Source organism: Pseudomonas sp. PDM31, assembly GCF_019218965.1.
GTDB lineage: Bacteria > Pseudomonadota > Gammaproteobacteria > Pseudomonadales > Pseudomonadaceae > Aquipseudomonas.
Map to the genome: position 1 here is coordinate 115,344 of NZ_JAHUWS010000010.1, position 56,423 is coordinate 171,766.

Sequence of the window (56,423 nt, forward strand, 5' to 3'; positions counted from 1 at the left end):
CGGTTGAGTTTGGCAAAAAAATGCAAGTGGTTGGTTTCGATATCAGCCAGCGTCGAATTGATGCGCTGAAAGCTGGACATGACGCTACTCTCGAGGTGTCCGATGATGAGTTGAAGTCGGCGTCGGGCTTGAGTTTTAGCTCAGCTCTGGATGAATTGTCTGCCAGCAATGTATTTATTGTTACCGTGCCTACCCCGATCGATGAGCACAAAAGGCCGGACTTGACGCCTTTGGTTAAGGCGAGTGAGTCCATTGGTCGAGTTCTGAAAAAGGGCGATATCGTAATTTATGAGTCAACCGTCTATCCTGGCGCTACCGAGGAAGACTGTGTGCCGGTGCTGGAAAAAGTATCTGGCCTCAAATTCAATGTTGATTTTTTTGCAGGTTATAGTCCGGAGCGTATAAATCCTGGCGATAAAGAACACCGCGTTACTACCATTAAAAAAGTTACAGCCGGTTCAACTCCGGAAGTCGCCGATCTCGTCGATGCACTCTATAACACAATTATTATTGCCGGGACTCACAAGGCCAAGAGCATCAAAGTTGCCGAAGCGGCGAAGGTCATTGAAAATACTCAGCGCGATTTGAATATTGCGTTGATCAATGAGTTGGCATTGATCTTCAATAAAATGGGTATCGATACCGAGGCAGTGTTAGAAGCCGCCGGGACCAAGTGGAACTTCTTGCCGTTTCGCCCGGGCCTGGTAGGTGGGCATTGCATTGGTGTAGACCCTTACTACCTGACGCATAAAGCCCAGTCGATTGGTTACCATCCTGAAATCATTCTGGCCGGTCGCCGCTTGAACGATAGTATGGGCGCCTACGTCGTGTCTCAACTGGTCAAGGCCATGCTCAAGCGCAAAATTCATGTCGACGGTGCTCGAGTACTGATTATGGGTTTGACGTTCAAGGAAAACTGCCCTGATCTGCGAAACACCAAAATCATCGACATCGTTAATGAGCTTGCAGAATTCAATATTGTTGTTGATGTGTACGACCCGTGGGTAGATGTGGCTGAAGCACAGCATGAGTACTCAATCACTCCTGTCAGTCAGCCAGAGGTCAACTCCTACGACGGTATTATTCTGGCTGTGGCACATAACGAATTTTCCGCAATGGGCGCTGAGAGCATTCGCAGTTTGGGTAAAGCCGAACACGTTCTTTATGACCTTAAGTATCTCCTGGATGCTTCTCAGTCAGACCTGCGTCTTTGAGTCTCAGGGTCTGCGAAGACCCTGATTCGTTATCGCTGAATTCAAAATTGCCAAGTCGAGAATTACATGATCCGTTTCGAACAAGTCAAAGCTGAAATCCAACAGTCTCCAAAAGTTTGGTTGATCACGGGTGTTGCCGGATTTATCGGTTCCAATCTATTGGAGACGCTGCTGCAACTGGATCAACGGGTTGTGGGGCTCGATAACTTTGCGACTGGCCATCAACGTAATCTCGACGAAGTGCAATCGGTAGTGAGTCCGGAGCAATGGGCGCGATTCGCATTGGTTACCGGGGATATCAGAAATATTGAAGACTGCAGGAAAGCGATGAGTTTTGCTGGGTCCACCGATACTCCAGTGGATTACGTTCTGCATCAGGCAGCACTTGGCTCCGTTCCTCGCTCCATCAATGATCCTATTACCACCAATAGCACCAATATTGATGGCTTTCTGAATATGCTCGTTGCGGCGAAAGACGCGCAGGTGAAGAGTTTTACCTACGCAGCTTCCAGTTCTACCTATGGTGACCACCCGGCTCTTCCAAAAGTTGAGGGGGTTATCGGAAAGCCTCTTTCTCCTTATGCAGTCACGAAGTATGTAAACGAACTGTACGCCGAGGTTTTTTCCAGTACTTACGGGTTCAAAACCATCGGCCTTCGTTATTTCAACGTGTTCGGCAAGCGTCAAGATCCGAATGGCGCCTACGCAGCCGTTATTCCGAAGTGGACTGCAGCCATGATCAGTAACGAGGAAGTTTTCGTTAATGGTGATGGTGAAACGAGTCGCGATTTCTGCTTTGTAGAGAATGCGGTCCAGGCCAATATTCTGGCTGCCTGTGCGAGCCCTGAAGCCAAAAACAATGTTTATAACGTCGCCGTTGGAGACCGCACAACATTGAATGAGGTCTTTGCTTGCATCAAGGGCGCTTTGGCCAATGTTGATGTCACAACTACGTCAGAATTGGTATATCGGGATTTTCGTGCCGGTGATGTAAGGCATTCGCAAGCCAATATAGACAAGGCCAGGAATCTGCTGGGTTATCAACCCCTGTTCAATGTTGGCGAGGGCATGTTGAAAGCAGCTGGCTGGTACGTCTCTTTCTTCGCAAGAAGCTGACTCTGGTGATTAAAGAGATCAGTGCAATCACCGTTTTGGCAAACAAACTTTGCATGTTTGTTATGCTGTTCAGCCTGGCCCGGATTCTGGGGGTCGAGTTGTACGGTGTATTCTCTTACCATTACGCTATCGTCACAGGCATCGCGACTGTGGCGGGCGAGTGCTTGAGTGTGGCGCTGAGTCGCTATGCGGTATTGAATGCCGAAAATGTAAATTACAGGACTTCCTTGAGCCTCATGGCATGGGGTGGCATTGTTGTGGGTGCCCTCTGTATTGTCGTGTTTTCGGCTTTCCCGGCGCCGGCTTCGTCCTATGAGGCAAGTACGGGCTACTTGATGGTTGGAGCGTTTTTGCTCGGTTTTGCTTGTGTTTGCAATTTGACCATCACCGGCCTGATGTTCTCCTTGAACACCACGGGTAGATGGGTGGCCGCTTTGGCCGCTCACGGGCTGCTTGGATTGCTGCTGGTGGTAGCAATCGCGAAGGCTGATGGGCGTATAGAGGGTGTGATACTGACACTTGCACTTTGCACTTTGATCGCTCCTGCGTTCGGCTTCTTGATGATAAAGGCCAGCAAGCTCTCACAAGACAAAACGCAAGGGCGTGAGTATTTCTCTTTTGCAAAGATGATAGCGCTGCTATCCCGGTCCGGGGCACCTGCAATCGCTGGAAGCATGCTTCTGGGGGCGCCTGTCCACATCGTTTGTCTGATGATTTTTGCTAACTCGAGTTTGAATGTGTCAGAAGTAGGCTATTTCAACCTTTTTTTCCTGTTTTATATTCTGGTTACGGTTCTTCCAAGTTCGCTTACTTCTTATGCTATCGTCAAACTCGCAGGGCGCGGCAACAGTGCCAGTAAACTGTATTTGACACTCGGTGTCGCAATCGCGGTTTGCTTGCCTTTGTTCTTGGTTGTGACGCAGAGTTACTGGCTGTGTTTCCTTGGTAGTGGTTTTTGCAGCAAGGATAATCTTCTGACTTACGCGGTGGTGGCGGGGGGGCTTGGTCTTGTGACTACCATCGTCACTCAAATCCTGCATAGCAAAAACTTGACGAGAGTTGTTTTTCTGGGTAGTTGCATATACGCAGTTGTCTACCTTTCGTCGACAATTTTTGCGGGTGTGAAAGGCGATATGTTGGCAATTGATCTTTTCAGATCATTCGTGCTGGCCTTGGCTGCGCAGATTGTTGTGCTTGCAGCCTTGGGTGGGCGTAAGTTGGTGCGATGAAAAACATGTTTGATATGAGCCATGCTTACGAAAAGCGCATGTCTACAAGTGATATTGGGGCCAGTGTTGAACCTGGTTGGCGGTTCTATTGCTTTGATTTTTTTGGTTAAGGCTCATGGTTATATTACTGGTTTCGGCAAGTTTACTGATTTTGGTCGCTCAATGTGTATTGTGCCTGATATTAAAAAAATATCTTGTGGCGTTGTACGCTGTCTGCTATTCGGTACCCTTTCTTGGACTCATAAGCTCCCTATGGGGGAACACCATTACGCTTTGGCCTATCGGGAACTATAATTTTTATCTGGATGACCTTTTGGTCCTCAGGCTGTCACTCGTCTGGCTCCTGGGGGTCTCGGGCGGGCTGGTTGCCTATCTGTTGTCGCTTCTGGTTCCTTCCAGAAGTCTTTACTCGAACAGCGTTGCCTTTTTTTCCCCAGTGGACTTCAAGTTGGCCGCGCTGGTGTTTCTTTCGCTCTCGGTCTTTTTTATTCTGTTCAGATTCGTAAATGCGAATGCGTTACTCGAGATGTTTGCGGGCATTGAATCGGTGGTGGTTTTTTCCATCATTGCGGTCACTGCATCGGTGTTTGCCTACCCCTCCAGGACCATGCTTGCCTTGTCGGCGCTTCTGGTAATCGCTTATTGCGTTGCTAACGCAATGACTGGAGATCGGGATTTCGTTGTGTTGGTTGTGGCCTATGTGCTGGGTTTGATGTTTCGTTACAATCATCTTATAAAATTTAAGGTGTTGTTATTTGTCACGACTTTCATGGCGCTTGTTCTGGCCAGTGGTGTGGTTGTTTCGATGAGTCGAATGGAAGTTGATTTGACTTCAGATAATATTACGCAGTATTTCTTGTTCAACTCATGGAACGCGATAATATTACCTCTTGTCCAACAGTTGACCAATTTCTGGGATGGCGAACACCTTCGGTATGGCCAAACCTACGTGGACATGTTCCTTTCGCTCGCGCCTTCTCCCATCTATTCGGCTTTCGGTGTGGCAAAGCCCATCATGGTAGATAATCCTGCCCTCTGGTACTACATTACCGGTTTGGGCGGGATCCATGTCGCCGGCGTTGCGTTCGAAAACTTTGGGTTGTTTGGCGTGTTCCTCAATGGATTCATCAGCGTCAGTTTCCTGCGGATGATTGATTCGCGTTGCCGCGATGACGACTTCTTGCGAATTTTTCTGTATATGCTTTGTGCTGCATCGGTTATGCACTGGGTTTGGTATGGCGAAATATACTTGCTGAACTCATTGGTTTTTTATGTGATGTCCTTAGGATTATTCTTCGCGATGAAACTCGTTCGGGTTTTGAAGTGAGTATAAAAATTTTCACTGGAGTGAGAGCGTAGGTATGTGCGGAATTGCGGGAGTTGTCGGGTGGAAGCTGGATCAGCAGAGCGCCATTGCCGTTGGCACAATGGTAGATGCGCTGATACATCGCGGGCCCGATGACGGAGCAGTTTGGTCAGATGCCGATAGTGGGATTTCGCTAGGCCATCGGCGGCTTTCCATTCTGGAGTTGTCGGTACATGGAAGTCAGCCAATGGTGTCCGATAACGAGCGTTTCGTTATTGTTTTCAATGGTGAAATCTACAACTTCAACGAGCTGCGCCAGAAACTGATTGATTCCGGGTCGACACGTACCTGGCGAGGTCACTCTGACACGGAAGTACTGTTGGCAGCGATCGAGACGTGGGGTGTCCGCGCAACGCTTGAAAATTTGGTCGGCATGTTTGCATTCGCTGTCTGGGACAAACTTTCCAAGACGATTACGCTAGCCCGTGACCGTATGGGGGAAAAACCCCTTTATTACGGCATCGTCGGTAACCGTTTTGTTTTTTCCTCCGAGTTGAAGGCAATAAAGGCGGCATTCAGTGATGACCTGCGCATTGATCGTCACGCGCTGGCGAAGTTCGTCAGGTTCGGCTATGTTCCAGCCCCGGAGTCAATCTACGAAGGCATCAAGAAACTGCCGCCAGCCCACTATCTGACTGTTGAATCATTTTCTTCCGAGCAGACGCCGGTTGCATACTGGTCGTTATCACAATCCAGTACATTGAGGGACGAGCTGTCTCAGGCTACTGATAAAGAAGTGGTAGATGCAGTGGGCGAACGGCTTTCGGCAGCGGTAAAGTCGCAGATGATTGCAGATGTTCCACTCGGTGCGTTCCTGTCCGGGGGAGTGGATTCGAGCCTGATTGTTTCTTTGATGCAATCGCAAAGCAGTTCGAGTATCAACACTTACACTATCGGATTTAATGAACCTGAATTTGATGAAGCGCCGTATGCGAAGGCCATCGCCAAGCACCTGGGGACTAATCACACTGAATTTTACCTGGGTGCAGATGACGCAGTTTCGATAATTCCGCATTTGCCGGAAATATACGACGAGCCTTTCGCTGACTCCTCGCAGATCCCTACGATCCTGGTTTCCAGGATGACCAAGCAACACGTATCGGTTGCGTTGTCCGGAGACGGCGGTGACGAACTTTTTGCAGGTTATCCTCGTTACCAGATCACTGCCGGCTTATGGGCGCGTATAGAAAAGCTTCCATTGCCTGCACGCCGAATCATGGCTTATTCACTTCGCACGCTATCCTCCAAAGGTTGGGACAACGTCTGCTCTGTTCTTCCGGGTTCGGTACGAGCGAAGGTGAATGGTCGACGTATCTACAGAATGTCCGAACTGCTGGCATCTGAAAATCTGGCGCAGATGTACACCGGTTTGATGTCACAGTGGCAGCCTACTGATAATGTTGTGCTGGGTGTTGGCGCTCAGGATCAGGGAATGATTTGTTGGGAGTCGGCGCAGGACTATATTGAGGAAATGCGTCGGTGGGACGTTTCTCAATATTTGCCTGACGACTTGCTGGTCAAAGTAGACCGTGGCGCAATGAGCGCGAGCCTCGAAACGCGAGCGCCATTGCTCGATCATCGTGTTGCGGAGCTGGCTTTTTCTCTGTCTTCAGACCAGTTGATCAAAAATGGCGCTGGGAAATGGCCACTTCGCGAGCTGCTGAAGCGCTACGTACCCACTTCATTCTTCGACAGGCCAAAGGCGGGGTTCTCCATTCCCCTGGCGCAATGGCTGCGTGGGCCGCTTAGAGAGTGGGCGGAGGAGTTGTTGGCGGAAGAGCGTATCAAGAGAGAGGGTTATTTTGATTGTCAGAAAATTCGTTCGGCATGGCTCCAGCATCAAAACGGAACCTACGATCGCAGTCTTCATTTGTGGAATATTCTAATGTTCCAGTCCTGGCTTGATAAAAATAGTCGCTAATTTATATTGAGCAAAGGTGTTTTATGAAGATAGTTTTCAATGCGCTCTCTGCCCGTCTTGGCGGGGGGCAGACATATCTGATCAATCTATTTCAGTTTGTACCTGTTAATGCAGACCTTGAAATTCTAGTTTTCGCTCCAGCCTCACTGAAACTGCCGGATCATCCAGCGATCCGTCGGGTCGAGCCGGCCTGGCCCACAGAGAACCCGGTTGTCAGGGCACTCTGGGAAAAGTGGGTGCTGCCCGGTATCTTGAAAGCGGAAAAGGCCGATGTTCTGTTTTGCCCTGGTGGGGTAGTGGGCACTCGTGCACCCGCTGGCTGCAAGGTCGCGACGATGTTTCGGAACATGATCCCGTTCGATCTGCGCGTACGGAAAAGTATCCCGTTAGGGTTGCAGCGCGTGAGGAACTGGTTGTTGAATCGCATTATGCTCAAGAGCATGTCGCAAGCTGATTTAACGATTTTTATCTCTAATTATGCGCGGAGTGTAATCGAGTCACTGACGCAGGTAAAAAACGCGGTGACAATCCCTCATGGGATTGGTTCGGTATTTCGCACGCACAGTGGTACTACTGTTCGCCCTGATTTTCTGCCGGCGAGTGAATATATTCTATATGTGTCAAGGTTTGACGTTTACAAGCATCACTATGAAGTAGTTAGTGCCTACGCGGAACTATCTCCTGAACTTCGTGAAAGGTTTCCGCTGATTCTCGTGGGTGAAACAAACCTGCCAGAAGCGGAGCGCGTAAAGTCTTTGATTGCAGCGCTCGGCCTGGAAAAGCAGGTGGTTCTGCTGGGCGCAATTCCCTATCAGAGCCTTCCTCCTCTGTATCATCACGCCTATCTGAATCTGTTTGCTTCATCCTGTGAGAACTGCCCAAATATTCTTCTTGAGGCACTTGCATCGGGCAGGCCAATGATCTGTTCGGATGTAATGCCGATGCCGGAGTTTGGAGCGGACGCGGCACTTTATTTTTCTCCTTTTGATTCCAAGGATATACGTAAGGTTCTCAGCGAAGCGTTAACAAGCCCGGATACTTTGGAACGGCTGTCCGCCGCGGCAGTTACGCAAAGCGACAAGTTTGATTGGGAAAACACCTCAAGAAAAACCTGGCTCGAGTTGCTGGCATTGGCCGCGCGCGCAAAAGGAAGTATTTGATAGATGAAAGTTCTTGTGGTGTCGCAATATTTTTGGCCCGAATCTTTTATTATCAATGATCTGGTCAAAAACCTGTCTGCTCAGGGACACGTCGTAAAAGTTCTCACCGGAAAACCGAATTATCCGGATGGAGCGGTATTCGACGGTTACAGCGCTTCGGGGTACCAGGAACAAACCTATGACTCTTCGGTGAGCGTTTGTCGCGCGCCGCTTAGACCGCGTGGTTCATCGGGTGCAAAAAACCTGGTGCTGAATTATTTGTCCTTCATCGTCAATGGGCTGAGATTCTACCCGCGCGCAGTCAAAGGGCAGCATTTCGACGCGATCTTTGTATTTGCGCCATCCCCGATTACCTCGGTCATACCTGCCATTTACTTGAAGTGGAAACTCAAGAGCCATCTGGCTGTTTGGGTTCAGGATCTGTGGCCGGAGAGCCTCAGTGCAACGGGTTTCATAAAAAACAAGGCAGCGTTGCGTGTGGTGGGCTGGATGGTCAGGGGCATCTACGCGTTCGTCGATACACTGCTCGTTCAGTCGAGGGCCTTTCGCGAGCCGGTTTCCCGCTATGCTGATCCTGGTAAGGTTGTTTATTACCCAAACTCCTATCAGGACGTCCCTCCAAGTACCGAGCAAGCCCGGATTCCTGCGCCATTGCTTGCAGAGCTGGATAATCACTTCTGCCTAGTTTTCGCCGGAAACCTGGGGACTGCGCAGTCGGTTGAAACCCTTGTCGAGGTGGCTGACAAGCTTCGCCATTTATCGGGGCTGAAAATTGTCCTGGTCGGCAGTGGCAGTATGTTGGGCTGGATCGAAAGTCAGAAGCAATCACGAACATTGGACAACCTCATCCTTGCCGGACGTTTCCCGGCGAGCGAAATGCCTCATTTTTTCAGACGGGCTGCGGGATTGTTAGTGACGTTGAAGCAGGATGAGGCGTTCTCCTATACCATCCCCAGTAAAGTCCAAGCTTACCTGGCAGCAGGGAGGCCCATCATTGCTGCTCTGGATGGCGAGGGGGCTCGCGTCATTCGGGAGGCTGGGGCTGGTCTGACGAGTCCGGCGCAGGACGCCGAGGGTATGGCGAACGGCATTGAGCAACTTTTCCGCATGACTCTGGAACAACGAGAGTCTCTGGGGCAGTCAGGACGAGCGTACTACCTCGAGCATTTCGAAATGGAGCGGCAAAGCCAGCGCCTGGTCGAGATTCTCTACAGCAGGATTAACGAATTGAAAGGTAGGTCAAAATGAAGGTTCTTGTGTTAGGGGTCACCGGAATGCTGGGTAGCACGGTGTTCAGGCAATTCCACGGAAACCCGCACCTCGAGGTGTGGGGCACTTTGCGCAACCCCAATGGCGCCAAATACTTTTCTGAAGACACCCACGGTTCGTTGATCAGTAACGTTGACGTGCTTGACCATGATTCCCTGGTTTCGGTACTGGCGCAGGTCAAGCCGGATGTCGTCATCAACTGCGTTGGATTGATCAAGCAACTGGCTGATGCCAAGGATCCTCTGTCGGCCCTGCCTATCAATGCTATGTTGCCGCACCGCATTGCCAAATTGTGTGCGCTGTCCGGTGCCCGCCTGATTCACATCAGCACCGATTGCGTGTTCTCCGGCCGCAAGGGTTCGTACACCGAAGACGATATCTCCGACGCGGAGGATCTCTACGGTAAGTCGAAGTATATTGGCGAGCTTCATTCTGAATCGAATGCGGTCACCCTGCGGACCTCCATCATTGGTCACGAATTGGGAAGCCAGTATTCGCTGGTGGACTGGTTCCTGTCGCAGAACGGACCGGTCAAGGGTTATGAGAAGGCCATTTTCTCGGGGCTTCCTACCGTGGAACTGGCGCGTGTCATTCGCGACTACGTAATACCGAATCCGGAGCTTCATGGCCTTTACCATGTATCGGTGGCTCCGATTGACAAGCTGTCGCTTCTGAAACTGGTAGCGGAAGTTTACGAAAAGGAAATCGATATCATCGCGGACAGTCAGGTTTCCATAGATCGCTCACTGGACTCCTCGAGGTTTCAGGCTGCAACCGGTTACGTTCCACCTTCATGGTTGGAATTGGTTAAATCGATGCGTGCGTTGCGTTGATCATTAAATTCAATCAGGTTTGGGAAGGTAGTTATGTTCGATAATAAAGTTTTGATGATCACGGGCGGTACGGGCTCGTTTGGCCATACGGTATTGAAGCGGTTTCTGGATACCGACGTAAAAGAGATTCGTGTATTCAGTCGTGACGAAAAGAAACAGGAAGATATGCGCATTGCCTTGTCCAATGACAAAGTGAAGTTCTATATCGGTGACGTGCGTGACCGCGATAGCCTTGAGCAGGCCATGGTGGGGGTGGATTACATTTTCCACGCCGCAGCCCTCAAGCAGGTGCCTTCCTGCGAGTTCTACCCGATGGAAGCCGTGCGTACCAACGTCATGGGTACCGAAAACGTGTTGAACGCGGCAATTGCATCGGGTGTGCAACGTGTCGTTGTACTGAGTACCGACAAGGCTGTCTATCCGATTAACGCCATGGGTATTTCCAAGGCCATGTCCGAGAAGCTGATGGTTGCCAAGTCGCGGATGATCCCGGCGAAAGGCCCGGTGATCTGCGCCACTCGCTACGGTAACGTCATGGCATCGCGCGGTTCGGTTATCCCGTTGTTCATCAACCAGCTGCAAAGCGGCGAGCCGTTGACCGTCACCGACCCGAACATGACACGCTTCCTGATGTCGCTCGAGGATTCTGTCGATCTGGTACTGCACGCATTCGAACACGCCGAGCAAGGTGATATTTTCGTCCAGAAAGCACCTGCCTCGACAGTGGCGGACCTGGCGCAAGCGCTCAAGGAACTCTTTGCTCGCGACAATGCTGTCAAGGTCATTGGCACCCGCCATGGCGAAAAACTTTACGAGTCGCTGATCTCTCGCGAAGAGATGGCCAAAGCCGAAGACATGGGGCGTTACTATCGCATTCCATCGGACAATCGTGACCTGAACTACAAGAAGTTCTTTGTTGAAGGCGAGCAGGAAATTTCCGATCTGGACGACTACACCTCGCACAATACCGAACGTCTGGATGTTGAAGGCGTGAAGAAACTTCTTTTGAACCTGGAATACATTCAGGAGCAGCTTAATGCTTAAGGTCATGACGCTGGTCGGTACGCGACCAGAACTTATCAAGATGAGCCGCGTTATTGCCGAGCTTGATAAGCAGGTTAATCATGTGCTGGTCCACTCAGGTCAAAACTATGACTTCGAATTGAATCAGGTTTTTTTTGATGATCTTGAAATTCGTAAGCCTGATTACTTCCTGGGTGCTGCCGGTGATACCGCCGCCAAAACCATCGCCGAAGTGATCTCGAAGGCGGATGAAGTATTTGAGGCCGAGAAGCCTGATGCGCTTCTGCTCTACGGCGATACCAATACCTGTCTGGCCGTCATTGCCGCCAAGCGCCGCAAGATTCCGGTGTTCCACATGGAAGCCGGCAACCGCTGCTTCGATCAGCGCGTGCCTGAGGAACTCAATCGCAAGGTGCTCGATCACCTCAGCGATATCAACATGGTCCTGACAGAACATGCCCGGCGTTACCTGATCGCTGAAGGCATTCGTCCGGAAACGATCATCAAGACCGGATCGCACATGGAGGAGGTACTCGACTATTACATGCCGAAAATCCTCACATCCGACGTGTTGTCGCGAGAAGGCCTGGAGCAGGACAAGTTCTTCATTATCAGTGCTCACCGTGAGGAGAACGTCGATACGCCGGAGAATCTTCGCGACTTGCTGAAGACCCTGCGGGCCCTGGCCGACAAGTACCAGTATCCCATCATCGTTTCCACGCATCCTCGTACCCGCAAGCGTCTGGAAGCGATCGGTGAATCCCTGGATCACCCATTGATTCGTTTCTCGAAGCCTTTCGGTCTGCTCGACTACATCAAGTTGCAGATGTCGGCGTTTTGCGTGTTGTCCGATAGCGGCACCATTACCGAGGAAGCGTCGCTGCTGAATCTTCCTGCCATTACTATTCGTAATGCGCACGAGCGGCCGGAAGGAATGGATGAGGGCACTCTCATCATGAGTGGCCTGAAGGTGGAAGGCGTGCTGGATGCCGTACGTGTCGTGACCAGCCAGCATGATCGTAGCCAGCGCGTTATCCCGGTCGTGAGGGATTACCAGGCAGGTCCTGTGTCGAAGCAGGTAGTTCGGGTTGTGTTGAGTTATACCGACTACATCAATCGTACTGTCTGGTCCAAATCCTGAGCGTCGTCGAGGTTTGAAAAATGCGTGTTTTATTGACAGGTGCCACGGGTTTCGTTGGTCGCGCGGTATTGGCTCGCTTGGCGGCCTCTGACGATCTGGAGCCAGTGGCAGCCATTCGTGGGCACGCCTTGCCTGACTGTCCGTCGCGCGCTACTACCGTTCGAACCGCCGGGCTCAGCGCTGATACCGATTGGTCGCAGGCACTGGATCAAGTGCAAGTGGTCATTCATAGCGCGGCGCGCGTTCACGTCATGAATGATACCGAGTCCGATCCGCTTGAGGCGTTTCGCAAGGTGAATGTCGAAGGCACGCTGAGCCTCGCTCGGCAGGCGGCGTCGTTGGGTGCTCGTCGCTTCGTGTTCATCAGTTCGATCAAGGTGAATGGCGAAGGTACGCCGCTCAACCAGCCGTACTTCGCCGACGCGGCACCTGCACCTGCCGACCCGTATGGCATTTCGAAAATGGAGGCCGAACAGGGGCTGCGCGAGATTGCGAGCACCAGTGGCATGGAAGTGGTCATCATCCGTCCGGTGCTCGTTTACGGCCCGGGTGTGCGAGCCAACTTCTTGAGCATGATGCGTTGGCTGGACAAGGGAATACCCCTGCCATTCGGCGCCATCCATAATCGGCGCAGTCTGGTCGCGCTCGACAATCTTGCTGATTTGATCGTGACCTGTGTCCGGCATCCGGCCGCCGCCAATCAGACCTTTCTCGTCAGCGATGGCGAGGATTTGTCCACGACGCAATTGTTGACGCGGATGGCGCAGGCATTGGGTAAATCTGCACGCCTGTTACCTGTGCCGAGCGTGCTGCTTGAACGGGGTGCGCAGCTTCTGGGCAAGCAGTCATTGTCGCAACGCCTGTGCGGTTCGTTGCAAGTCGATATAAGCAAGACTCGAGAATTGCTGGGCTGGATTCCTCCGATCAGCGTCGATGAGGCGCTTGCATCGACTGCCAATTACTACAAGGAAAGTCAGCGCCAAGCTGGCTTATGACAATGCCGGTTCAGTTGCAGAACCGGTTTTGGTTGTTTCAGGAAGTTGACCTTTGAACACAATATGGTTGTTGGCGTTGGTGGTGGCTGTTTCGTTCCTGGGCACCGGTGCATTGCGCAAATACGCATTGGCACGCAGCCTGATAGATGTTCCCAATGCGCGTAGCTCACACTCGGTTCCTACCCCTCGGGGTGGTGGTGTGGCGATCGTGGTAAGCTTTTTGATTGCACTGCCGGTCCTGGCCTGGACAGACGCCGTCGCCTGGCCGATGGCGTTGGCTCTGTTGGGGGCCGGCGGCTGGATCGCGATCGTCGGTTTTCTCGACGACCATGGGCATATTGCCGCGCGTTGGCGCCTGCTTGCGCATTTCGGTGGAGCCATCTGGGCATTGTGCTGGATTGGCGGGATGGCACCGATCAATCTGTTTGGTCACGTGTTCAGTCTCGGCTGGTTCGGCTATGTCATCGGGGCGTTCTATCTGGTCTGGATGCTCAATCTCTACAACTTCATGGACGGTATTGACGGCTTGGCCAGCGTCGAGGCCATTTGCGCCTGTGTTGGTGCTTGCCTGGTCTACTGGGTCGCAGGCCACACCAGCCTCGCCATTGCGCCGCTTGTACTGGCGATGGCCGTAGCGGGTTTCCTTGCCTGGAATTTTCCGCCAGCGAAGATTTTCATGGGGGATGCCGGCAGTGGTTTTCTGGGCATCGTATTGGCGGTGATGTCGCTACATGCGGCGTGGACCAACCCTCTGTTTCTCTGGGTCTGGCTCATTTTGTTGGGCGTCTTTATTGTGGATGCCACCTTTACCCTCATTCGTCGGCTGTTGCGCGGGGATAAGGTTTATGAGGCTCATCGTAGTCATGGCTACCAGTACGCTTCACGAAAGTATCGCAGCCATCGGGTGGTCACTCTGGCCATCGCAGCGATCAATTTGTTGTGGTTGGTGCCAGTCGCTATATTGGTGGCCATGCAGTATCTCGATGGCGTGACAGGACTGGTCCTGGCCTACGTGCCTTTGGTGTTGCTGGCTTTCAAGTTTCACGCAGGCGAGTTGGAAATCGCCGGCAAGGTGTGATTGACGCATTGGGTTCTGAGCATTGCTTCGTCGGCAAGCGAGTTACCGAGAGCTGTGGTTGCTGTATCAATGCTAGGAGCTTCGAGAGGTGTTAAGAGGGTTTATGGATAAGATTCGGGCAAAGTTGTTAAGTCTGCCAAGACGACATAAACGTATTTTGCAGGTGATGACCGATATTTTCTTGGTCTGGTTTGCCCTGTGGATGGCGTTTGTCGTTCGATTGGGGGTGGACGAGCTGATCAACCCGTTCACTCAGCACGTCTGGCTTTTTGTCAGTACCCCTGTAATCGCCATCCCTCTTTTCGTCCGCTTTGGCATGTACCGTGCCGTCATGCGTTACTTCGGAAATGACGCACTGATTGCCATTATCAAGGCGGTGACACTATCGTCCTTGATACTTGGCGTTGTGGTGTACTGGTACAGCAACCACCAAAACGTTGTTCCTCGCTCGATCATTTTCAACTACTGGTGGCTGAGCCTGATCATGATCGGCGGACTGCGCCTGGGCATGCGTCAGTACTTCATGGGCGATTGGTTCAGTGCTGCTCAGCACGTCCCTTTCACCAGTCGGGATGACGGCCTGCCGAAAGTAGCTATCTACGGTGCGGGGGCGGCGGGTAATCAACTCGTTGCTGCACTGCGGATGGGGCGCGTCATGCGGCCTGTGGCTTTTATCGATGACGATAGCGGAATCGCCGACAGGGTGATCTCCGGGTTGCAGGTGTATCAGCCCGATAATATCCAGCAGATGATCGACAACACTGGCGCCCAGGAAATTCTCCTCGCTATTCCTTCGTCCAACCGCGGGCGCCGGCGCGAGATTCTCGGGTTTCTCGAAGGCTTTCCGCTGCACGTTCGAAGTATCCCGGGTTTCATGGACCTGGCCAGTGGCCGGGTCAAGGTTGACGATATCCAGGAAGTAGATATTGCGGACCTGCTCGGACGGGATGCAGTACCGGCCCAGGCTGACTTGCTCGAGCATTGCATCACGGGTCAGTCGGTGTTGGTCACGGGCGCTGGTGGCTCCATCGGCTCTGAGCTTTGCCGGCAAATTCTGGCGCTGCGCCCGACAACGCTCCTGCTGTTTGAACACAGTGAGTTCAATCTTTACTCCATCTTGTCCGAGCTGGAGCAGCGGGTCGCTCGAGAGTCCCTGTCCATTCGTCTTTTGCCGATTCTTGGCTCGGTGCGTAACCCGAGCCAGCTGCTTGACGTGATGAAGTCCTGGCGAGTGGACACGGTGTATCACGCCGCAGCCTACAAGCATGTACCAATGGTCGAGCACAACATTGCCGAAGGCGTACTCAACAATGTGATCGGCACGCTTAATACGGCCCAGGCCGCACTCCAGGCAGGAGTGGCCAACTTTGTTCTGATTTCGACCGACAAGGCCGTACGACCTACCAATGTCATGGGCAGCACCAAGCGCCTTGCCGAGCTGACGTTGCAAGCATTGAGTCGCGAGTTGGCTCCGGTGTTGTTCGGTGATACGAGTAACGTTTCACGCGTGAACAAAACACGTTTCACGATGGTGCGCTTTGGTAATGTCCTCGGATCGTCGGGTTCGGTCATTCCGCTGTTTCACAAACAGATCAAGTCGGGTGGTCCGCTGACTGTTACGCACCCCAAGATCACTCGTTACTTCATGACCATCCCTGAAGCGGCGCAATTGGTGATTCAGGCGGGCTCCATGGGGCAGGGCGGTGATGTCTTTGTCCTGGACATGGGTGAGCCCGTGAAGATCGTCGAGCTGGCCGAGAAGATGATCCATTTGTCCGGCCTGAGCGTGCGCTCGGAAAGAAACCTGCATGGCGATATCGCTATCGAGTTCACCGGGTTGCGCCCTGGCGAGAAGCTTTACGAAGAGTTGCTGATCGGTGACAACGTAGCGGCTACGCAGCACCCGATGATCATGACTGCCAACGAGGATCACCTGTCGTGGGATCTGCTGAAGGAGAGGCTCACCGAGTTGCTCGCTGCGGTTGATCAGGACGACTATGCGCGCGTCCGTCAGTTGTTGCGCGACACTGTCAGCGGTTACACCCCGGACGGTGAGATTGTCGACTGGATTTACCAGCAACGCCGCCTGGAGCCCTGACTGCTTCATATCCTGCAACGAACACATTTTTGACAGTTCGATAACATGACCTAGGTTTGGAGGGCAGCTTCGGAAAAGCTGCTTTCTCAAACGATGGCATGGAGCTTCACAAATGCGCACAAGCAATTTTCTTTCTCTGGTTTTTGCCCTTCTTACCAGTGCCTCCCTTTCGGCAATCGCCGCACCTGTCAACGCACCTGGGGTCAGCAACGCTCCTCAGGTGCAGGATGTAGCCGCCAAGGCGCAATCCGGCAAAGTTGATCTCAATAGTGCTGATGCACCTACGCTGCAACGAGAGTTGGCGGGTGTGGGTGAGGAAAAAGCGAAAGCGATTGTTGCTTATCGTGAAAGCAATGGCGCGTTTGCGTCAGTTGACGAATTGCTGGAAGTGAAGGGCATCGGCAAAGCGATTCTGGATAGAAACCGCGACAGGATCGAAGTGAACTGAGCGAGTGATAGAACGACAAAGGCCGATCATTGATCGGCCTTTGTCTGTAGCGAGACTTATGCCCGGCGGGCCGGTCGTCTGTGGTTGCTGGAGCTGTTATTGCTACCAGTCACCCGAGTTCAGGCAAGGTGTATGTCAGCAGCGTTCAACAAGGTGGTCTGGCCAACCAGCGTGATATTGCCACCGTGAGCACCGTCACCCGCGGTGTCGAATGACACCACCAGCCCCTGGTCTTGTAGCGTTTGCGTGATTCCCTTGGCGGTCGTCCAGCCATAGACGTAGAGGGTGTCTTCACCTTGTTTGAAATCCTGGATGGTGTCCGAGCCGGAGCCTGCGGTGAATGCGAAGACGTCCCGACCGTTTCCGCCAACCAACAGGTCGTTGCCGGTACCTCCGACGATAAAGTCGCTGCCGTTACCGCCAACCAATACGTCGTTGCCATCTTGACCGTACAGCGAGCAATTTGCATCCGAGCGAGACTGGATGACGTCATCGCCACTGTTTTTTCCGCTGGCACTGCCAGCCAGTTCGGCGCCAAGGGTGCCTGTGTAGAGGATTTTGTCTGCGCCGGTACCGCCGTAGATTTTTTCGGCGTACCCGGCACCTGGGGTCCCGGTGACAGTCGTGGTCTTGAAGCCTGCGTGTGGATCAGCGTTGAAAACAAAAGTTGCATCGCTGGCGGTGAGCAGTGTCGTACGGTCTTCGATCAGCATTGCGCCATCAAAACGGAAATCGCCATCGATGTCATAACGAAGATAGATTCCGTCTGTGGTTAACTTCTGGTCGACCCTCAAATTGAATTCATTTTGCGACAGTTGCGCGCGGCCAGTACCGCCGGCACCGCTGACGCCGAGGAAAACAAGTTTATCTGCGCCTACGCCGAAACTGTCGACGATGTCGTTGAAACCGTCGCCCTTGGAAAACGCATACTGGTCTGCACCGCCTCCGCCAGACAAGTAGTCATCACCTGTACCACCGGAGAGGAGATCTGACTGCTGTCCGCCGATCAGGACGTCATTGCCAGCATTGCCGTAAAGTTGACCGCCGGACCAACGTAGAGCGAGCGTGTCATTGCCCGCTCCGCCGATCAGCGTGGCGAACACCGGACTGAGTGCGCTGCCATCATAGGAAACAAGGTCCGCTCCCGAGGTGCCGGTTATCGTGGCTCTTCCGTTATCGGTGATGGCATTGCTGTCGGTAAAATGGGTGACGTTTGGATTGCCGGCAGAGCCCTGTACCGTATAGGTAAAGACCCCGCTGAGCGAATTGGAGATGCTGTCCAGCAAGGTATCGCTCAGACTGTCGTTACTGGTATAGAGCTTGTGTTCAGTAGTGATCATCTGGGCCGCATAGAGATTGGCCTGGCGCAAGGCATCTGCGCCTGTCTCTGTCCATCCGGATTCATTCGCGTTGTGGGGGATGAAAAACTCAACATCGTCTGCTTTCATCATGTCCATGACACCGACACGTTCGCCCGTGCGAATATCGGTGTAATAGACGTTGTAGTCCGCGTCCTGGATTTCCCACTTGTTGGTTGTGGTATTGAAAATTTCCAGGTACGTATGCCCCTGAAAATAACCCTGGGAATCTGAATACGTCCAAATGGTACGTTTTTGCAGGCCAAGCTCGGCGCAGAGGCCGCTGAACACGTTAACCATATTGCCGCACAGGAGTTCCGGGCGTTCGGCAGTCGGGTCACCCTTGATGGTTTTATAGATCTGCTCGGCGGTATAGAAGGGGTCATTACCATGGGCAGCCCACCAGGCGCCGTCCGAGTGAGTCGTATTGGTGGCCAATAATTCGCGGGCTACATCTTGAAGCAACATGCCGGTTGCAGCCGATTCTTGTCGGACCATATTGGCGAGTAAAGCAAAATAATTGATCAAAATTGACTCCCTGATGAGTGGGTGGCCAACCCAATATCCAAAACACGCTGCAAACGGCGTTGCTGGCCGAAATTTTGCTTATTTTACAGTTCTTTAGCCGGTATGTTAAAGAACCGTTAATCACTAATGGCGGGTTTATTGAGTCGTCAATGATCAGCGACGGGATACTGCGTGGCGATTACTTTTTCAATGTCGGTCATGATGGCGATTTCATACTGCGATTGTCGCTCAGGTGCTACACTCGCGCGCCCCGCAAAGCCCGATAAACACACCAGGTTGTCAGTTCCGAAATGATGCGCAGTCGAACCGAAAATAGTTTGCAAGTAGCCCTTGGGGCCTGCAGGAACAGTTTCATATCGGTGGGTTTTTTCAGTCTGTTCATCAACGCACTGATGTTGGTTCCTACCTTTTACATGCTTCAGGTCTACGGACGGGTCGTCACGGGCGGTAGCCTGACAACCCTGGCCATGTTGACCATAATCCTGACCGTGTTGCTCGTGACCATGGGACTGCTGGAGTGGGTACGCTCGCGGATCATGGTTCGTGTCAGCACCAGGCTCGACGTGTTGCTTAGCCGTGATGTCTACAGGGCCAGTTTCAAACGGGCTCTGGACAGCGGTGGCATGGATGCTTCGGCGCAGCCGCTCAGCGACCTGACCGGGCTGCGCCAGTTCATGTCCGGCAATGGCCTGTTCGCGTTTTTTGACGCGCCGTGGCTGCCGATCTATGTCGCGGTGCTGTTCCTGTTCCACCCTTGGTACGGCTGGACGGCAATCGGCTGTGCGGTGATTTTGCTGGCGCTGGCCTACATCAATGAGCAGTCCACGGGCAAAGTTCTGGCGGCGGCCAACAAAGAGAGCATTGCTGCGTCACTGCACACCAACAAGAATCTGCGCAATGCCGAAGTGATCGAGTCCATGGGTATGCTGGACTCCCTCATGTCACGTTGGAGTCTGCGTCAAAAGAAAGTCCTGCTGTTGCAGTCACGGGCCAGCGATCGCAGCGGGATCATCACAACGATTTCAAAAACCTTCCGAATGCTCGTTCAGTCCCTGATTCTTGGCCTTGGCGCTTATCTGGCGGTCAGCCACGAGATCAGCCCGGGGCTGGTGATCGCAGGTTCCGTGCTGCTGGGTCGGGCGCTGGCGCCTCTGGACTTGATGATTGGCAGTTGGAAAGGATTTATTTCTGCGCGTTCACAATACGCGCGTCTGAACAGCATTCTCGACCAGCAAAATGCCGAACCTGAGCGTATGCAATTGCCCGCTCCGATCGGTCACGTGACGGTAGAAAACCTCACACTGGGTGCACCGGGTGCCAAGACCGCGATCATCAAGGGCATCGGTTTCAATGCGCGGGCAGGGTCAATGATCGGTGTCGTCGGTCCAAGCGCCTCGGGCAAGTCAACGCTTGCCAAAGCGTTGGTGGGGGTGTGGAAGCCACAAAATGGCGTGGTACGTCTGGATGGTGCCGATATTGCCAATTGGGACAAAAGCCAGCTGGGACCGCATCTGGGGTATTTGCCGCAAGACATCGAATTGTTCGAAGGCACAATCAGCGACAACATCGCGCGTTTTGGTGTGGTTGATCCGGAAAAAGTGGTGCTGGCGGCCAGGATCGCCGGTGTTCACGAAATGATTCTGATGTTGCCCAGTGGCTACGATACGGTCATTGGCGAGGGGGGTATCAATCTCTCTGGCGGGCAACGACAACGTATAGGGTTGGCCCGGGCAATCTATGGCAGCCCGCGGCTTATCGTTCTGGATGAGCCGAACGCTCATCTGGACGAGGTCGGGGAGCGCGCGCTGGCGTTGGCGCTGCAACAGATAAAACTCACGGGTGCGACGGTTTTCGTTATCGCCCACCGCACCTCCATATTGGCCCATCTCGATCACTTGCTGGTGATGAACGCCGGCACGATCAGCTTGTACGGCCCGCGGGATCAGGTTCTCGCGCAACTCAATTCGCCTCAATTGGCCACCCAGCAAAAGCCTGGCGCAACGGCCGGCACAGACGTCGCTTCGGCCGACGTTTGACAGGATGCTATCGATGAACCATACGCTCACTAGTCCTGCCGACACTTTCGCAGATCTGCCCACCTCCGATGGATCCGTAAGGCGTATCGGGTTTTACATTGTGTTCGTGACATTCGGCCTGTTCGGCGGATGGGCGGCGTTTGCGCCACTCGACGGTGCGGCGTACGCGCCGGGGGTGGTTACCGTGCAAACGTATCGCAAGACGGTACAGCATCTGGAGGGCGGTATCGTCAAGGACCTGCTTGCACATGATGGCGATGTGGTGAAGAAAGGTGACCCGATCATCGTGCTCGATGACGCTCAACTGCGCTCGGAATACGAGATGACCCGCAGTCAGTTGATCGCTGCGAGGACGATGGAGGCGCGCTTGCTCGCCGAGCGCGATAACCTTGCGACGATCGCGTTCCCGAGCGATATCAATGCCGACAGTCAGCGCAGTACCGAGGCGCGCTACGGCGAGACTCAGGTGTTCAACGCGCGGCGTAGTTCGCGGCTTGGACAAATTTCGGTCCTGCAAGAACGTATCGGTCAGTTGAATCAGCAAATCAAGGGCACCGATACCATGATCGGTACCAAGACCAACTTGCAAGAATCCTACAGCGGCGAAATTGCCGAATTGAAAGAATTGCTGGCCCAAGGTTTTGTCGACAAGCAGCGGATGCTGGAACAGGCGCGCAAGCTGGATTTGCTCAAGTCTGAAGTGGCGGATCACCGATCGTCGAACATCAAGACCAAGTTGCAGATCAATGAAACGCAGTTACAGATCCTGCAGATCGACAAGGACTTTGACGCCGACGTTACCCGGCAGTTGGCAGAGACCCAGACCAAGGCCTACGACCTGCAGGAAAAAGCCTCGGCGCTGGAAGATCGCCTGAGCCGGGTGGTTATTCGCGCTCCGGAAGACGGGATGGTGATCGGCATGACGGTTCACACCATCGGTGGTGTTGTGCGTCCGGCGACGCCCTTGCTGGATATCGTTCCGTCGGTTTCCGATCTGGTGGTTGAAGCGCAGGTAGCCCCCAATGACATCGATCGAATTGCTATTGGCAAATTGGCGGACATTCGCTTCAGCGCCTTTAACACGGCCACGACACCTGTCATCGAAGGTCGGGTGACGAGCGTGTCCGGCGACCGCTTGATCAATGAAAAAACCGGCGCACCGTATTATCTGGCCCGGATCAGTGTCACCGGGGATGGTGCGCGCAAGCTGGGTGATCGCAAGCTGTTGGCGGGCATGCCGGCAGAGGTATTGATCAGCACGGGAGAGCGCACCATGCTGCAATATTTGATGCAGCCGGCACGTGATGTTATCGCCCAGTCGATGATCGAGGAGTGATCGTGCGCCTGTTTCCCTGTCTGATATTGGGTTCGTTGGCGTTGCCTGTTCATGCCGCCGAACCAAAGGTCGCCCAATCCTCGAATGTCGCTGTGCAGACGAATTCAATCAGCAAGCAGGCCTATTCCGTTGACTTGATGCAGCTGTATCGCGAGTCACGCCTTGAAGACCCCCGGGTAATTGCTTCTTACTCCAGGGCGCAATCGGTTGTCGAACAGGAAAAGCAGGCGTTTGGCAGCCTACTGCCTTCGGTGACTGCGAACGCGGGTTTCAACCGTATCAAGCAGAACAACATACGACTCAACGAGGCATACGACAGCCGCAATTACACGGTGGGGTTAACTCAGCCGCTGTACAACAAGGCTGCATGGGAAAACTACCAGCACTATAAAAGCCTGGCCAAACAAGCGGACTCCGAGTCGACGGAGGCGCAGGCAGAGGCCACTGTTGATCTTGCGCAGCGTTATTTTTTCGCATTGGCTGCCGATGACGAACTAGAACTGGTACAGGCCGAACGTAGGGCTACCCAGAAAAACCTGGACAGAGTCAGCGCCCTGTACAGTAAACAGTTGGCTATGGTCACCGATTTACTGGACCTCAAGTCGCGGGTCGATTCGCTGGCCGCCCAGGAAGTTGACGCGCGCAACCAGTCCAGTCTGAGCCGTGTTGCGCTCTCGGAAATCATTGGGCGTCCGGTCAATGAAAGGCTGAGTCGCGTTCGTAGTGATGTCGAGTTCAAAGTGTCAGCGCAGAGCCTGGAATCGTGGGTGGAACAGGCAATCAGCGCGAACCCGTCCATCAAGGCCGGTGAAAGCGCACAGGACGCTGCCGAGGCTGCATTGCGCGCGGGCAAGGGCGGGCATTACCCGACGGTTAATCTGAACCTGAGTGCGCAACAGACTAACGAAGGTTATAACAACTCGCTGGCCCCCCAGACCGATAGCTATGTAGCTGGCGTTGGGGTGCAAATTCCGATTTTCAGCGGTGGTTCCACGTCAGCGCGGGTGCGGCAGCTGTATCAAGATCAGCTTACCGCAGAACAACAACTGATTGCGACTCGTCGCCAAGTGGTCAAGGAAACGACAAACGCGTATTTGACCGCCGACTCCAGCATAGAAAAAATTCGCGCCAACCGTAATGCGGTGGCGTCGGCCGAGCAATCCCGTGTCGCGGCTGAAAAGGCGTTTACCTATGGTGTCGTCAATTCCGTGGATGTATTGACGGCTGTACAAAACGAATTCAAGGCGCGTCGTGATCTGCTCAAGGCGCAGTACGATTTCATCACCAATCTTTTTATTCTGAATCGTTGGGCAGGGAAGTTATCAGGAGAAAGTGTCGAAAGTGTCAATGTCTGGTTGGACCATAACCATCAGCCTGTTGCTGTGGCCAGTGCGCAAGTTGAATAGCTACAATCATTGAGCACTTGGTCCAGTGATGGGGTTGGCCGATTAGCTGAGAGCCGTTACCTTCACTTTATAAGTGGCTGGGGAGGGCAGCTAATTCGAGAATTACTACCGCTGAGGGATCGCGTTTGATGAACAAACGCGACCCTTTCATCTATGTCGGATTTAGCGCAGCGACAGGACGGCTCGACGGATAATAGCGACGCCAACGCCCAGCATAAACCCGAATATCATACCGAAACCGACAATTAGAGCCTTCTTCGGTTTTACCGGGCCTTCAGGTGGAGTTGCTTCTTTATCAATTTGCGCGAGGTTGAATTGATCGAAGTCCACATGCAGTTGTTTCAAGTGCATCAGTTCGCCGCGAATATCCGCGAAGTCCTTGACGAATAGCTCAGGATTGTCACGCTCTTTAAGAAGTATTGCTTCGCGGTTAGTGGCCAGCAAGCTGAGTTCTTTTTGAATTTCATCAATGCGCGGCTCGGTGAAGTCGTCAGAGCGACGGGTTTCCAGGGTGGCACGCTCAGCTTCCAGGGCAGCCTGTCCCAGGAAATACAGCGGTATTTTCTGATTGTTGACTTCTGTCCGGATCATGTTGCCTTGATGGGCTTGATCCGTGTCTCCCAACGCTGAAGGTGTTGTGGGTTTGACGATGCCGAGTTTTTTTGCAATGACGATTGCTTCATCAAGCTCTTTGACACGATTTTGTCTGCGGCTTTGCAACTGTTGACGTAATGCTTTCAGTTCGTCCTGAAGTATTTGTTTTTTAAGTTGATCTTTTTCAAGCAGAACGGCGATTTTGGAATCTTTCTCTGCTTCGTACGCAGCCTTTTTTGACTCCAGCTTTTTTTCTACTTGAATGATGCGATTGCTTACCAGGGTTTCAAGGCTCGAAGCTACTTTTTCTTTTTCGGTCTTAATTGCAAAATCAGTAAAGTTTTTTGCAATTCCGACGCCATCTATACCCTGTGGATACCTAAGTCTGAGGCCCACGGCCTCAGAAAGGCTTGTGCTTTTTTTCGGGTCAATTATTTCAATGGTGAATGATTTTTCATTGAATTTTTTGAAGGTTTCTTCAATTGACTGGTTTGGTGTCTGGACGGGTGCCAGGTACTGCGGGTAAGTTTTGAAGAATTTCAGGCGCACGTCATAAGACTGCATTGAAGATCCGACGCGTGTCAGGGCATCCTTTGGAGTTAGTTTATAAAGCCCCGATTCATTCAGTTCATCGAGGTCCGCCTTGGTGACAGGCCGGATCGTAGTTTCGACTTCATATTCCGGCGTAGCGTATACGGTGTATGCAATGGCGGCGGAAGCAGTTAGTGCGGTAAACAGTAAGACAATAGCTCTTTGATCCCAAAGGCTGTTGATGAGATCCTTTACTTCAACTACTTCGTGGCTGGAATTGCTGATTGTATTTACTGGGCTGTTCATCGCGCGCTCAAATAAATTCGACAGAGGCTCCATAATACAGCTGGAAATTCCCGTCATGTATGTTGTTGAAGGAAAACATCGAGTTACATTTTGATTTTCCAGCATTTGTTCGCAAACGGCAAGAGTCAACCGGCGGATGAGCCGATAGGAAGCAGGACGCAGCAGCTGTTGTTTGAATGATCGTCATCAGCAGTTTTGATCGTTTCGGCATCCCGGTGCAAGCACACGACATCATGGGAGTATCTGTTTTGTATGCGTTATCTTCGTCGATCATGCAATTTTCCACGTGGATTGATAGGCCGCTCCTTTGCGCTTGAAAGTCAGTCGGGCGTTTTCAGTTCAGCAGGTGCGGTCGGACTTTGCCGAAAACCCGACGAACCGACCATTTCCCGGAAATCATTCAGGTCCCCTGCGACCTTTAAATTATGACTATAATATATCACTTCGCTGATCCGTTCTGGCGTCGGGTTTTTCCTTAAACGTCCCAAGGAGCACTTCCCATGAGTTCTGTTCAGTTCAAAGGTACAGCCCTTGTCACCGGCGCCTCTTCCGGCATCGGGGCGTTTACGCCGAACGGTTGGCGGCGCGCGGTTTTGATTTGTTGCTGGTTGCGCGCGACGAGCAGCGCCTGGAGGCTGCGGCCAACGAATTGCGTTCACGGCATGGAATTCAGGTCGAAGTGCTAAAGGCAGATCTGACGCAAAAAGAGGATGTATTCAAGGTTGAGCAGCGTCTGCGAAGTGATTCCAGTATCAGCTTGTTATTGAATAACGCCGGTGTGGCTGCGGATGGTCTGCTGGCTAATGCAGATCTGGAACAACTGGAGCGCTTGATCCAGTTGAACGTCACAACGGTTACGCGATTGGCCTCGGCAGCGGCGGCGAGTTTTACCAAGGCCGGTCGCGGCACCATCATCAACATAGCTTCAGTGGTGGCCCTGTTTCCCGAGCGCTTTAATGCAACGTACAGCGCCAGCAAGGCCTATGTTTTGAGTCTGACTCAGTCGTTGAACGCGGAACTGGATGGGACTGGTGTGAAGATTCAGGCCGTGTTGCCAGGCGTCACACGTACTGAAATATGGGAGCGCTCCGGTATCGACGCTTCACAGATTCCTGCAGATATGGTCATGGACGCAGGGGAAATGGTCGACGCAGCGTTGGCGGGCCTGGATCAGGGTGAGTTGGTCACCGTTCCTTCGCTACCTGATGCCGCGGATTGGGATGCCTTTGTAGCCGCGCGTCATGTCATGGCGCCGAATCTTTCCAGAAGTAAGGCTGCCTCACGTTACAAGTGAGGCATTATCAATCGGCCAGAGGTGTTTGCGGTATGAATGATCGTCGAGTCGTTGTAACGGGCATGGGCCTGGTATCTCCATTGGGCAGCGGTGTCGAAGCTGTCTGGCAAAGGCTGCTGGCCGGGCGTTCCGGGCTGCGCAATCTGCCGCAGGAGGTGGTTGCCGATCTGCCGGCCAAGGTGGGTGGGTCGGTGCCGACGCTGGCCGAGGATCCCGAGGCCGGGTTCGACCCGGATCGGGCAACAGCGCCCAAAGAACAGAAGAAAATGGACCGCTTCATTCTGTTTGCCATGGAGGCGGCACGTCAGGCGCTGGAGCAGGCCGGTTGGCAAGCCCTGGACAGCAACGCCCAGGAACGCACGGCAACCATTATCGGTTCTGGCGTAGGGGGGTTCGGTGCAATCGCCGATGCGGTGCGCACCACGGACAGCCGTGGCCCACGACGCTTGTCACCCTTTACCATTCCGTCGTTTCTGGTCAATCTCGCTGCCGGGCATGTCTCGATTCAACATGGTTTCAAAGGCCCGCTGGGTGCGCCAGTCACCGCTTGCGCCGCCGGTGTGCAGGCGATCGGTGATGCGGCACGGTTGATTCGTAGCGGCGAGGCGGATATCGCCGTGTGTGGCGGCGCGGAAGCCGCGATCGATCGCGTCAGTCTCGCCGGGTTTGCTGCAGCTCGTGCTTTATCCAGCGGTTATAACGACACCCCGGAACGCGCCTCGCGTCCGTTCGACAGCGGTCGCGATGGTTTTGTCATGGGCGAGGGCGCGGGGCTGCTGGTGATCGAATCCCTGGATCATGCCTTGGCGCGCGGCGCTCAACCGTTGGCTGAACTGGTCGGTTATGGCACCAGTGCTGATGCCTATCATCTGACCGCGGGACCCGAGGATGGCAGCGGTGCGCGGCGAGCGATGGCATTGGCCTTGGCCCAGGCCGGTATTTCACCTGCTCAGGTTCAGCATTTGAACGCTCACGCGACCTCGACCCCGGTGGGCGATCTGGGTGAACTGGCGGCGATCAAGTCGTTGTTCGGTGCGCAGAATGCAATTGCAGTGACATCGACCAAGTCGGCAACCGGACATTTGCTTGGGGCAGCGGGCGGGATCGAAGCGATCTTCACACTGCTGGCCATTCGTGACCAGATCGTCCCGGCCACGCTTAATTTAGACAATCCGGATCCCGCTGCCGCAGGCGTGGACATCGTTCGCGGCCAGGCGCGGCCGATGACTATCGATTATGCGCTGTCCAACGGTTTTGGATTTGGCGGCGTCAATGCCAGCGTGTTGTTCAAGCGCTGGCAGGGCTAGTCCTGCGATTGCTTGAGATGCTCGCGCGTGACGTCGAGCAGGCGTTGGGCGAGTTCCGGGTCGGCAACGCTGCGTGAAAGTAGCAGGGCGCCGACCAGTGCGGCCATGATGACAATGCTGCGATCAGCGGTGTTGTCCCCTTTGAGGGTGTGCTCGATCTGATCCAGTCGAGCCTTGAGCACGGTGTCACTTGTCGTGCTCGGCTGCCCGCGCAGGCCAAGTTCCGAAGACATGGTCGTTAGAGGGCAACCTTCGTGGGGCGAGGTTTGGTGCCATTGCGACAGGTAGGTATCGATGAAGGCTTCGAGGGGATTTTCTTCGGCAAAGATTTGCGCGCACAAGCCGTCAACCTGATTGCCAGACTCCTGGAGAGCCTTTTCTACCAGTTCGTCCTTGGACTCGAAGTGGGAATAAAAGCCGCCATGGGTCAAGCCCAATGCTTTCATCAGAGGTTGCAGGCCGGTCGCGCCGATACCGTCGCGGCGGAATCGCGCCGAAGCTTCCTTGATGATGCGTTGGTGGGTCTGGGCTTTATGGTCCTGCGAATAACGCATCTGAAATCTCCACATCAATGCGTCATCTTAACCAATGAAAATTGGATGGTGATTGTACTTTTACTTCTAAAAAGCATACAGATGCTTCGATTCTGATACAAAACCGCAATACTGGCAGGCATTGCCAAGGTTTTTTCGGTTGCGGAAAAAAACAAACCCCGCCGGTTCTGGCGGGGTTTTATCAGCGATCCTGCGCTTCTTTGGCGTCCATTTGCGCATTACGTTCAGCCACGCGTTTACGTTGCTCTTCGGTCAGTTCAACCTTGTTGGCGGTGTCGCGTAGCATCATCAAACCACCAACGATCGAGCCAATGGCAACAACCAAAATTAACCAGGCATACCAGGGCATGGGACTCTCCTTGATGACAAACGGGCCGGCGAGGCTCGCCAACCGATCGTGCATACCACTTTGAGTGACGGGGTCTGGCAGCAGTTCCATCGCTACCTGTGCATTCTATGCCTGTTACGTGTGGCGCAGGCGAATGCCATCAATGTCTGGTCAACATCGCGCGCCGTTGGTGCATCGGCGCGCTGATGGGCGGCAAGCATGGAGTACAGGAACGAGCGGTGCCGTGGTTTGATGCCTATGTCTGTTGGCGAAGGCACGCGCACAGTGCAGTTTGCCAGTCAGGTTGACTGACACCCCACTCACGTTGCAGGCGACTGCAATCGAGACGTGAATTGAGCGGCCGGGTCGCGGGCGTCGGGTAATCGCTGGTGGGAATCGGCAGCACACTGGCACAGGGTTTTCCCTGCTGTTGCAATGCTTCGCCAATTGCCTGGGCAAAGCCAAACCAGGAGGTCTGGCCCTGAGCAGTCAGATGAAACGTCCCCCAGCTGCCGGCCATGCCCGCCTGCCAGCGTTCAATCAGGGCCAGGGTACTGTCGGCGATCGTGCCTGCCCATGTTGGCGCTCCGATTTGATCGGCGACCACGCGCAACTCTGTTTTCTCCTGCAGTAAACGCTGCATCGTCAGCAGGAAGTTGCGGCCATGGTTCGAGTAGACCCAACTGGTGCGCAGAATCAGGTATTTACCTTGCACGTCCCTGATGGCCTGTTCACCGGCCAGCTTGCTCCGGCCATACACCCCGAGCGGATTTGGCGCGTCGTCCTCGTTGTACGCTCCGACCTTCGTTCCGTCGAATACATAATCAGTGGAGTAATGAATCAGCGGGATATCGAGAGCCAGCGCTTCTTCGGCAAGAATGCCGGGGGCGACTGCGTTTATGGCAAAGGCTGTCTGCGGCTCGCTTTCGGCCTGATCGACCGCTGTATGGGCTGCCGCATTGATGATCAGATCGGGCCGAACGGTCTGGACCTGCCGACGAATCTGTTCGGGTTGCGTCAGGTCGAGCTGGTCGCGACCCAGTACGATCAGTTCGCCGACCGCGCCCAGTCGGTGTTGCAGCTCGCGTGAGACCTGGCCGTGCTGGCCATTGATGAGAATTCTCATGGCAACAGTCCGGTCTCTTCGTGCACGCCGGGTTCAATCATGATCATTGTTCGTCCCCGGCCAGTTTGGCGAGGTACTGACCATACCCGGTCTTGCCAAAGTACTGCGCCCGCTCGAGTAACTGTTCACGATTGATCCAGTCATTCTCGTAGGCAATTTCTTCGAGGCAGGCGACTTTCAGTCCCTGGCGGTGCTCGATGGTCTGCACGTACTGACTGGCTTCGAGCAAACTGTCGTGGGTGCCGGTATCGAGCCAGGCGAAACCTCGGCCGAAACGCTCCACCTGCAGATCGCCCCGTTGCAGATAGGCATTGTTGACGTCGGTGATTTCCAGCTCGCCGCGTGGCGAAGGTTTTACTGCCTTGGCAATCTCGATGACATCGTTGTCGTAGAAATACAGACCGGTAACGGCATAACTGGATTTCGGCGTCGTCGGTTTTTCTTCGATTGAAAGCGCACGGCCATCACTGTCGAAATCGATCACGCCGAAGCGCTCGGGATCCTTGACCCAGTAACCGAACACGGTGGCGCCAGAGGTGCGTTTTGCCGCGTTCTGTAATTGTTCGCCGAAGTGCTGGCCATGGAAGATGTTGTCCCCCAGGATCAGGCAGACAGGGTCATTGCCAATGAATTCTTCGCCAATCAGGAACGCCTGGGCCAGCCCATCCGGTGAGGGTTGTTCGGCAAAGCTGAAATTGACCCCGAACTGGCTGCCGTCACCCAGCAGGTTGCGGTATTGAGGTAAATCCTGGGGGGTGGAAATCAGCAGAATATCCTTGATGCCGGCCAGCATCAGCACCGAAATCGGATAGTAGATCATTGGTTTGTCGTAGACCGGCAACAGCTGTTTTGACACGCCGAGGGTAATCGGGTGCAGGCGTGTGCCCGAGCCTCCCGCTAAAACGATGCCTTTCATCATGCGAGCAACTCCTTGTTATCGATGGCGCCGAGGCGTTCACCTTGATAGCTGCCATCCTGAACACGACGGCACCACTCCAGGTTGTCCAGATACCATTGCACGGTTTTGCGCAGGCCGGTTTCGAACGTCTCTTCAGGCACCCAGCCCAGTTCGCGTTCAATCTTGCCGGCATCGATTGCATAGCGCTGATCGTGGCCGGGACGATCCTGTACGAACGTGATCAGGTCGGCATAGTGCGCAACACCGTCGGGCTTGTGCGGTGCCAGTTCTTCAAGCAGGGCACAGATGCCACGCACGACGTCTATGTTCTTCTGTTCGTTGTGCCCACCGATGTTGTAGGTTTCGCCGACGGAGCCAGTGGTCACCACTTTGAGCAGAGCCCGGGCGTGATCTTCGACGAACAGCCAGTCGCGCACTTGCAGGCCATTGCCATACACCGGTAGCGGCTTGCCGGCCAACGCATTGAGGATGACCAGCGGAATCAGTTTTTCGGGGAAGTGGAACGGCCCGTAATTGTTCGAGCAATTGGTCAGCAGTACCGGCAAACCATAGGTGCGCTGCCAGGCGCGGACCAGGTGGTCGGACGCAGCCTTGCTGGCGGAGTAGGGCGAGCTCGGAGCGTAGGGCGTGCTTTCCGTGAACAGGTCATCGACACCATGCAGATCGCCATAAACCTCGTCGGTAGAGATGTGATGAAAGCGGAACGCGCTTTTCTCAGGCTCTGTGAGGGTTTGCCAATAGGCACGGGTTGCCTCCAGCAAGCTGTAGGTGCCAACAATGTTGGTCTGGATAAATTCCGATGGCCCGTCGATGGACCGATCCACATGGGATTCAGCTGCCAGGTGCATGATCGCGTGAGGCTGGAAGCGTGCCAGCACTGCTCTGACAGTCGACTGATCAACGATATCGGCCTGGACGAACTCATAACGAGTGTCGTTGGCGATGCTGGTCAGCGACTCGAGATTGCCGGCATAGGTCAGTTTGTCCAGATTGAGCACTTCATGTTCGGTGTGCCGAATCAACTCGCGAATAAGGGCAGAGCCAATGAAACCGGCACCGCCGGTGATGAGGATACGCATGGAGGCCAGCCTTTTTCAGTAATTCGATAATGCCAATAGCCGTAGCTTGTAGGCACGAGCGGGGAGGTGCAAGAGTGTTAATGCCATTTTTGTTGCGTCAAGCCTGTCGGGCTTGAGTTTCAGTGGTGCGCGACAACGCGCGAAACGACCGGTTTTGCCGGCCTGAAGCTTGATCCAGCCCCCTGTAATCCCCGCATAAACCCACTCTTTACGCTTTCTTTATGCCCGGCGAGACTCCTCGATCTCGTTCCTTTACAGCCTTCCTTCCGACAATGGCTCACACGCGGCAATACGCCGTAACACGGAGAATTTCCATGAGCGTTCTGGATGGAGTGTCGCTGCTGCTGGCAGTGGGGCTGTTCATTTATCTGTTGGTTGCGCTGTTGCGCGCGGACCGGAACTAGGAGCGGCCATGCACAGTTATGACTATTGGCTAATCCTCGGATTTTTCGCGCTGGTATTGCTACCTGCGCCGTTCCTCGGGCGCTTCTATTACAAGGTCATGGAAGGCCAGCGCACCTGGCTGACGCCAATCCTCGGGCCGCTGGAACGTGGCTGTTATCGTGTCGCCGGTGTCGATCCGCAGGCCGAGCAGAGCTGGCAGAAATACACACTGGCCTTGCTCGCTTTCAACCTTGCGGGCTTTTTGCTGTTGTTCGCGATCCTGTTGCTCCAGGACCACTTGCCGCTCAACCCGCAGAACCTGCCGGGGCAAGAGTGGACGCTGGCGTTCAACACCGCCGTCAGCTTCATGACCAACACCAACTGGCAGGCGTACAGCGGTGAGGCGTCGCTGAGCTATCTGAGTCAGATGGCCGGTCTCACTGTGCAGAACTTCGTCAGCGCCGCCACCGGCCTGGCGGTATTGGTTGCGCTGTGTCGCGGTATCGGCCGCAAGTCGACCAAGACCCTGGGCAACTTCTGGGTCGACATGACCCGCGCCACCCTCTACGGTTTGCTGCCGCTGTGCCTGCTGCTGGCGTTGTACCTGGTGTGGCAGGGCGTACCGCAAACCTTCGCCCAGTACGTGCATGCCGTGACCTTGCAAGGCGTCGACCAGGTGATCCCGCTCGGCCCGGCGGCCAGCCAGATTGCGATCAAGCAATTGGGCACCAACGGTGGCGGTTTCTTCGGCGTCAACTCGGCGCATCCGTTCGAGAACCCGACAGCCTGGAGCAACCTGTTCGAGGTCGCATCGATCATTCTGATCCCTGTTGCGCTGGTGTTCACCTTCGGCCACTACGTGAAGGATCTGCGTCAGAGCCGCGCGATCATCGCCTGCATGCTGGCGCTGTTCCTGATCGGTGGCGCGACCTCGCTGTGGGCCGAGTACCAACCTAACCCGGCGCTGAACAACGTCGCTGTCGAACAGACCGCGCCGCTGGAAGGCAAGGAAGCACGGTTCGGCACAACCGCCAGCGTACTGTGGTCGGTGACCACGACCTCGGCGTCGAACGGTTCGGTCAATGCCATGCACGACAGCCTCAATCCGCTGAGCGGCATGGTCGCACTGGTCAACATGATGGTTGGCGAAGTGATCTTCGGAGGCGTCGGTGCCGGGCTCTACGGCATGTTGCTCAACGTGTTGATTGCGGTGTTCCTCGCCGGCCTGATGATCGGCCGCACCCCGGAATATCTCGGCAAGAAACTGCAAGCCAGGGAGGTGCAATTGCTGGTGGTGACCCTGATGGTCATGCCGATCGGCGTACTGGTGCTCGGTGCGATCGCGGCCAGCCTGCCAGGGCCTGTGGCCTCGGTAAGCAACCCCGGTGCCCACGGTTTCAGCCAGTTGCTCTACGCCTACACCTCGGCCAGTGCCAACAACGGTTCTGCGTTCGGTGGCTTCGGCGCCAACACCCCGTTCCATAACCTGATGCTGGGCCTGGGCATGTTGATCGGTCGCTTCGGCTACATCCTCCCGGTCCTGGCCTTGGCCGGCAGCCTGGCAATGAAGAAAACCGCACCGATCGGCCAGAACAGCTTCCCGACTCACGGCCCGCTGTTCGTGACCTTGCTGACGGTGACCATTTTGCTGGTGGGTGGCCTTACTTTCCTGCCGACACTGGCGTTGGGCCCGATTGCTGAACATCTGAGCATGGCCTTCTGAGGGAGTTGAAGATGAATATGCCCATAACCAAAACCGCCGTCGTCAAGGCGCCGGAACAGCCGAAAACCGCAATTTCGGCCTTGTGGCGCCCGGCGCTGTTGCAAGCCTTCGTCAAGCTCGACCCACGGCAATTGCAGCGTGCGCCAGTGATGTTGGTGGTCGAACTGACCGCGATCCTGACCACCGTGCTGTGCTTCATTCCCGACACGGCGGTGCCGACCTTCGTCGCCGCACAAATTGCCGTATGGCTGTGGTTCACCGTGCTGTTCGCCAACTTCGCCGAAGCCCTGGCGGAAGGCCGCGGCAAAGCCCGCGCCGACAGCCTCAAGGCCGGCAGCGCAGGCCTCAGTGCCCGGCGCCAAACCAGCAACGGCACCTTTGAGGTGGTGCCGGCCACCAGCCTGCGCAAAGGCGATGTGGTGCGCGTCGAGGCGGGGGAGATGATTCCCGGTGACGGCGAAGTGATCGAAGGCATCGCGGCCGTCAACGAAGCGGCGATTACCGGTGAGTCGGCGCCGGTCATCCGTGAGTCCGGCGGTGATCGTTCGGCCGTCACCGGCAATACACGATTGGTGTCCGACTGGCTGTTGGTGAAAATCACCACCAACCCTGGCGAATCGACCCTGGACCGCATGATTGCCCTGGTCGAAGGCGCCAAACGGCAGAAAACCCCGAATGAAGTAGCGCTCGACATCCTGCTGATCGGCTTGACCCTGATCTTCCTGCTGGTGGTCGTCACCCTGCAACCTTTCGCCCACTTCGCCAATGGCAGCCTGCCGCTGGTATTTCTGGCAGCGTTGTTGGTCACGCTGATTCCGACCACCATCGGCGGCCTGCTGTCGGCCATCGGTATTGCCGGGATGGATCGCCTGGTGCGCCTGAACGTGATCGCCAAGTCAGGTCGCGCCGTGGAGGCGGCGGGGGATGTGCACGTCTTGCTGCTGGACAAGACCGGCACCATCACGTTCGGTAATCGTCGTTGTGCAGCAGTGTATGCGGCGCCGGGTGTCAACGCTGTGGAACTGGCCGAAGGCGCATTGTTTGCCTCGCTGGCGGACGACACTGCTGAAGGCAAGTCGATCGTCGAGTATCTGCGTGGCACACATCCCCAGCCGGAGCCGTCTGCCGACATGCTGACTGCCGTGCCGTTCAGTGCTGAAACGCGGCTGTCCGGGGTCGATTACCAAGGGCGCGTGTATCGCAAAGGCGCTGTGGATTCGCTGCTGGCGTTTGTCGGCCTGAACCGTGGCGATCTGGCACCGGCCCTGTCCCGGGAAATCGACAGGATCGCCCAAAGCGGCGGCACTCCGCTGCTGGTATGCGTCGACGGCAAATTGTTGGGGGCAATCCATCTCAAGGACGTGGTCAAGCCCGGTATCCGCGAGCGTTTTGACGAGTTGCGCAAACTCGGCATTCGCACCGTCATGGTCACCGGCGACAACCCGCTGACGGCTGCTGCCATTGCGGCCGAAGCCGGAGTGGATGACGTTCTGGCAGAAGCCACCCCGGAGAAAAAACTCGCACGCATCCGCCACGAGCAAGACGACGGTCGACTGGTGGCGATGTGTGGCGATGGCGCCAACGACGCTCCGGCGCTGGCCCAGGCGGATGTCGGTATGGCAATGAATGACGGCACGCAAGCGGCGCGTGAAGCGGCCAACATGGTCGATCTGGACAGTGATCCGACCAAACTGCTGGACGTGGTGCAGGTTGGCAAGGAGTTGCTGGTCACCCGTGGTGCGCTGACGACTTTCTCCATCGCCAACGACGTGGCCAAGTACTTCGCGATCTTGCCGGCCCTGTTTGCCGCGATCTATCCGCAACTGGGTGTGCTCAACGTCATGCACCTGAGCAGTCCGCAGAGCGCGATTCTCTCGGCGATTGTGTTCAACGCCCTGATCATCGTGGTGTTGATTCCGTTGGCGCTGCGGGGGGTGCGGGTACAAGCGGTGAGTGCAGCGGCGCTGTTGCGGCGCAATCTGTTGATCTACGGCCTGGGCGGGCTTCTGGTGCCGTTCGTGGGTATCAAGGCGATCGACATGCTGTTGACGGCGTTGCATCTGGTGTAGGTGTCAGGCGATTGCGCAGGCGCGGAATGGCTCGAAATCCAGCCCTCGCCCCAACCCTCTCCCAGGGGGAGAGGGGACTGATCGAGTTGTTTGTCAGATGTGCTGCACCTGAAGTTGCGAGTCGAACTTCTGTTTTGAAAACGGAGATTGGCCCCCTCTCCCGCCGGGAGAGGGCAGGGGTGAGGGTTGGTTGCAACTGACACCCCGCAATGTTTGCCATTGAATTCGAGGATTGTGAAATGTCCACAATGATACGCCCGGCCCTGAGCCTGCTGGTCCTGATGACGCTGATCACCGGCGTCGCCTATCCCCTGGTCGTCACCGGTGTGGCCCAGGTCGCGTTCCCCGTCCAGGCCAATGGCAGCCTTGTCCGCGATGCCGAAGGCAAGGTCCGTGGCTCGTCGCTGATCGCCCAGGATTTTGTCGGTGACGCCTGGTTCCATTCGCGTCCTTCCGCCGGTGCCTTTGCCACGGTGTCGAGCAGCGCCAGCAACCTGGCGCCGAGCAATCCGGCGCTGGCCACCCGGGTGGTCGACGACGCCGGCAAACTGCTGGTGCCCGGCCAGGGCCCAGTGCCGCTGGCATTGGTCACGACGTCGGGCAGTGGCCTTGATCCGCACTTGCCACCGGCTGCGATTGCCTATCAACTGGCGCGTGTCGCGGCGGTGCGTAATGTGCCGCTGGCGACGCTGCAAAACCTGCTGGATGCGCATATCGAGCGGCCACTGGTGGGGCCGCCGGTGGTGAATGTACTGGCGCTGAACATGGCGCTTGAGAAGTTGTAAAACGGTGGCACGGCAATTCGCGAGCAAGCCCACCCTCACATTCGATCTACAGTGCTACAGAGTTCGAGTGTGGGAGCGGGCTTGCTCGCGAAGGCGGCTTGCCAGTCACCACATCACTACCTGAATGAAGAGATCCCTAAGCATGAGCGACTCCGGCCGCGCCGACGCGCTGTTAGCAAACCTGCCCCGTGATGGCCGTGGCCGGCTCAAGGTTTTTCTCGGGGCCGCGCCGGGTGTCGGCAAGACCTACGCCATGCTGCAAGCGGCGCACAGCCAACTGCGTCAAGGCGTGAAAATCATTGCCGGCGTGGTTGAAACCCACGGCCGCGCCGAAACCGAGGCGTTGCTCTCAGGCTTGCCGCAGCAGCCTTTGCTCCGTTCGGAGTACCGGGGCGTGCAGCTCGAGGAAATGGACCTCGACGCACTGCTGGCGGCCAGGCCGAAACTGGTGTTGGTAGACGAACTGGCCCACACCAACGCCCCCGGCAGCCGCCACGAAAAACGCTGGCAGGACATTCAAGAGCTGCTGGCCGCCGGCATCGACGTGTACACCACGGTCAATGTCCAGCACCTGGAAAGTCTCAACGATCAAGTGCGTGGCATCACCGGTGTACAGGTCCGTGAAACCCTGCCGGACTGGGTCCTGCAGGAAGCTTACGAACTGCTGTTGATCGACTTGCCGCCACGGGAGCTGCTGGAGCGACTGCGCGATGGCAAAGTCTACGTGCCGGAGCAGGCGCGGGCGGCCATCGATGCCTTTTTCTCCCAGACCAACCTGACCGCCTTGCGCGAGTTGGCGATGCAAGCGGCGGCGGCCCAGGTCGATAATGATCTGGCCCAGGGTTATCGTCAGCTCGGCCAGTCGGCCCCGGCGGTGCGTGGTCGATTATTGGTCGGTGTCGACGGTGATGACCAGGCCGAGCGCCTGGTGCGTCATGCCTGTCGTGTGGCCCAGCGCCGGCATTTGCCCTGGAGCCTGGTGCACGTGGACAACGGCAGCGTGCGCGACGAGCAATCGCGCCTGCGCCTGCAAAGTGCCCAGCAACTGGCCGAACGCCTGGGTGGCGAAGTGGTGCTGCTGCGGGCCGGCGAAGTGGCAAAAACCCTGATCCAGCACGCCACCGAACGTCGCGCCAGCCTGCTTCTGGTCGGGCAGTCCAGGCCTCGTTGGCGTCGACGCCTGTTCGGTGGTGGTCTGGCGGCGCGGTTGTTGCGCAACGCCCGGGGCCTGGAAATCAACGTGCTCGACAGTTTTCATGAACGGCATCAGCCGCGTCAGCGTTCGCTGCAACCCTTGGTGTGGTTCGACTACGCCCTGGCGCTGGTGGCGACGGTGCTGGCCAGTGCCTTGGCCTGGGCGGTGTCGAGTGTGCTGGCGCTGCCGAACATCTCGCTGGTGTTCCTCGCCGCGGTGTTGCTGGTGGCGGTACGCAGCAGCCTGGGACCTGCCCTGGTATGTGCGGCGTTGTCGTTTCTGACCTACGACTTTTTGTTCATACCACCGAATTTTTCCTTTCACATCCAGCGCGAAGAAGACGTGCTGACCTTGGTGTTTTTCCTCTTGATGGCGGCGCTTACCGGCAACCTCGCGGCACGTCAGCGCAGGCAGTTGCAGGCCCTGCGCGATACCCAGGAAGAGACTACGGAACTGCTCGATCTGTCGCGCAAACTCACGGCTGCCACCGATCGGCAAGCGGTGGTCAGCGCTGCCGCGCAACATCTCAACGGCTGGAACGATCTGCAATTGTGTCTGCTCAATCGCGATGGGCAAAGCGGCTGGAAAGTCGAAACAGGTGGCCCACTGGAGTTTTCCGAAGCCGAGCGCGCCGCCGCCGATTGGGCCTGGCAACACGATCAACCGGCGGGTGCCGGCACCGGCACCTTGCCATTCGGGAAATGGTGGTGGTGGCCGCTGTCGGTGGAGGATGGACCGCTGGCACTGCTGGGTGTGTGCGCCAAAGAAGGCCATGCCTTGAGCGGCCAACGTCGGCGCCTGCTGACCGCATTGAGCCAGCCCCTGGCTCAGGCCCTGGCCCGGGCACAATTGGCTGACGACCTGGAAGCGGCGCGTCTGCACGGCGAAACCGAGCAACTGCGCAGTGCCTTGCTGGCCTCGGTGTCCCACGATTTACGCACGCCGCTGACCTCCATGCGCGGCAGCATCGACAGCCTGCTGGCGCTTGGCGAAGCGATCCCGCTGGAGGATCGCCGTGAACTGCTCGAAGGCACCCGCGATGAAGCCGAGCGCCTTGATCGCTATATCCAGAATCTGCTCGACATGACACGTCTCGGGCACGGAGCCTTGAAGCTGGCGCGCGACTGGGTGTCGCCGGCGGATATCGTCGGCAGTGCGCTCAATCGTCTGCGCACGGTGCTCTCATCGTTGCAGGTCAGTACCGACGTGCCGGCGCAGCTGCCGCTGCTGTACGTTCACGCCGCTTTGATCGAACAGGCGCTGATCAATGTGCTGGAAAACGCCGCGCGTTTCTCGCCGTCCCACGGGCGATTGCAATTGCGTGCCGGCGCTGACGACAGTGAGCTGTTCTTCTCGGTGAGCGACGAAGGCCCGGGGATTCCGGAAGCGGATAGGACGAAGATTTTCGACATGTTCTACACCGCTGCGCGCGGAGATCGGGGCGGGCAGGGTACCGGGCTGGGGCTGGCGATTTGTCAGGGCATGGTCGGCGCCCATGGTGGACGTATCAGCGTTGCCGATGGCATAGAGGGACGCGGCACCTGCATTACCTTGCATCTGCCTTTGCAGGCGCAGCCAGGATATGAAAGTGAAGCCTGAGCGCGCGTGCGTTACTCTCTTGCCACTCAATTGTGTTGATATGAATTCATGAGCCAGACCACGACCATTCTGGTCATCGACGACGAACCGCAGATCCGCAAATTCCTGCGCATCAGCCTCGCCTCTCAGGGCTATAAAGTGTTGGAGGCCGGAACGGGCAGCGAAGGGCTGGCCCAGGCCGCGCTGAACAAGCCGGACCTGCTGGTGCTCGACCTCGGCCTGCCGGACATGGACGGCCAGCAGGTGCTGCGCGAGTTTCGCGAATGGTCGACGGTGCCGGTGCTGGTGCTCTCGGTGCGTGCCGGCGAGGGGCAGAAAGTCGAGGCCCTGGATGGCGGCGCCAATGACTACGTGACCAAGCCGTTCGGCATTCAGGAATTTCTCGCGCGGATTCGCGCCTTGCTGCGTCAGGCGCCAGTAGGTGAAGCCCGGTCGGCGGCGCTGACTTTTGGCCCGTTAACTGTCGACCTGGCCTATCGCCGGGTGTTGCTCGACGGCGTTGAAGTCGCGTTGACCCGCAAGGAGTATGCGGTGCTCGCGCAACTGGCGCGGCATCCCGGGCGGGTGATTACTCAGCAGCAGTTGCTCAAGGATATCTGGGGGCCGACTCATACCGAGGACAGTCATTATCTGCGGATTGTTGTGGGCCATTTGCGCCAGAAATTGGCGGACGACCCAACCCGACCGCGGTTTATCGTGACCGAGGCGGGGGTGGGGTATCGGTTGTTGAGTGAGGGCAGCCTTTAGTCCAAGTATTGTCTCATCGCGAGCAGGCTCGCTCCCACTTTGCAATGCATCCCCCGTGGGAGCGAGCCTGCTCGCGATGAGGACCTGACCTTCACCGGGAAATTTCCAGATGCTCAGTTCTGCTCACTCTCATACCGATCCAGCGTATCCCGCGCAATCTCCCGGCCCAGGGCGATCAACTCCGGCGCCTTGTAGAACTCGAAGAACCGGCATACCCGCTTCGGCACGTTGATCAGGATATCCGGCGGATAGCCGGCGATCTTGTACTGCGCCAATGAAGTCTGCATCACCTCGAAACTCTGGTTGATCAAATCCAGCAAGGACGCAGGTCCCACGTTGTCGATGATGAATGAGCCCGTGGCGGAGCGCGGCGCGCCTGAAGCCTCTGGAGCGGCTGCCGGTTGCTGGGCTTCGGGCTCGGCAGACTCGATCCACGGGTTGGGATCGGCCCCTTCGGCCCTGAAGGCCTCCTGTTCCAGTATCAGCAGTTGTTCCGCCTGTTTACGCCGGAACGGAAACTTCGAGCCCAGGGAGTTGATCAGGCTGTCGAACCGGGTCTTGAACGCGGCGGGACGCTGGATCACCGGTAATTGATAGTGACGCTGGTTGGTGGAGTTGAGGTTGACCGCGATGATCAGGTCGCAATGGCTCGATACCACCGGCACGATCGGCAACGGGTTGAGAATGCCGCCGTCTACCAGCATGCGATTACCCTGCATCACCGGGGTGAACAGGCTCGGGATTGCCGCCGACGCGCGCATGGCTTGATGCAGGCAGCCTTCCTGGAACCAGATTTCCTGCTGGTTGGTCAGGTCGGCGGCCACCGCCGTGTAAGGGATGCGCAGGTCTTCGATATTGATGTCGCCGACGATCTTGCGGATCTGCCCGAATACTTTCTCGCCGCGAATCGCTCCCAGGCGAAAGCTGACGTCCACCAGGCGCAGCACGTCGAGATAGTCCAGGCTCTCGATCCAGTCGCGGTACTCGTCGAGTTTGCCGGCGGCATAGATGCCGCCTACTACCGCTCCCATGGAGCACCCGGCGATGCAGGCAATGTCATAACCGCGCCGTTCGATCTCTTCGATGACGCCGATATGCGCATAACCCCGCGCTCCTCCGGAGCCCAGTACCAATGCAACACGCTTTTTCATGAACCACCCTCGTTTGATCAGCTTCAACAATGCACCCATCGACAGGCATGCATCAATCGCCAAGGTCGTCTGGTGAGCCAGGGGTGTCGTATTTTCGACACTTGATGGCGGCATGTGGTCGTGGTGGCGCTATAGTTTGCGCGTCAGGTCCGAGGCACTTTTCAGGTGCCAGGCCGTCTTAACTGCATGACTGTTTCCCATCTGTAGAGGAGTAAATGATGAAAGCCTGGATTTGTGTGCCCCTGATCGCTCTGGCGCTTGCCGGTTGTGCCGGTAAAACCGCCTACCGCGACAGCTGTGGTAGCCAGCTCGATGCAGCATGGCATGAGCTGGACCTGGCCAAGGCTGAGGGTTTCGCCGGGACTGTCAGCTACTCCAAGGCCCTGTCGTTGTTGACCGCGGCCAAGACGCAGCAGCAATTCGAAGGGTTCGAAGGCTGTACTCACAAAGCCGAGAAGGCACGCTTCTATATCCGCGAATCCCGCGCGGGCCGCTGAGGTAAAAAACAGTTACAAGTTATAGGCTGCAAGCTGCAAGTCGAACCTGTCACGTTTGACTTGTAGCTGGAAGCTGGCAACTTGCCGCTGTTTACGGAGTAAACCGATGATCAATCGATTGGTGGCCCATGTCCTGGGTCTGGAAGTTCGATTACTGGCCTGTCAGGCGCGCTTGAACCAGCGTACCGACCCGGAGGCCTTGCACGATCTGCGTACCACGATGCGTCGCCTGCGCAGCCTGTTGCGGCCGCTGCGCGGCTTGCCCGGCGTAGAGCAGCTCGAAGCAGCGGCCTCGAGCGTGGGCGATCTGACCACACCGTTGCGTGATCGCGAGGTGATGGCGGCGTATTTGCTCGAACACGATCAAGCCGAAGCCGGACAGCGGCGGGCGGCGCAAATGGCCAAGGCGTATCCGCTGGTAGCGACCAGTCCCGAGCTGGCGCAGTTGCTGATCATCCTTGACGCTTTTCCGCGTTTTTTACGCGCCAGCGAGCGGCAGGGCTTGCTCAAGGGCCTGCGCAAGCGCATCGAAAAGCGTCTGGACAAACAGTGGACGAAACTCGACTCGGCCCTGCAGGACCCGGCGCACGACCGTCATCGCCTGCGTTTACTGATCAAACGCGTGCGTTATGGTATCGATGCCTACCCTGAACTGGATCGCCTGCCAAAAAAGGCAATGCCTCGATTGAAGTCGGCGCAAGGCGCGCTGGGTGACTGGCACGATTGCGTGCAGTGGCTGGCCCTTGCCGAGCATGAGGCCGATTTGCAGCCGTGTGTCGCCGTCTGGAAAGCCAACATGGCCAAGGCCGAACAGCGTTCCGACCGTGTCCTCGACAAACTCAGCGCTGACTGTTTCAAATCCTGAGTTCAAGCACCCCTGTACGAGCTGCCGCAGGCTGCGATCTTTTGATTTTGCTTTTCAAGATCAAAGCATCGCAGCCTGCGGCAGCTCCTATTGATGGCGCGGCTCATCTGTCAGCCAATTTGGCCGGAACAGGTGCTGTATCCGTCTCGCCGGCTGGTTAAGATCCCTACATACTTTTCCTGTCCTTGAGGTTTTCATGCGCTTTTCCGATCTGCTCGACGCCGTCCGCCGCCAGCCGCAGGGACTTTCTATTCCGGCATCCTGGGCACAGGGGCGAGCCAGTTTCGGTGGCCTGGTGGCCGCTTTGCAGTACGAAGCCATGCGGGCCAGAGTTCCAGCGGAGCGTCTGGTGCGCTCGCTGGCGATCACCTTCGTTGGTCCGGTTGAGCCTGAAGTTCCGGTGAGTTTTGAAGTTGACGTGCTGCGTGAAGGCAAGGCGGTCAGTCAGGTGCTGGGGCGGGTCATGCAGAAAGGGCAGGTGGTGACCCTGATCCAGGGCAGCTTTGGCGCTTCGCGCCCATCGGAAGTGGCGGTGACGGCGCAACCGGCGCCAGAGATGAAACACTGGGATGATTGCCAGGAACTGCCGTTCATCGAAGGCGTTGTTCCAGAATTCATGCGCCACCTGGCGATGCGCTGGAGTGTTGGCGGGCTGCCGTTCACCGGCAACACCTCACGGCAGATGGGTGGCTGGGTGCGCTTGCGCGGGGACCAGGAAGAGGCAGTCGGTGAAGCGCACATTCTGGCACTGGTGGACGCCTGGCCACCCGCCTTGATGCCGTTTTTGAAGAAACCGGCGGCAGGTAGCACCCTGACCTGGACCATTGAGTTCGTCCAGCCGTTGCTCGAACTGAGTACGCTGCACTGGTGCAAATACCTGGTTGAAACCGAGCATGCCGCCGACGGTTACGGGCATGCCGCAGCGAAGATGTGGAGCGCGGATGGCCGGTTGATCGCGATGAGCCGCCAGACCGTGACGGTTTTTGCCTGATCAGTGACGGCGGTGGCGCTCACGCCAGGCGCGCCACCAGCCATCGCTGAGAAAAAAGCGCGGGAAGGTCAGGAACTGTTCGACCAGCAACCGCGATACGGCGTCCTTGCGGTCACTGAACGGTTCTGAGGCTTGCTCTTCCAGGCTGTGACCGTGGCGTTGCAAGCCCAAGGCGGCAATCAAGCCGACCACGCCGATGGCGAAGTTAGCCAGGTTCAGGCCGAAGACCCCGGACACGATCAGGAGAAAGGCGACGATGAACAGCGGCACGGCGATCAGATGCAGCACCAGATTGGCCGGGTGCTGGTGATTGCCCGGGTAGGCACGCCATTGCCAGGCGGGAAGGTTGGGATGACGTTTGCCCATGATGCTGATCCTCAATCCGTACTGAACTCATGATTGAAGGATAGGCCCGGTCAGTGAGGACGGCGAATCAACACTGGCTATCAGGGCGATAGGGGGCATGGTCAAATTTAATGTTGCCCGGCTCCCTCTCACAGAAGATTTGAGACTATTGGGAAATCGCGGGCAAACCGAAGAACGCCCGTGCACATGCAGTCGTGTGCGCGGCCAGATCTTCATGGGTTTCACCGCGATGCAAGGCCACTTCACGCAAGACTTCAGTCAGGTATGCAGGCTCGTTACGCCCGTTCTTCGGCTTGGGTCGCAGGCTGCGCGGCAGCAGGTATGGCGCATCGCTTTCCAGCATCAGGCGCCCGCGCTTAATCTCCCGAACCAGCGGATGCAGGTGCGTGCCCCGGCGTTCATCGCAGATCCACCCGGTAATACCGATATGCAGGTCCAGGTCGAGATAACTGAACAGCGCTTTCTGTTCTCCGGTGAAGCAATGCACTACCGCGGCCGGCAGTTGATCACGGAAGTCGCGTAGGATCTCCAGCAATCGCTGGCTGGCATCACGCTCGTGCAGGAACACAGGCAACTGCAACTCGACCGCCAGCGCCAGATGTTCTTCGAGTACCTTTTCCTGCTGTGGGCGCGGCGAGAAGTCGCGATTGAAGTCCAGCCCGCATTCGCCCACGGCCACCACATTCGGCTCCTCGAGCAGGCTACGCAGACGCCGGGCGCTGTCGGCATTCCAGTCGCTGGCGGAGTGGGGGTGAATGCCCGCCGTGGCGAACAGCTGCTGAGTACTTTCATCCAATTGCCGGCACAGTTCCAGCGCCTGCTCGCTGCCCTCGACGCTGGTGCCGGTGAGCACCAATTGGCAGACCCCGGCGGCGTAGGCGCGGTCGAGTACGGCCTGGTGTTTGTCGGCAAAACTGGGGTTGGTCAGGTTGACGCCGATATCGATGAGTTGCATGGTTCTACCTCGGACCAAAGGCCGGAAAGCATATCAGAGCCACGGATTTAAAAGAAAAGCCAAGAACTACAATGAGTTAAAGGTGTCTCTTGAGGCGCGAACGCGGTTGTATTGGTAGTTTTGATGTCATTGTGCCAGTCTTTCTCGCTTTGCCAGTGTCGTGAACATTGGACTTTTGTCGCCGAATTAGATGCCGTTCGTCATGAGCGCGGTCTCATTACTTTTCCGGAGAGTGGATGATTCGTCCCTCGGTTCTGCTACTGCTGTGCTGCTCGCTTCTACTGCCGTTTCCGGCGGTCGCGCGTCTGCCCGGGCCACTGCAAGCCGTGCCGACAGCAAAGGTGCGTGACCTCTCGGAAATTCGCAGCAGTCGCGTGTTGCGGGTGCTGGTCAATCAGAGCCGTAACAGTTCCGGCGAAGTCCAGGGGCAGGCCATCGGGGTCGAATACCATCGGCTGCGGGCCTTTGAGCAATACCTCAACGGACACGCCCGGGACGGCCAGGAAGTCACCCTCAAAATCATCCCCAGGGCCAAGGATCAATTGCTCGGCGCGCTGCAGCGCGGAGAGGGCGACCTGGTGGCCCCCGGGGAATTGCTTGATCTGCAACCGGGCTACGCCGTCAGCAGCAGCGAGCCGATTGCCAGCAACATTCCACTGGTTTTGGTGGGCATCAAAGGTGAACGGCGCTATACCCGTCTCGAACAACTCTCGGGTAAAACCCTGGCCTTGCCCGCCGGCAGCGCCGCCGGTGACGCCGTCAGTCAAATCAATCAAAAACTCGCGCTGCACAAGTTGCCGCCGGTGACGATCGAGTGGGTCGATCCCAGTCTGGCGGTCGAGGATGTGCTGGAGATGGTGCAGGGCGGGATCTTTCACCTGACCATCGTTGAGCTTCCGATCGCCGAGCGCTGGGGCAAGATCCTGCCTAAATTGCGTCTGGACCGACAGGTGCAGATCAGCGAACCGGGCGAAGAGTTCTGGTTCGTGCGCCGCGATGCGTCGATGTTACGAGCCAGCATCGATCGCTTCCTTACCGGCTACAAATCACCATCGGATCAGGATGCCGCATTCCTGCGGATCTATCGCCGTCTGTATCAAGTGCATTATCCCTTGGCCAAGGCGGATCGCCAGCGCCTGGAAAAACTGCGCCCGGTATTGCAAAAGCATGCCGCAGCTCAAGGCATGGACTGGCTGAACCTGGCGGCGCTGGCGTTCAAGGAGTCGGGCCTGCAGCCGCCGGCCCGTAGCGGCGGTGGGCCGACCGGCCTGATGCAGATCACGCCTTCCGCTGCCCAGCGGGTGGGGGTGAACAACTTTCAGGAACTCGACGGCAATGTACAGGCCGGGGCCAAGTACCTGGCGTTGATCCGCCGCAAGTTCTTTGCCAGTCCCAAACTCAATGAAAGAGAGCGTATGGCCTTCGTGCTGGCGGCCTACAACATCGGGCCGGAGCGGGTCCAGGGAATGCGCGCCGAAGCTCGCCGGCGCGGGTTGAATCCCAATCAGTGGTTCTTCCAGGTGGAACGTATCGCCATGGAGCAAGTGGGAATGGGACCTGTCAGCTATGTTAATAGCGTGAACAAGTATTACCTGGCGTTCGATCGAGAACGCGAGTCACTGGAGCCCCAGGGACAAAAGGTGGTATCAAGTAAATAATCGAAATATTCGATGGTGATGTTGAATTTTTTGCGCTTTTAACATGGAATTTACTGATTAATATAGCGGCCAACCCACTACAAGGAAGCAACAGCATGAGCACATTGATCAACAGAGTACTGTTTACCCGCGCCGGCTACGGTTTGACGGTATTGCGCATCTTCGTCGGCATCATCTTCGCGGCCCATGGCGCGCAGAAGCTCTTCGGGGCATTCGGTGGTTACGGGTTGGCCGGCACCGCGCAGTACATGGAAAGCATCGGCCTGGCGCCGGGCTACCTGATGGCGACGCTGGCGGGGGGGACCGAGTTTTTTGGCGGCCTGGCCTTGATCATCGGCCTGCTGGCTCGTCCGGCGGCGCTGGGCCTGACCTTTCTTTCGCTGGTGGCGATTTTCTCGGTACACATCAGCAACGGTCTGTTCATGGCCAACAACGGCTATGAGTTCGCCCTGGCCTTGCTCGGTGGCAGCATCGCGGTGTTGATCGAAGGCGCCGGCAAGCTTTCGGCGGACCGCCTCATCGCCGACTGACCGCTCTGGTTCAATGATAAAGGCCTGCATTGCGCAGGCCTTTTTTGTTTTGCGTCATTCTTGACACTGTCCGGTCAGCTTCTCTAGGATGTTGCTCATGCGCCGATTTAAACAGCTACTTGCGGGGCGCCAGGTGACTCATTCAGTCACCGACAGAAGCTTGAAACAGGCTTCGAAATACCGCTAAAGCGCTGGTTCGGTGTTGCCTCTCACCTGCCATGCAGACTTTTGAGGCAGAGACACGACACAATGAATGCATTAAACCCTGTTATACGTCCCGCGCCGATCACGGCACATCTCACCCAGCGCAATCCAAAAATCCTGCTTGGCGGCAACCATCAGCCGACGCTCCTGCGGTATCTCGACGGCTGGCCACGTCGTACCGGCGGTCCGGCAGCCTTCCTGATCCAGTTTGTCGAAGACGGTGAATCCCTGGCCCGTTTTGCCAATGACAGTTTTGATCTGGCGGTGATTCAGTCCCCCAGTGTCGAAGAGGCTCCCGAGGTCATCAAGCAACTGACCCGTGTCGCCCGGCAAGGCCTGATTACCCGCCGTTGACTCACCGCGTTGCATTTCAGGGATATTCGATCGCAACGATGTACACGCACTGCTCGCCGGTCGGCGTCTGCACCCGGACCTCGGCGTCGAGTGCCTTGCCGATCAGGGCTCGGGCCAGTGGTGAGTCGATGCTGATCAGGCCCAGTTTCAAGTCCAGTTCATCCGGCCCGACAATGCGGTACCGTGCCTCCTTGCCGTCCTCGTCTTCAATCGTGACCCAGGCGCCGAAATAGACCTTGTTCGGATCACTGGGTTTTTCGCTGACGACCTTGAGCGCTTCCAGACGTTTGGTGAGAAAGCGCACGCGACTGTCGATCTCGCGCAGCATCTTTTTGCCGTAGGTGTATTCGGCGTTTTCCGAACGGTCGCCCTGGGCGGCGGCTTCGCTTACCGCCTGAGTCACTTGCGGGCGGCGCACGTGCCACAGTTCATGAAACTCGGCACGCATCCGCGCTTCACCTTCAGGGGTGATCAGCGCGGTGCCGGCGGTGCGGGGAGGGCGGTAACGGCTCATGGCAACTTCTTTTGAGGGTTATGGCTGGAGTCTATCAACCCTCGCGCAGGACTGTCAGGGGGCTGGCGTTCAAGGCGCGACGGGTACCGAACACACCGGCACCACCGATCAACACGGCACCGATCAATGGCAGTACCAACAGCCACGGATGCGGATGCCACGGCAGGTCAAACGCATAACGGTAGAGCACCAGGCTCACGACTTCCGAACCCAGTGCCGCCAACAAGCCACTGACCGCGCCGAGCAAACCAAACTCGATACGCCGAGCCTTGACCAGTAATTGCCGCTCTGCGCCCAGCGCCCGCAGCAGTGCGCCTTGGCGAATGCGTTCATCCAGCGTCGCCTGCAAGCCGGAGAACAACACCGCCATCCCCGCCGCCAGTACGAACAACAGCACGTATTCCACCGCCAGAGTGACCTGGGCGAGGATGCTGCGCAGTTGCTCCAGCAACGCTTCGACTTGCAGGATCGTCACTGCCGGAAAACTGCGGGACAGGTCAACGATCTGCTGGTCATGGCCGGCCGCCAGATAAAAACTGGTCAGGTAGGTCGCCGGCAGGTCCTTCAGGGTGCCGGGCTGGAAGATCATGAAGAAGTTGGGCTGGAAATTGTCCCAGTTGATCTCGCGCAGACTGGTGACTTTCGCCTCGCGGTTGATTCCGCCGACGGTGAAAATCATATGGTCGCCGAGCTTGAGCTTCAGGCTTTCGGCAACCTTGCCTTCCACCGACACCCCTGGAATATCGTCGGGTGCCTGATCGCTCCACCATGTGCCCGCGGTGATTTTATTACCCGCGGGGAGGTCCGCCGCCCAGGTCAGGCTCAGGTCGCGCTGGATGGCGCGATCACCCGCCGAGTCCTTGCTGACAATTTCCCGCACCGGGTCACCGTTGATGCTGATCAGGCGCCCGGGCACTACCGGGTACAGCGGCGCCGATTGTGCCGACACGGCGATCAGTCGATCGGTGAAGGCCTGTTTGTCTGCCGGCAGGATGTTCAAGGCGAAATAATTGGGTGCGTTTTTCGGCAACTGATTCTGCCAGGTGTCCAGCAACTCGCCGCGCAGCAGGGCGATCAGCGCCATCGACAACAGAATCAGGCCGAAGGCCAGGGATTGCCCTGCTGCTGCCAGCGGATGACGCAGTAATTGACCGAGTCCAAGCCGCCAAGGCAAGGACGCGCGAGCGAGCAGGCGCCGCAGGCTTTTGAGCAGCAGCAACAGCAGTCCGCCCAGCACCAGCGCTGCAATCACCCCGCCGCCGAGCAGGGCGAAGGTCAGCACCAGGTCCAGGCTCAGGCGCCACATGATCAGCCCGAGGGCGCCCAGTGCCGCGCCGTAGACCATCCAGGTGCTGGAAGGAATCGGCAACATGTCGCGACGTAATACCCGCAGGGGTGGAACCCGACCCAGGGCCGCCAGAGGTGGCAAGGCAAAGCCGGCCAGGGCCACAAGCCCCGTACCGATTCCGGCGAAGGCCGGAAACAGGCCGCCCGGCGGCACATCGGTCGGCAGCAGATCATGCAGCAGGGCGAACAGGCCGAGTTGCGCCAGCCAGCCAATGGCGGCGCCGCTGAGACTGGCGAGCAGTCCCAGGACGGTCAGCTGTAAACTGAACAGCAGCAGGGTTTCCCGACGGGACAACCCCAGGCAGCGTAACAACGCACTGGCATCAAAGCGCCGGGTGGCGAAGCGCGTTGCCGACAGCGCCACCGCGACACCGGCCAGCAACACCGCCACCAGACTGGCCATATTCAGATAACGCTCGGCCTTGCCCAGCGCGCCACCGATCTGCCGGTTGCCATCTCGGGCGTCCTGCAGGCGCTGGTTGGCGGCGAGCCCCGGTTTGATCAGTTGCCGATAGGTTTCCAGCGCTTGGGCATCGCCGCGCCACAGTTCGCGGTAGCTGACCCGGCTGCCCGGTTGCACCACGCCAGTGGCCTGCAGGTCACTGAGATTGATCAACACCCGCGGCGTCAGGCTGTAGAAGTTGCCGGCACGGTCCGGCTCGTAGGTCAGCACGCGTGCCAGCTTCAGGGTTTTCATGCCCACGTCGATGCTGTCGCCGATCTTCAGCTCCAGCGCCGTCAGCAGTCGCGCCTCGACCCAGGCTTCACCGGGTTTCGGTCCACCGCCTGGCTCTTGCGGGGCAAAAGGGGTGGGGGCACTCTTGAGTTCGCCGCGCAGCGGATAGACGTCGTCGGCCGCCTTGATGCTGGACAGCTGGATGCCGTTGTCGGTGGCGATGACACTGGAGAACTCCACCACCTGTGCATGTTCGAGTCCTAGTCCCGTGCCGCTACTGATCTGTTCCGGCCGTGCCGGCGAACTGCCTTCGAGCAACAGGTCGGCACCGAGGAACTCGGTGGCGCGCAACATCATGGCGCCGTTCAGGCGGGCGCCGAAGTAGCCGATGGCAGTACTGGCGGCTACGGCCACCAGCAGGGCGAAAAACAACACGCGCAACTCACCGGCGCGGGCGTCGCGCAATAACTGGCGGATGGCGAGACTGAACAGGCGCAACAGCGGCATGCGTACCATCAAGGCTCCAGAGGGGCGACCAGCAGGCCGGCTTCAAGACGGATCAGGCGCCGGCAGCGATGGGCCAAGCGTTCGTCGTGGGTCACCAGCACCAGGGTCGTGCCGCGCTCTTTGTTGAGTTCGAACAGCAGGTCGCTGATGCGCTCGCCCGTATGGCTGTCGAGGTTGCCGGTGGGCTCGTCGGCGAACAGCACGTCGGGTTCGGCAGCAAACGCACGGGCAATCGCCACGCGTTGCTGCTCACCACCGGATAGTTGGCGAGGCGAGTGAGTCAGGCGTTGGCCAAGGCCCACCCGCTGCAGCAATTGGGTGGCGCGTTCACGGGCATCTTTGCGCCCGTCGAGCTCAAGCGGCAGCATGACGTTTTCCAGGGCGTTGAGACTGTCGAGCAGCTGGAACGACTGGAAGACAAATCCCACATGCTCGGCACGAATGCGAGCGCGCTGGTCTTCATCGAGGTTGCTCAGGCCTTGCCCGGCGAGGGTGACCTCACCGCTGCTCGGCAGGTCGAGGCCGGCCAGCAGGCCCAGCAGGGTAGATTTGCCGGAACCGGAAGCGCCGACGATGGCCAGGCTGTCGCCCTTGTTCAGTTCCAGGCTGAGTTCGTGCAGGATGGTCAGTTCACCTTCCGCGCTGGGGACCACTTTGCTAAGGTTCTTCGCGGTGAGAATGCTTGCGTCCATGGAGAATCCGATGCGTGTGTGGTTTTTGAGTGCCGGCCTGGCCTTGATGTGCATGGCCCAGAACGCAGCGGCCGGTACTGTGCTGATCGTTGGCGATAGTATCAGCGCCGGTTTCGGGCTGGATACCCGGTTGGGGTGGGTGTCGTTGCTGGAGCAACGGCTCAAAGGGGAAGGTTTTGACGATAAAGTGATCAATGCCTCCATCAGTGGTGACACCAGTGCAGGAGGCCAGGCGCGCCTGCCTGCGCTGCTTGCAGAGCATAAGCCTGAGGTGGTGATCCTCGAGTTGGGTGGCAACGATGGTCTGCGCGGGCTGTTGCCAACACAATTGCAACAAAACCTTGCGTCGATGATCGACAGCTCCCAAGCCAGCGGTGCCAGGGTGCTGTTGCTCGGCATGCAATTGCCGCCCAATTACGGCGCCCGCTACACCACAGCCTTCGCCGAGGTCTACAGCAATCTGGCTGAGGAGAAAAAAGTCCCGCTGGTGCCATTTTTCCTTGAAGGTGTGGGCGGTCATCCGGACCTGATGCAGGCCGATGGCATACACCCGGCGGCCGGGGCCCAGAGCAAATTGCTGGATAATGTCTGGCCCACCCTAAAACCGCTGTTATGACTCTTTTCTAGGCGCGGGCTTTCGGCTAAGGTGGCGCCCCCGATTTGGAGCCCCCGATGCCGCGTCCCGCCTGGTCACTTTTTGCCTATCAACTGATCGAGCCTGACGAGCAGCTGGATCTGTTCGCCTGCCAGGAAGTGCGGGTGCATCTGGTGACCCGTCAACTGGAGTTGGGCGGCTCGGCAGACCGGACCTTGTGCGGCAGCCTGTTGCCGGCACAGCCCCGCTGGTCTAGCGTCGATCGTCGGGTGTTCCAGGATCAGCGCCTGTGTTCGCTGTGCCGCGCCATCCTCGAGTCGCAGAAGCGCGGCACCTCGCCCATCTGGCCGGAACTGCGGTTCGAGTTGTGAAGCAGCAACGTTAGCTTACTATCGGCCAACTCCCCGAATCACTGGGCAGCGGTGTACAATCTCGCGCCTATACCCTCTGTTGATCACGAAGGATTTTCCGGATGTTGCCGCGCTTTCCTGCCGTCACCCGCTGCCTGACTCTTGCTGCCCTGTTTGTGGCCGGCCCAGTTGCAGCATTGGAGCTTCCCCTGCCACCGCCCGGCGAAGACATCATTGGCCAGGTCCAGGTGATAAAGGCCAAGTACGAAGACACCTTCGCCGACCTCGGTACCGCTTACGACCTGGGCTACACGGAAATGGTTGCGGCCAACCCGGGCGTCGATGCATGGTTGCCGGGTGCCGGCACCGAAATCATTCTGCCGACCCGTTTCATCCTGCCGCCGGGACCGCGTGAAGGCATTGTGATCAACCTGGCCGAATACCGCCTCTACTACTACCCGAAAGGCCGGAACGTGGTGTACACCTTCCCGCTGGGTATCGGTCGTGAGGGCTGGGGCTCGCCGATTGCCCATACCAGCATCACCGCGAAGACACCGAACCCGACCTGGACCCCTCCAGCGTCGATCAAGGCCGAGCACGCCGCCGACGGTGATCCGCTGCCCAACGTGGTGCCGGCAGGCCCGGACAACCCGCTGGGGCCGTTCAAGTTCACATTGGGCACGCCGGGCTACCTGATCCACGGTTCGAACAAGAAGTTTGGCATCGGCATGCGCACCAGCCATGGCTGCTTCCGCATGTTCAACAACAACGTGCTGGAAATGGCCGGCATGGTGCCGGTGGGGACGTCGGTGCGGATCATCAATGACCCGTACAAGTTCGGCATGAGTGGCGGCAAGGTTTATCTGGAAGCGCACACGCCGCTGGACGACAAGGGCAACCCTTCGGTGGTCGACAAGCACACCGCGGTGATCAACGCGATGCTCAAGCGTGAAGACATCACCAACAACCTGCGCATGAACTGGGATGTGGTGCGTGATGTGGTTGCGGCTGAAGACGGTCTGCCGGTGGAAATCGCGGTACCGGGGACGGCTGCGCCGATGGTGTCGAGCACGCCGCTCGACCTGCAGCAGTAACGCCTGCGAAGAGCCCGCCGGCGCTGACTGCGCCGGCGGGTTTTTTATTGCCTGGAGGAAACGCCGGGCAATAAAAAAGCCGACCCAAAAAATGGGTCGGCTTGATAACAATCCCGAAGGATTATTACTTGCGGCTAGCTTTGTCCAGCATGCGCAGAGCACGCTCGTTAGCTTCGTCAGCAGTCTGTTGTGCTTTTTGAGCAGCAGCCAGAGCTTCATCAGCTTTACGGTAAGCTTCGTCTGCACGAGCCTGGGAGCGAGCAGCTGCGTCTTCAGTAGCGGTCAGACGTGCTTCAGTTTCTTTGGATGTGCTGCTGCAACCGGTAGCCAGAACTGCGGCCAGAGCCAGAGCAGAGAATTTCAGAACGTTGTTCATCGTGTTCCCCTTCAAGGACTTTCTATTAAGTGACTGTCTCCTCAGAGTGAGGAAATAGCCGGCGTACATACTACCCATTACTTGTAGTAAGTAAAACTGACGTGAAGCAAGAAGCATAAAAAATTGTAGGCGTTGATTCTTTTTCGAGCAACTTTTAACGACATTGTATAAAAAATATCCAGCTACAAGCCCCGATCCTGAGCGCGCCGCAGCGGAAAAGTTCCCAGTTTACGGGCTCTTTTTGCCGACCTTGGCTAAAGGCAGTCTATATGGATTCGTTTACACTTTTATTCGGATTTTGCGCGGTGCGTCCCATATCTTTCACCATGTTCAGGTGACTTTAACAAAGGGCGTTCGTCTCAAGTCTCAACATCCGGCAATGTTCAGGCTCTCGACCTTGGGGGGATCTACGGTCGAGCCCTTCCTGCGTGACCCGGGGCAGCACCCGCCAACCTGTGTGATGACGAGCGTACCTTGAGCATTTCTGCCAATGGTGCCTACTATTTGTACGTGCTCGGTAACGCGAGATCGGTGCAGCTCTTCTCGGTGTCCATTCTGGCACGGGGTGGCGTAGATGTTCCTTCGCCGGAAAAACATCGGTAAGGTAGGGGTCGGAAATCCAGACCCGCGAGGAGTAGTGATGAGCGAGGCGTTGTCCATCCACCATGACCAGGCTGGTCATCAGTTCGAGACCAATGTGGACGGTCATCGTGCCTATCTGACCTATATGGATCTGGGGAAGCAGACCCTGGATATCTATCGAACCTTCGTGCCCAACGCATTGCGTGGTCGCGGCATTGCGGCGGCACTGACCGAGCAGGCTCTGCAGTACGCCGAGGAAATGGGTTACACCGTCATTCCATCGTGCTCCTACGTCGAACGCTACATGGAACGTCACCAGCGCCATGCCGCCAAGCTGAGCCAGTGAGCTTCAGTAAAACGAACGCATAAAAAAACGCCGGGTTCAGCCCGGCGTTTTTTTGTCTGCGTTTTTTGTGCGGCTAAACAGGCGATCAGGTGCGAGCGCGCTTGGGCAGCACATCCTTGAGCTTGGCATGCATGCTGCGCAAGGTGTTCTCTGTGGCGGTCCAGTCGATGCAGGCATCGGTGATCGACACGCCGTATTGCAGATCGGCGAGGTCTTTCGGGATTGCCTGGCAGCCCCAGTTCAGATGGCTTTCAACCATCAGGCCGATGATCGACTGGTTGCCTTCGAGGATCTGGTTGGCAACGTTCTCCATCACCAGCGGTTGCAGGGCCGGGTCTTTGTTGGAGTTGGCGTGGCTGCAATCGACCATGATGTTGGGCTTGATCTTCGCTTTGTTCAGCGCCTGTTCGCACAGCGCAACGCTCACCGAGTCATAGTTCGGCTTGCCGTTGCCACCGCGCAGCACCACGTGACCGTAGGCATTGCCCTTGGTGGTGACGATCGACACGCCACCTTCCTGGTTGATGCCCAGGAAGCGGTGCGGGCTGGAAACCGACTGCAGGGCGTTGATCGCAACGGTGAGGCCGCCGTCGGTGCCGTTCTTGAAGCCGACCGCCGAGGACAGGCCGGAAGCCATCTCACGGTGGGTCTGGGATTCGGTGGTACGAGCGCCGATGGCCGACCAGCTGATCAGGTCCTGCAGGTATTGCGGGGAGATCGGGTCGAGGGCTTCGGTGGCGGTCGGCAGGCCCATTTCGGCCAGGTCCAGCAGCAATTGGCGACCAATGTGCAAGCCATCCTGGATCTTGAACGAGTCGTCCAGATACGGGTCGTTGATCAAGCCTTTCCAGCCCACGGTGGTACGTGGTTTCTCGAAATACACGCGCATGACCAGATACAGGGTATCGGACACTTCTGCCGCGAGCACTTTGAGGCGCTCGGCGTACTCGTGCGCCGCCTTGATGTCGTGGATCGAGCAAGGCCCGATGACGACGAACAGGCGGTGGTCGGTACCATCGAGAATGTTGCGAATGACTTCGCGGCCCTTGGTGACGGTGCGCAGGGCTGCGTCGCTCAGGGGGATATCGCGCTTGAGCTGATCTGGAGTGATCAGTGTCTCGTTGGAGGCGACGTTTAGGTCGTTGATCGGTAAATCAGCCATCGTTTACTCGTCAGGTCACGGGTGCGGCCGCCAGCGAACCCGCGCGGCGGAGCACAGCAAATTAAGCGCGTCGGGGAGCCGAACCTTAGCGCGTTACACCGTGGCTCGACAATGGGCAGACGCGGGTTTGGAGGGCATTCTCAAACAGTTTTCCCCTCGTGCCGGGGAAAACGAGAATGTTTCTAATCCAGCGCAGGTTGGGCAAATGCCTTGTGCACCGATTCGTGGGAGAATTCGTTGGCATGTTCCTGCACCCATTCGAGGGCCAGGGCCTGAATACCCTGCAGGTCGTCGTGGCTGTCATGCAGGCGACAGTAGCGCTCAATCTGGCAGACTTGCTCGCCCATTCGGGCGCTAAACAGTGTCTGTTCGTCGACAAAGGCAATACCGACCAGATAACCGCGCTTGCGTCGCAGGCACCAGGCGACATACCCCAGATAACGCATGTCCGGATTCAGGGTTGGCATGCGCACTTCCAGCGCCGTACCGTGGCGCCATGCACGGTGATAATTGCAA

Annotated in this window: 51 protein-coding genes and 1 pseudogene (2 of these 52 cut by a window edge); 35 read left to right on the forward strand and 17 right to left on the reverse strand. The window is 56.9% G+C overall.

The window, feature by feature from the left end:
- From tviB to KW839_RS20100, 14 genes are all read left to right on the forward strand, one after another.
- Window positions 1-1,214: the 3' portion of a Vi polysaccharide biosynthesis UDP-N-acetylglucosamine C-6 dehydrogenase TviB gene (gene tviB / locus KW839_RS20035; RefSeq protein ID WP_218425281.1), read on the forward strand. The gene continues 64 nt to the left of window position 1, outside the view; 1,214 of the gene's 1,278 nt are visible here — the last part of the coding sequence; the start codon falls outside the window, past its left edge; the stop codon is at window positions 1,212-1,214.
- 66 nt (window positions 1,215-1,280) lie between these two features.
- On the forward strand, window positions 1,281-2,330 hold the full coding sequence (locus tag KW839_RS20040) for an NAD-dependent epimerase/dehydratase family protein (protein ID WP_218425282.1): 1,050 nt from the start codon (window positions 1,281-1,283) through the stop codon (window positions 2,328-2,330).
- A gap of 5 nt (window positions 2,331-2,335) precedes the next feature.
- Window positions 2,336-3,559, forward strand: coding sequence for a hypothetical protein (locus KW839_RS20045; protein WP_218425283.1), 1,224 nt, complete (start codon window positions 2,336-2,338; stop codon window positions 3,557-3,559).
- Window positions 3,560-3,872: 313 nt separating this feature from the next.
- Window positions 3,873-4,886, forward strand: a complete 1,014-nt coding sequence (locus tag KW839_RS20050) for a hypothetical protein (protein ID WP_218425284.1) — start codon at window positions 3,873-3,875, stop codon at window positions 4,884-4,886.
- Between the two features lie 34 nt (window positions 4,887-4,920).
- Window positions 4,921-6,846 (forward strand): asparagine synthase (glutamine-hydrolyzing), encoded by a 1,926-nt coding sequence (asnB, locus tag KW839_RS20055; RefSeq protein ID WP_218425285.1) that lies wholly within the window; start codon window positions 4,921-4,923, stop codon window positions 6,844-6,846.
- Between the two features lie 23 nt (window positions 6,847-6,869).
- Window positions 6,870-8,006 (forward strand): glycosyltransferase family 1 protein, encoded by a 1,137-nt coding sequence (locus tag KW839_RS20060; protein WP_218425286.1) that lies wholly within the window; start codon window positions 6,870-6,872, stop codon window positions 8,004-8,006.
- 3 nt (window positions 8,007-8,009) lie between these two features.
- On the forward strand, window positions 8,010-9,254 hold the full coding sequence (locus KW839_RS20065) for a glycosyltransferase family 4 protein (protein ID WP_218425287.1): 1,245 nt from the start codon (window positions 8,010-8,012) through the stop codon (window positions 9,252-9,254).
- On the forward strand, window positions 9,251-10,108 hold the full coding sequence (locus KW839_RS20070; RefSeq protein WP_218425288.1) for an SDR family oxidoreductase: 858 nt from the start codon (window positions 9,251-9,253) through the stop codon (window positions 10,106-10,108). The genes KW839_RS20065 and KW839_RS20070 overlap by 4 nt, the downstream gene beginning before the upstream one ends.
- A gap of 33 nt (window positions 10,109-10,141) precedes the next feature.
- Entirely contained in the window at window positions 10,142-11,152 is a 1,011-nt protein-coding gene (locus tag KW839_RS20075; RefSeq protein ID WP_218425289.1) for a polysaccharide biosynthesis protein, read from the forward strand.
- Window positions 11,145-12,272, forward strand: coding sequence for a non-hydrolyzing UDP-N-acetylglucosamine 2-epimerase (gene wecB / locus KW839_RS20080; protein ID WP_218425290.1), 1,128 nt, complete (start codon window positions 11,145-11,147; stop codon window positions 12,270-12,272). Before KW839_RS20075 ends, wecB begins: the two co-directional genes overlap by 8 nt.
- 20 nt (window positions 12,273-12,292) lie before the next feature.
- Window positions 12,293-13,267, forward strand: coding sequence for an SDR family oxidoreductase (locus KW839_RS20085; RefSeq protein ID WP_218425291.1), 975 nt, complete (start codon window positions 12,293-12,295; stop codon window positions 13,265-13,267).
- A 52-nt stretch (window positions 13,268-13,319) separates the two neighbouring features.
- Window positions 13,320-14,345: a glycosyltransferase family 4 protein gene (locus tag KW839_RS20090; RefSeq protein WP_218425292.1), complete on the forward strand. Its 1,026-nt coding sequence runs from the start codon at window positions 13,320-13,322 to the stop codon at window positions 14,343-14,345.
- 103 nt (window positions 14,346-14,448) lie between these two features.
- Window positions 14,449-16,443, forward strand: coding sequence for a nucleoside-diphosphate sugar epimerase/dehydratase (locus KW839_RS20095; protein WP_218425293.1), 1,995 nt, complete (start codon window positions 14,449-14,451; stop codon window positions 16,441-16,443).
- Between the two features lie 112 nt (window positions 16,444-16,555).
- Window positions 16,556-16,891 (forward strand): helix-hairpin-helix domain-containing protein, encoded by a 336-nt coding sequence (locus tag KW839_RS20100; RefSeq protein ID WP_218425294.1) that lies wholly within the window; start codon window positions 16,556-16,558, stop codon window positions 16,889-16,891.
- A 119-nt stretch (window positions 16,892-17,010) separates the two neighbouring features.
- On the opposite strand, the gene KW839_RS20105 is transcribed toward KW839_RS20100, so the two are convergent.
- Window positions 17,011-18,777 (reverse strand): calcium-binding protein, encoded by a 1,767-nt coding sequence (locus KW839_RS20105; RefSeq protein ID WP_218425295.1) that lies wholly within the window; start codon window positions 18,775-18,777, stop codon window positions 17,011-17,013.
- A 293-nt stretch (window positions 18,778-19,070) separates the two neighbouring features.
- On the opposite strand from KW839_RS20105, the gene KW839_RS20110 reads away from it, so the two are divergent.
- Genes KW839_RS20110 through KW839_RS20120 form a run of 3 tightly spaced genes read left to right on the forward strand, consistent with a single transcriptional unit; the run spans window position 19,071 to window position 23,555 of the window.
- Entirely contained in the window at window positions 19,071-20,813 is a 1,743-nt protein-coding gene (locus tag KW839_RS20110; protein WP_218425364.1) for a type I secretion system permease/ATPase, read from the forward strand.
- A gap of 13 nt (window positions 20,814-20,826) precedes the next feature.
- Window positions 20,827-22,149, forward strand: coding sequence for an HlyD family type I secretion periplasmic adaptor subunit (locus KW839_RS20115; protein ID WP_218425296.1), 1,323 nt, complete (start codon window positions 20,827-20,829; stop codon window positions 22,147-22,149).
- Window positions 22,146-23,555 carry a TolC family outer membrane protein gene (locus tag KW839_RS20120; RefSeq protein WP_371318087.1) on the forward strand — a complete coding sequence of 470 codons (1,410 nt, stop codon included), beginning with the start codon at window positions 22,146-22,148 and terminating at the stop codon, window positions 23,553-23,555. Before KW839_RS20115 ends, KW839_RS20120 begins: the two co-directional genes overlap by 4 nt.
- 162 nt (window positions 23,556-23,717) lie before the next feature.
- Here the strand turns inward: KW839_RS20120 and KW839_RS20125 are convergent, their stop codons facing one another.
- Window positions 23,718-24,986 carry a Wzz/FepE/Etk N-terminal domain-containing protein gene (locus tag KW839_RS20125; protein WP_218425297.1) on the reverse strand — a complete coding sequence of 423 codons (1,269 nt, stop codon included), beginning with the start codon at window positions 24,984-24,986 and terminating at the stop codon, window positions 23,718-23,720.
- Between the two features lie 7 nt (window positions 24,987-24,993).
- Complete coding sequence (locus KW839_RS20130) at window positions 24,994-25,260, reverse strand: hypothetical protein (RefSeq protein ID WP_218425298.1); 267 nt, start codon at window positions 25,258-25,260, stop codon at window positions 24,994-24,996.
- A 226-nt stretch (window positions 25,261-25,486) separates the two neighbouring features.
- Between KW839_RS20130 and KW839_RS20135 the strand changes: the two are divergent.
- Both KW839_RS20135 and fabF read left to right on the forward strand, forming a co-directional pair.
- Window positions 25,487-26,280 (forward strand): annotated as a pseudogene (locus KW839_RS20135) (SDR family NAD(P)-dependent oxidoreductase).
- A 32-nt stretch (window positions 26,281-26,312) separates the two neighbouring features.
- Entirely contained in the window at window positions 26,313-27,587 is a 1,275-nt protein-coding gene (gene fabF / locus KW839_RS20140) for a beta-ketoacyl-ACP synthase II (RefSeq protein ID WP_218425299.1), read from the forward strand.
- Here fabF and KW839_RS20145 read toward each other — a convergent pair.
- From KW839_RS20145 to rfbB, 5 genes are all read right to left on the reverse strand, one after another.
- On the reverse strand, window positions 27,584-28,141 hold the full coding sequence (locus KW839_RS20145; protein WP_060540905.1) for a TetR/AcrR family transcriptional regulator: 558 nt from the start codon (window positions 28,139-28,141) through the stop codon (window positions 27,584-27,586). The genes fabF and KW839_RS20145 overlap by 4 nt on opposite strands.
- 181 nt (window positions 28,142-28,322) lie before the next feature.
- Complete coding sequence (locus KW839_RS20150) at window positions 28,323-28,490, reverse strand: DUF2897 family protein (protein WP_020299652.1); 168 nt, start codon at window positions 28,488-28,490, stop codon at window positions 28,323-28,325.
- Between the two features lie 235 nt (window positions 28,491-28,725).
- Window positions 28,726-29,595, reverse strand: a complete 870-nt coding sequence (gene rfbD, locus KW839_RS20155; RefSeq protein ID WP_218425300.1) for a dTDP-4-dehydrorhamnose reductase — start codon at window positions 29,593-29,595, stop codon at window positions 28,726-28,728.
- A 43-nt stretch (window positions 29,596-29,638) separates the two neighbouring features.
- Window positions 29,639-30,514 carry a glucose-1-phosphate thymidylyltransferase RfbA gene (rfbA, locus tag KW839_RS20160; RefSeq protein ID WP_218425301.1) on the reverse strand — a complete coding sequence of 292 codons (876 nt, stop codon included), beginning with the start codon at window positions 30,512-30,514 and terminating at the stop codon, window positions 29,639-29,641.
- The gene (rfbB, locus tag KW839_RS20165) at window positions 30,511-31,593 is read right to left on the reverse strand and encodes a dTDP-glucose 4,6-dehydratase (RefSeq protein WP_218425302.1); all 1,083 of its coding nucleotides are present in this window, start codon (window positions 31,591-31,593) and stop codon (window positions 30,511-30,513) included. Before rfbB ends, rfbA begins: the two co-directional genes overlap by 4 nt.
- A gap of 314 nt (window positions 31,594-31,907) precedes the next feature.
- Here rfbB and kdpF point away from each other — a divergent pair, with 314 nt between their 5' ends.
- From kdpF to KW839_RS20195, 6 genes are all read left to right on the forward strand, one after another.
- Window positions 31,908-31,997, forward strand: a complete 90-nt coding sequence (gene kdpF, locus KW839_RS20170; protein WP_007899818.1) for a K(+)-transporting ATPase subunit F — start codon at window positions 31,908-31,910, stop codon at window positions 31,995-31,997.
- An 8-nt stretch (window positions 31,998-32,005) separates the two neighbouring features.
- Window positions 32,006-33,700, forward strand: a complete 1,695-nt coding sequence (gene kdpA, locus KW839_RS20175) for a potassium-transporting ATPase subunit KdpA (protein WP_218425303.1) — start codon at window positions 32,006-32,008, stop codon at window positions 33,698-33,700.
- An 11-nt stretch (window positions 33,701-33,711) separates the two neighbouring features.
- Window positions 33,712-35,769, forward strand: coding sequence for a potassium-transporting ATPase subunit KdpB (kdpB, locus tag KW839_RS20180; RefSeq protein ID WP_218425304.1), 2,058 nt, complete (start codon window positions 33,712-33,714; stop codon window positions 35,767-35,769).
- A gap of 239 nt (window positions 35,770-36,008) precedes the next feature.
- A complete protein-coding gene (gene kdpC / locus KW839_RS20185; RefSeq protein ID WP_218425305.1) occupies window positions 36,009-36,554 on the forward strand; it encodes a potassium-transporting ATPase subunit KdpC in 546 nt (181 codons plus the stop codon).
- Window positions 36,555-36,696: 142 nt separating this feature from the next.
- On the forward strand, window positions 36,697-39,348 hold the full coding sequence (locus KW839_RS20190; RefSeq protein ID WP_218425306.1) for a sensor histidine kinase KdpD: 2,652 nt from the start codon (window positions 36,697-36,699) through the stop codon (window positions 39,346-39,348).
- 48 nt (window positions 39,349-39,396) lie between these two features.
- Entirely contained in the window at window positions 39,397-40,095 is a 699-nt protein-coding gene (locus KW839_RS20195) for a response regulator (protein ID WP_060540913.1), read from the forward strand.
- Window positions 40,096-40,208: 113 nt separating this feature from the next.
- Here KW839_RS20195 and KW839_RS20200 read toward each other — a convergent pair whose 3' ends face one another.
- Entirely contained in the window at window positions 40,209-41,246 is a 1,038-nt protein-coding gene (locus tag KW839_RS20200) for a patatin-like phospholipase family protein (RefSeq protein ID WP_060541017.1), read from the reverse strand.
- A 218-nt stretch (window positions 41,247-41,464) separates the two neighbouring features.
- Between KW839_RS20200 and KW839_RS20205 the strand changes: the two genes are divergently transcribed.
- From KW839_RS20205 to KW839_RS20215, 3 genes are all read left to right on the forward strand, one after another.
- Window positions 41,465-41,743 (forward strand): hypothetical protein, encoded by a 279-nt coding sequence (locus tag KW839_RS20205; RefSeq protein WP_060540914.1) that lies wholly within the window; start codon window positions 41,465-41,467, stop codon window positions 41,741-41,743.
- Between the two features lie 106 nt (window positions 41,744-41,849).
- Window positions 41,850-42,608 carry a CHAD domain-containing protein gene (locus tag KW839_RS20210; protein WP_218425307.1) on the forward strand — a complete coding sequence of 253 codons (759 nt, stop codon included), beginning with the start codon at window positions 41,850-41,852 and terminating at the stop codon, window positions 42,606-42,608.
- Window positions 42,609-42,804: 196 nt separating this feature from the next.
- On the forward strand, window positions 42,805-43,599 hold the full coding sequence (locus KW839_RS20215) for an acyl-CoA thioesterase II (protein ID WP_218425308.1): 795 nt from the start codon (window positions 42,805-42,807) through the stop codon (window positions 43,597-43,599).
- On the opposite strand, the gene KW839_RS20220 is transcribed toward KW839_RS20215, so the two are convergent.
- On the reverse strand, window positions 43,600-43,965 hold the full coding sequence (locus KW839_RS20220) for an Mpo1-like protein (protein ID WP_218425309.1): 366 nt from the start codon (window positions 43,963-43,965) through the stop codon (window positions 43,600-43,602).
- 145 nt (window positions 43,966-44,110) lie between these two features.
- Window positions 44,111-44,920, reverse strand: a complete 810-nt coding sequence (locus tag KW839_RS20225) for a TatD family hydrolase (RefSeq protein ID WP_060540918.1) — start codon at window positions 44,918-44,920, stop codon at window positions 44,111-44,113.
- A 236-nt stretch (window positions 44,921-45,156) separates the two neighbouring features.
- Here KW839_RS20225 and KW839_RS20230 point away from each other — a divergent pair, with 236 nt between their 5' ends.
- The 3 genes from KW839_RS20230 to KW839_RS20240 all read left to right on the forward strand — a co-directional run bounded on the left by KW839_RS20230 (window position 45,157) and on the right by KW839_RS20240 (window position 47,666).
- On the forward strand, window positions 45,157-46,578 hold the full coding sequence (locus KW839_RS20230) for a transglycosylase SLT domain-containing protein (protein WP_060540919.1): 1,422 nt from the start codon (window positions 45,157-45,159) through the stop codon (window positions 46,576-46,578).
- Window positions 46,579-46,673: 95 nt separating this feature from the next.
- Window positions 46,674-47,108 carry a DoxX family protein gene (locus tag KW839_RS20235; RefSeq protein WP_060540920.1) on the forward strand — a complete coding sequence of 145 codons (435 nt, stop codon included), beginning with the start codon at window positions 46,674-46,676 and terminating at the stop codon, window positions 47,106-47,108.
- Window positions 47,109-47,357: 249 nt separating this feature from the next.
- On the forward strand, window positions 47,358-47,666 hold the full coding sequence (locus KW839_RS20240) for a class I SAM-dependent methyltransferase (RefSeq protein WP_218425310.1): 309 nt from the start codon (window positions 47,358-47,360) through the stop codon (window positions 47,664-47,666).
- A 16-nt stretch (window positions 47,667-47,682) separates the two neighbouring features.
- On the opposite strand, the gene greB is transcribed toward KW839_RS20240, so the two are convergent.
- From greB to KW839_RS20255, 3 genes are read right to left on the reverse strand one after another with little or no spacing between them, the layout of a single operon-like run.
- The gene (greB, locus tag KW839_RS20245) at window positions 47,683-48,180 is read right to left on the reverse strand and encodes a transcription elongation factor GreB (RefSeq protein ID WP_218425311.1); all 498 of its coding nucleotides are present in this window, start codon (window positions 48,178-48,180) and stop codon (window positions 47,683-47,685) included.
- A gap of 34 nt (window positions 48,181-48,214) precedes the next feature.
- Complete coding sequence (locus KW839_RS20250) at window positions 48,215-50,719, reverse strand: ABC transporter permease (protein ID WP_218425312.1); 2,505 nt, start codon at window positions 50,717-50,719, stop codon at window positions 48,215-48,217.
- Complete coding sequence (locus KW839_RS20255) at window positions 50,719-51,402, reverse strand: ABC transporter ATP-binding protein (protein ID WP_060540924.1); 684 nt, start codon at window positions 51,400-51,402, stop codon at window positions 50,719-50,721. The genes KW839_RS20250 and KW839_RS20255 overlap by 1 nt, the downstream gene beginning before the upstream one ends.
- A 10-nt stretch (window positions 51,403-51,412) precedes the next feature.
- Between KW839_RS20255 and KW839_RS20260 the strand changes: the two genes are divergently transcribed.
- From KW839_RS20260 to KW839_RS20270, 3 genes are all read left to right on the forward strand, one after another.
- The gene (locus KW839_RS20260; RefSeq protein WP_218425313.1) at window positions 51,413-52,018 is read left to right on the forward strand and encodes an arylesterase; all 606 of its coding nucleotides are present in this window, start codon (window positions 51,413-51,415) and stop codon (window positions 52,016-52,018) included.
- A 56-nt stretch (window positions 52,019-52,074) separates the two neighbouring features.
- Entirely contained in the window at window positions 52,075-52,368 is a 294-nt protein-coding gene (locus tag KW839_RS20265; RefSeq protein ID WP_003226812.1) for a hypothetical protein, read from the forward strand.
- 101 nt (window positions 52,369-52,469) lie between these two features.
- Entirely contained in the window at window positions 52,470-53,441 is a 972-nt protein-coding gene (locus KW839_RS20270; protein WP_060540926.1) for a L,D-transpeptidase family protein, read from the forward strand.
- A 124-nt stretch (window positions 53,442-53,565) separates the two neighbouring features.
- Here the strand turns inward: KW839_RS20270 and oprI are convergent, their stop codons facing one another.
- A complete protein-coding gene (gene oprI / locus KW839_RS20275; RefSeq protein WP_007943620.1) occupies window positions 53,566-53,817 on the reverse strand; it encodes an outer membrane lipoprotei OprI in 252 nt (83 codons plus the stop codon).
- A gap of 640 nt (window positions 53,818-54,457) precedes the next feature.
- On the opposite strand from oprI, the gene KW839_RS20280 reads away from it, so the two are divergent.
- Window positions 54,458-54,745 carry a GNAT family N-acetyltransferase gene (locus KW839_RS20280; protein ID WP_020800382.1) on the forward strand — a complete coding sequence of 96 codons (288 nt, stop codon included), beginning with the start codon at window positions 54,458-54,460 and terminating at the stop codon, window positions 54,743-54,745.
- A gap of 85 nt (window positions 54,746-54,830) precedes the next feature.
- Here the strand turns inward: KW839_RS20280 and KW839_RS20285 are convergent, their stop codons facing one another.
- Together KW839_RS20285 and KW839_RS20290 are read right to left on the reverse strand one after the other, a co-directional pair.
- Complete coding sequence (locus tag KW839_RS20285; protein ID WP_060540927.1) at window positions 54,831-55,907, reverse strand: 3-deoxy-7-phosphoheptulonate synthase; 1,077 nt, start codon at window positions 55,905-55,907, stop codon at window positions 54,831-54,833.
- 182 nt (window positions 55,908-56,089) lie between these two features.
- Window positions 56,090-56,423: the 3' portion of a PilZ domain-containing protein gene (locus KW839_RS20290; RefSeq protein ID WP_060540928.1), read on the reverse strand. 110 nt of this gene lie beyond the right edge of the window; 334 of the gene's 444 nt are visible here — the last part of the coding sequence; its start codon lies off the right edge, out of view; it ends in the stop codon at window positions 56,090-56,092.

Excerpts from the sequence above, each read along its gene's own strand:
- kdpA (WP_218425303.1), top strand. The coding sequence starts at position 32,006 with ATGCACAGTTATGACTATTGGCTAATCCTCGGATTTTTCGCGCTGGTA.
- KW839_RS20095 (WP_218425293.1), top strand. The coding sequence starts at position 14,449 with ATGGATAAGATTCGGGCAAAGTTGTTAAGTCTGCCAAGACGACATAAA.
- KW839_RS20240 (WP_218425310.1), top strand. The coding sequence starts at position 47,358 with ATGAATGCATTAAACCCTGTTATACGTCCCGCGCCGATCACGGCACAT.
- KW839_RS20195 (WP_060540913.1), top strand. The coding sequence starts at position 39,397 with ATGAGCCAGACCACGACCATTCTGGTCATCGACGACGAACCGCAGATC.
- KW839_RS20200 (WP_060541017.1), bottom strand. The coding sequence starts at position 41,246 with ATGAAAAAGCGTGTTGCATTGGTACTGGGCTCCGGAGGAGCGCGGGGT.
- KW839_RS20070 (WP_218425288.1), top strand. The coding sequence starts at position 9,251 with ATGAAGGTTCTTGTGTTAGGGGTCACCGGAATGCTGGGTAGCACGGTG.
- KW839_RS20215 (WP_218425308.1), top strand. The coding sequence starts at position 42,805 with ATGCGCTTTTCCGATCTGCTCGACGCCGTCCGCCGCCAGCCGCAGGGA.
- kdpC (WP_218425305.1), top strand. The coding sequence starts at position 36,009 with ATGTCCACAATGATACGCCCGGCCCTGAGCCTGCTGGTCCTGATGACG.
- KW839_RS20280 (WP_020800382.1), top strand. The coding sequence starts at position 54,458 with ATGAGCGAGGCGTTGTCCATCCACCATGACCAGGCTGGTCATCAGTTC.
- KW839_RS20145 (WP_060540905.1), bottom strand. The coding sequence starts at position 28,141 with ATGCGTTATTCGCAGGACCATAAAGCCCAGACCCACCAACGCATCATC.
- rfbB (WP_218425302.1), bottom strand. The coding sequence starts at position 31,593 with ATGCGTATCCTCATCACCGGCGGTGCCGGTTTCATTGGCTCTGCCCTT.
- KW839_RS20150 (WP_020299652.1), bottom strand. The coding sequence starts at position 28,490 with ATGCCCTGGTATGCCTGGTTAATTTTGGTTGTTGCCATTGGCTCGATC.
- KW839_RS20040 (WP_218425282.1), top strand. The coding sequence starts at position 1,281 with ATGATCCGTTTCGAACAAGTCAAAGCTGAAATCCAACAGTCTCCAAAA.
- KW839_RS20260 (WP_218425313.1), top strand. The coding sequence starts at position 51,413 with ATGCGTGTGTGGTTTTTGAGTGCCGGCCTGGCCTTGATGTGCATGGCC.
- asnB (WP_218425285.1), top strand. The coding sequence starts at position 4,921 with ATGTGCGGAATTGCGGGAGTTGTCGGGTGGAAGCTGGATCAGCAGAGC.
- KW839_RS20230 (WP_060540919.1), top strand. The coding sequence starts at position 45,157 with ATGATTCGTCCCTCGGTTCTGCTACTGCTGTGCTGCTCGCTTCTACTG.
- KW839_RS20265 (WP_003226812.1), top strand. The coding sequence starts at position 52,075 with ATGCCGCGTCCCGCCTGGTCACTTTTTGCCTATCAACTGATCGAGCCT.
- greB (WP_218425311.1), bottom strand. The coding sequence starts at position 48,180 with ATGAGCCGTTACCGCCCTCCCCGCACCGCCGGCACCGCGCTGATCACC.
- KW839_RS20085 (WP_218425291.1), top strand. The coding sequence starts at position 12,293 with ATGCGTGTTTTATTGACAGGTGCCACGGGTTTCGTTGGTCGCGCGGTA.
- KW839_RS20100 (WP_218425294.1), top strand. The coding sequence starts at position 16,556 with ATGCGCACAAGCAATTTTCTTTCTCTGGTTTTTGCCCTTCTTACCAGT.
- KW839_RS20285 (WP_060540927.1), bottom strand. The coding sequence starts at position 55,907 with ATGGCTGATTTACCGATCAACGACCTAAACGTCGCCTCCAACGAGACA.
- oprI (WP_007943620.1), bottom strand. The coding sequence starts at position 53,817 with ATGAACAACGTTCTGAAATTCTCTGCTCTGGCTCTGGCCGCAGTTCTG.
- fabF (WP_218425299.1), top strand. The coding sequence starts at position 26,313 with ATGAATGATCGTCGAGTCGTTGTAACGGGCATGGGCCTGGTATCTCCA.
- KW839_RS20235 (WP_060540920.1), top strand. The coding sequence starts at position 46,674 with ATGAGCACATTGATCAACAGAGTACTGTTTACCCGCGCCGGCTACGGT.
- KW839_RS20130 (WP_218425298.1), bottom strand. The coding sequence starts at position 25,260 with ATGATCGACGAAGATAACGCATACAAAACAGATACTCCCATGATGTCG.
- KW839_RS20060 (WP_218425286.1), top strand. The coding sequence starts at position 6,870 with ATGAAGATAGTTTTCAATGCGCTCTCTGCCCGTCTTGGCGGGGGGCAG.
- kdpF (WP_007899818.1), top strand. The coding sequence starts at position 31,908 with ATGAGCGTTCTGGATGGAGTGTCGCTGCTGCTGGCAGTGGGGCTGTTC.
- wecB (WP_218425290.1), top strand. The coding sequence starts at position 11,145 with ATGCTTAAGGTCATGACGCTGGTCGGTACGCGACCAGAACTTATCAAG.
- kdpB (WP_218425304.1), top strand. The coding sequence starts at position 33,712 with ATGAATATGCCCATAACCAAAACCGCCGTCGTCAAGGCGCCGGAACAG.
- KW839_RS20270 (WP_060540926.1), top strand. The coding sequence starts at position 52,470 with ATGTTGCCGCGCTTTCCTGCCGTCACCCGCTGCCTGACTCTTGCTGCC.
- KW839_RS20190 (WP_218425306.1), top strand. The coding sequence starts at position 36,697 with ATGAGCGACTCCGGCCGCGCCGACGCGCTGTTAGCAAACCTGCCCCGT.
- KW839_RS20250 (WP_218425312.1), bottom strand. The coding sequence starts at position 50,719 with ATGGTACGCATGCCGCTGTTGCGCCTGTTCAGTCTCGCCATCCGCCAG.
- KW839_RS20125 (WP_218425297.1), bottom strand. The coding sequence starts at position 24,986 with ATGAACAGCCCAGTAAATACAATCAGCAATTCCAGCCACGAAGTAGTT.
- KW839_RS20065 (WP_218425287.1), top strand. The coding sequence starts at position 8,010 with ATGAAAGTTCTTGTGGTGTCGCAATATTTTTGGCCCGAATCTTTTATT.
- KW839_RS20225 (WP_060540918.1), bottom strand. The coding sequence starts at position 44,920 with ATGCAACTCATCGATATCGGCGTCAACCTGACCAACCCCAGTTTTGCC.
- KW839_RS20110 (WP_218425364.1), top strand. The coding sequence starts at position 19,071 with ATGCGCAGTCGAACCGAAAATAGTTTGCAAGTAGCCCTTGGGGCCTGC.
- KW839_RS20210 (WP_218425307.1), top strand. The coding sequence starts at position 41,850 with ATGATCAATCGATTGGTGGCCCATGTCCTGGGTCTGGAAGTTCGATTA.
- KW839_RS20115 (WP_218425296.1), top strand. The coding sequence starts at position 20,827 with ATGAACCATACGCTCACTAGTCCTGCCGACACTTTCGCAGATCTGCCC.
- rfbA (WP_218425301.1), bottom strand. The coding sequence starts at position 30,514 with ATGATGAAAGGCATCGTTTTAGCGGGAGGCTCGGGCACACGCCTGCAC.
- rfbD (WP_218425300.1), bottom strand. The coding sequence starts at position 29,595 with ATGAGAATTCTCATCAATGGCCAGCACGGCCAGGTCTCACGCGAGCTG.
- KW839_RS20220 (WP_218425309.1), bottom strand. The coding sequence starts at position 43,965 with ATGGGCAAACGTCATCCCAACCTTCCCGCCTGGCAATGGCGTGCCTAC.
- KW839_RS20075 (WP_218425289.1), top strand. The coding sequence starts at position 10,142 with ATGTTCGATAATAAAGTTTTGATGATCACGGGCGGTACGGGCTCGTTT.
- KW839_RS20255 (WP_060540924.1), bottom strand. The coding sequence starts at position 51,402 with ATGGACGCAAGCATTCTCACCGCGAAGAACCTTAGCAAAGTGGTCCCC.
- KW839_RS20205 (WP_060540914.1), top strand. The coding sequence starts at position 41,465 with ATGAAAGCCTGGATTTGTGTGCCCCTGATCGCTCTGGCGCTTGCCGGT.